This is a genomic window from Syntrophaceae bacterium (assembly GCA_013177795.1).
Lineage (GTDB): Bacteria > Desulfobacterota > Syntrophia > Syntrophales > UBA2192 > UBA2192.
Genome location: JABLXY010000003.1, coordinates 513621 through 569803, shown reverse-complemented (window position 1 = coordinate 569803; position 56183 = coordinate 513621). Strand labels below are relative to the sequence as shown.

At 66.1% G+C, this 56183-nt stretch carries 54 protein-coding genes (2 of these 54 cut by a window edge); 25 read left to right on the top strand and 29 right to left on the bottom strand.

Translation table 11 applies throughout. The features are described from left to right. Positions 1 to 479, top strand: partial view of a GspE/PulE family protein gene (locus HPY67_12515; GenBank protein ID NPV05544.1) — the 3' end only. Its footprint begins 1870 nt before the window's first position; only the last 479 of its 2349 coding nucleotides appear in the window; the start codon falls outside the window, past its left edge; the stop codon is at positions 477 to 479. Between the two features lie 123 nt (positions 480 to 602). Here the strand turns inward: HPY67_12515 and mutS are convergent, their stop codons facing one another. Together mutS and HPY67_12505 are read right to left on the bottom strand one after the other, a co-directional pair. Then, complete coding sequence (gene mutS / locus HPY67_12510; protein ID NPV05543.1) at positions 603 to 3224, bottom strand: DNA mismatch repair protein MutS; 2622 nt, start codon at positions 3222 to 3224, stop codon at positions 603 to 605. Further along, a complete protein-coding gene (locus HPY67_12505) occupies positions 3221 to 3646 on the bottom strand; it encodes a phage holin family protein (protein NPV05542.1) in 426 nt (141 codons plus the stop codon). The genes mutS and HPY67_12505 overlap by 4 nt, the downstream gene beginning before the upstream one ends. 288 nt (positions 3647 to 3934) lie before the next feature. On the opposite strand from HPY67_12505, the gene HPY67_12500 reads away from it, so the two are divergent. The 6 genes from HPY67_12500 to HPY67_12475 all read left to right on the top strand — a co-directional run bounded on the left by HPY67_12500 (position 3935) and on the right by HPY67_12475 (position 11584). Continuing rightward, the gene (locus tag HPY67_12500; GenBank protein ID NPV05541.1) at positions 3935 to 5941 is read left to right on the top strand and encodes an aconitate hydratase; all 2007 of its coding nucleotides are present in this window, start codon (positions 3935 to 3937) and stop codon (positions 5939 to 5941) included. Positions 5942 to 6064: 123 nt separating this feature from the next. Further along, positions 6065 to 7303, top strand: a complete 1239-nt coding sequence (locus HPY67_12495; GenBank protein NPV05540.1) for an NADP-dependent isocitrate dehydrogenase — start codon at positions 6065 to 6067, stop codon at positions 7301 to 7303. A gap of 209 nt (positions 7304 to 7512) precedes the next feature. Beyond that, positions 7513 to 8571: a 23S rRNA (adenine(2503)-C(2))-methyltransferase RlmN gene (rlmN, locus tag HPY67_12490; GenBank protein ID NPV05539.1), complete on the top strand. Its 1059-nt coding sequence runs from the start codon at positions 7513 to 7515 to the stop codon at positions 8569 to 8571. Positions 8572 to 8641: 70 nt separating this feature from the next. After that, on the top strand, positions 8642 to 9445 hold the full coding sequence (locus HPY67_12485) for an enoyl-CoA hydratase (protein NPV05538.1): 804 nt from the start codon (positions 8642 to 8644) through the stop codon (positions 9443 to 9445). 77 nt (positions 9446 to 9522) lie between these two features. Next, entirely contained in the window at positions 9523 to 10002 is a 480-nt protein-coding gene (locus HPY67_12480) for a hypothetical protein (protein NPV05537.1), read from the top strand. Between the two features lie 13 nt (positions 10003 to 10015). Further along, on the top strand, positions 10016 to 11584 hold the full coding sequence (locus HPY67_12475; protein NPV05536.1) for an AAA family ATPase: 1569 nt from the start codon (positions 10016 to 10018) through the stop codon (positions 11582 to 11584). A gap of 1 nt (position 11585) precedes the next feature. On the opposite strand, the gene HPY67_12470 is transcribed toward HPY67_12475, so the two are convergent. Beyond that, on the bottom strand, positions 11586 to 12410 hold the full coding sequence (locus HPY67_12470; protein ID NPV05535.1) for an outer membrane protein assembly factor BamD: 825 nt from the start codon (positions 12408 to 12410) through the stop codon (positions 11586 to 11588). Between the two features lie 67 nt (positions 12411 to 12477). Next, positions 12478 to 12807 (bottom strand): thioredoxin, encoded by a 330-nt coding sequence (trxA, locus tag HPY67_12465; GenBank protein ID NPV05534.1) that lies wholly within the window; start codon positions 12805 to 12807, stop codon positions 12478 to 12480. A gap of 212 nt (positions 12808 to 13019) precedes the next feature. Here trxA and HPY67_12460 point away from each other — a divergent pair, with 212 nt between their 5' ends. The 3 genes from HPY67_12460 (at position 13020) to HPY67_12450 (ending at position 15086) form a co-directional block, all read left to right on the top strand. Then, positions 13020 to 13730: an MTAP family purine nucleoside phosphorylase gene (locus HPY67_12460; protein NPV05533.1), complete on the top strand. Its 711-nt coding sequence runs from the start codon at positions 13020 to 13022 to the stop codon at positions 13728 to 13730. After that, positions 13727 to 14242, top strand: a complete 516-nt coding sequence (locus HPY67_12455) for a cob(I)yrinic acid a,c-diamide adenosyltransferase (protein ID NPV05532.1) — start codon at positions 13727 to 13729, stop codon at positions 14240 to 14242. The genes HPY67_12460 and HPY67_12455 overlap by 4 nt, the downstream gene beginning before the upstream one ends. A gap of 223 nt (positions 14243 to 14465) precedes the next feature. Further along, complete coding sequence (locus HPY67_12450) at positions 14466 to 15086, top strand: arylesterase (protein ID NPV05531.1); 621 nt, start codon at positions 14466 to 14468, stop codon at positions 15084 to 15086. 102 nt (positions 15087 to 15188) lie between these two features. Here HPY67_12450 and HPY67_12445 read toward each other — a convergent pair whose 3' ends face one another. The 3 genes from HPY67_12445 to HPY67_12435 form a co-directional block, all read right to left on the bottom strand. Then, entirely contained in the window at positions 15189 to 15620 is a 432-nt protein-coding gene (locus HPY67_12445) for a hypothetical protein (GenBank protein ID NPV05530.1), read from the bottom strand. A gap of 129 nt (positions 15621 to 15749) precedes the next feature. After that, positions 15750 to 16205 carry an ACT domain-containing protein gene (locus tag HPY67_12440; GenBank protein ID NPV05529.1) on the bottom strand — a complete coding sequence of 152 codons (456 nt, stop codon included), beginning with the start codon at positions 16203 to 16205 and terminating at the stop codon, positions 15750 to 15752. A gap of 174 nt (positions 16206 to 16379) precedes the next feature. Next, positions 16380 to 17678 (bottom strand): phenylacetate--CoA ligase, encoded by a 1299-nt coding sequence (locus HPY67_12435; protein ID NPV05528.1) that lies wholly within the window; start codon positions 17676 to 17678, stop codon positions 16380 to 16382. Positions 17679 to 17911: 233 nt separating this feature from the next. Here HPY67_12435 and HPY67_12430 point away from each other — a divergent pair, with 233 nt between their 5' ends. Both HPY67_12430 and HPY67_12425 read left to right on the top strand, forming a co-directional pair. Further along, on the top strand, positions 17912 to 19078 hold the full coding sequence (locus HPY67_12430; protein ID NPV05527.1) for an iron-containing alcohol dehydrogenase: 1167 nt from the start codon (positions 17912 to 17914) through the stop codon (positions 19076 to 19078). Positions 19079 to 19142: 64 nt separating this feature from the next. Beyond that, positions 19143 to 19730 (top strand): molybdenum cofactor guanylyltransferase, encoded by a 588-nt coding sequence (locus HPY67_12425; GenBank protein ID NPV05526.1) that lies wholly within the window; start codon positions 19143 to 19145, stop codon positions 19728 to 19730. Positions 19731 to 19747: 17 nt separating this feature from the next. Here HPY67_12425 and HPY67_12420 read toward each other — a convergent pair whose 3' ends face one another. The 11 genes from HPY67_12420 to scmD form a co-directional block, all read right to left on the bottom strand. After that, positions 19748 to 20404, bottom strand: a complete 657-nt coding sequence (locus HPY67_12420) for a transposase (GenBank protein NPV05525.1) — start codon at positions 20402 to 20404, stop codon at positions 19748 to 19750. 56 nt (positions 20405 to 20460) lie between these two features. Continuing rightward, positions 20461 to 21561: a nucleotidyltransferase family protein gene (locus tag HPY67_12415; GenBank protein ID NPV05524.1), complete on the bottom strand. Its 1101-nt coding sequence runs from the start codon at positions 21559 to 21561 to the stop codon at positions 20461 to 20463. Between the two features lie 52 nt (positions 21562 to 21613). Then, complete coding sequence (locus HPY67_12410; GenBank protein ID NPV05523.1) at positions 21614 to 22639, bottom strand: glycosyltransferase family 2 protein; 1026 nt, start codon at positions 22637 to 22639, stop codon at positions 21614 to 21616. Next, on the bottom strand, positions 22608 to 24464 hold the full coding sequence (locus tag HPY67_12405; GenBank protein NPV05522.1) for an ABC transporter ATP-binding protein: 1857 nt from the start codon (positions 24462 to 24464) through the stop codon (positions 22608 to 22610). Before HPY67_12405 ends, HPY67_12410 begins: the two co-directional genes overlap by 32 nt. A gap of 86 nt (positions 24465 to 24550) precedes the next feature. Continuing rightward, entirely contained in the window at positions 24551 to 25105 is a 555-nt protein-coding gene (locus tag HPY67_12400; protein ID NPV05521.1) for a signal peptidase I, read from the bottom strand. Positions 25106 to 25155: 50 nt separating this feature from the next. Beyond that, positions 25156 to 26097, bottom strand: coding sequence for a SynChlorMet cassette protein ScmC (gene scmC, locus HPY67_12395; protein ID NPV05520.1), 942 nt, complete (start codon positions 26095 to 26097; stop codon positions 25156 to 25158). Further along, on the bottom strand, positions 26097 to 26513 hold the full coding sequence (locus HPY67_12390; GenBank protein NPV05519.1) for a hypothetical protein: 417 nt from the start codon (positions 26511 to 26513) through the stop codon (positions 26097 to 26099). Before HPY67_12390 ends, scmC begins: the two co-directional genes overlap by 1 nt. Before the next feature lie 589 nt (positions 26514 to 27102). Then, positions 27103 to 28392 (bottom strand): SynChlorMet cassette radical SAM/SPASM protein ScmF, encoded by a 1290-nt coding sequence (gene scmF / locus HPY67_12385; protein ID NPV05518.1) that lies wholly within the window; start codon positions 28390 to 28392, stop codon positions 27103 to 27105. Further along, positions 28392 to 30068, bottom strand: a complete 1677-nt coding sequence (locus tag HPY67_12380) for a hypothetical protein (protein ID NPV05517.1) — start codon at positions 30066 to 30068, stop codon at positions 28392 to 28394. The genes scmF and HPY67_12380 overlap by 1 nt, the downstream gene beginning before the upstream one ends. Positions 30069 to 30084: 16 nt before the next feature. Further along, on the bottom strand, positions 30085 to 31194 hold the full coding sequence (gene scmE, locus HPY67_12375) for a SynChlorMet cassette radical SAM/SPASM protein ScmE (protein ID NPV05516.1): 1110 nt from the start codon (positions 31192 to 31194) through the stop codon (positions 30085 to 30087). A gap of 49 nt (positions 31195 to 31243) precedes the next feature. Then, complete coding sequence (scmD, locus tag HPY67_12370; protein NPV05515.1) at positions 31244 to 31525, bottom strand: SynChlorMet cassette protein ScmD; 282 nt, start codon at positions 31523 to 31525, stop codon at positions 31244 to 31246. A gap of 238 nt (positions 31526 to 31763) precedes the next feature. On the opposite strand from scmD, the gene HPY67_12365 reads away from it, so the two are divergent. The 6 genes from HPY67_12365 (at position 31764) to HPY67_12340 (ending at position 37770) form a co-directional block, all read left to right on the top strand. Continuing rightward, entirely contained in the window at positions 31764 to 33050 is a 1287-nt protein-coding gene (locus HPY67_12365) for an FAD-dependent oxidoreductase (protein ID NPV05514.1), read from the top strand. After that, positions 33047 to 33322 carry a hypothetical protein gene (locus HPY67_12360; protein ID NPV05513.1) on the top strand — a complete coding sequence of 92 codons (276 nt, stop codon included), beginning with the start codon at positions 33047 to 33049 and terminating at the stop codon, positions 33320 to 33322. Before HPY67_12365 ends, HPY67_12360 begins: the two co-directional genes overlap by 4 nt. Before the next feature lie 299 nt (positions 33323 to 33621). Next, a complete protein-coding gene (locus HPY67_12355) occupies positions 33622 to 34761 on the top strand; it encodes an acyl-CoA dehydrogenase (GenBank protein NPV05512.1) in 1140 nt (379 codons plus the stop codon). A 116-nt stretch (positions 34762 to 34877) separates the two neighbouring features. Then, positions 34878 to 35648 carry an electron transfer flavoprotein subunit beta/FixA family protein gene (locus tag HPY67_12350; GenBank protein NPV05511.1) on the top strand — a complete coding sequence of 257 codons (771 nt, stop codon included), beginning with the start codon at positions 34878 to 34880 and terminating at the stop codon, positions 35646 to 35648. Positions 35649 to 35658: 10 nt separating this feature from the next. Further along, positions 35659 to 36606 carry an electron transfer flavoprotein subunit alpha/FixB family protein gene (locus tag HPY67_12345; protein NPV05510.1) on the top strand — a complete coding sequence of 316 codons (948 nt, stop codon included), beginning with the start codon at positions 35659 to 35661 and terminating at the stop codon, positions 36604 to 36606. Positions 36607 to 36750: 144 nt separating this feature from the next. Next, the gene (locus tag HPY67_12340) at positions 36751 to 37770 is read left to right on the top strand and encodes a sensor domain-containing diguanylate cyclase (GenBank protein NPV05509.1); all 1020 of its coding nucleotides are present in this window, start codon (positions 36751 to 36753) and stop codon (positions 37768 to 37770) included. A gap of 58 nt (positions 37771 to 37828) precedes the next feature. Here the strand turns inward: HPY67_12340 and HPY67_12335 are convergent, their stop codons facing one another. Beyond that, on the bottom strand, positions 37829 to 38458 hold the full coding sequence (locus HPY67_12335) for a dephospho-CoA kinase (GenBank protein ID NPV05508.1): 630 nt from the start codon (positions 38456 to 38458) through the stop codon (positions 37829 to 37831). Positions 38459 to 38564: 106 nt separating this feature from the next. Here HPY67_12335 and HPY67_12330 point away from each other — a divergent pair, with 106 nt between their 5' ends. Genes HPY67_12330 through HPY67_12315 form a run of 4 tightly spaced genes read left to right on the top strand, consistent with a single transcriptional unit; the run spans position 38565 to position 42868 of the window. Continuing rightward, complete coding sequence (locus HPY67_12330; GenBank protein NPV05507.1) at positions 38565 to 39278, top strand: ABC transporter ATP-binding protein; 714 nt, start codon at positions 38565 to 38567, stop codon at positions 39276 to 39278. 1 nt (position 39279) lies between these two features. Beyond that, positions 39280 to 40014, top strand: a complete 735-nt coding sequence (locus HPY67_12325) for an ABC transporter permease subunit (GenBank protein ID NPV05506.1) — start codon at positions 39280 to 39282, stop codon at positions 40012 to 40014. Continuing rightward, complete coding sequence (locus HPY67_12320) at positions 40008 to 41861, top strand: GldG family protein (GenBank protein NPV05505.1); 1854 nt, start codon at positions 40008 to 40010, stop codon at positions 41859 to 41861. The genes HPY67_12325 and HPY67_12320 overlap by 7 nt, the downstream gene beginning before the upstream one ends. Next, positions 41843 to 42868 carry a DUF4340 domain-containing protein gene (locus HPY67_12315; protein NPV05504.1) on the top strand — a complete coding sequence of 342 codons (1026 nt, stop codon included), beginning with the start codon at positions 41843 to 41845 and terminating at the stop codon, positions 42866 to 42868. The genes HPY67_12320 and HPY67_12315 overlap by 19 nt, the downstream gene beginning before the upstream one ends. 61 nt (positions 42869 to 42929) lie before the next feature. Here HPY67_12315 and HPY67_12310 read toward each other — a convergent pair whose 3' ends face one another. The 7 genes from HPY67_12310 to HPY67_12280 form a co-directional block, all read right to left on the bottom strand. After that, the gene (locus HPY67_12310; protein NPV05503.1) at positions 42930 to 43664 is read right to left on the bottom strand and encodes a cytochrome b5; all 735 of its coding nucleotides are present in this window, start codon (positions 43662 to 43664) and stop codon (positions 42930 to 42932) included. An 18-nt stretch (positions 43665 to 43682) separates the two neighbouring features. Next, positions 43683 to 44696, bottom strand: a complete 1014-nt coding sequence (gene cydB / locus HPY67_12305) for a cytochrome d ubiquinol oxidase subunit II (protein NPV05502.1) — start codon at positions 44694 to 44696, stop codon at positions 43683 to 43685. Between the two features lie 13 nt (positions 44697 to 44709). Then, positions 44710 to 46083 carry a cytochrome ubiquinol oxidase subunit I gene (locus HPY67_12300; protein ID NPV05501.1) on the bottom strand — a complete coding sequence of 458 codons (1374 nt, stop codon included), beginning with the start codon at positions 46081 to 46083 and terminating at the stop codon, positions 44710 to 44712. Positions 46084 to 46284: 201 nt separating this feature from the next. Further along, positions 46285 to 46554 (bottom strand): hypothetical protein, encoded by a 270-nt coding sequence (locus HPY67_12295; protein ID NPV05500.1) that lies wholly within the window; start codon positions 46552 to 46554, stop codon positions 46285 to 46287. Between the two features lie 566 nt (positions 46555 to 47120). Continuing rightward, positions 47121 to 47492, bottom strand: a complete 372-nt coding sequence (locus HPY67_12290) for a PilZ domain-containing protein (protein NPV05499.1) — start codon at positions 47490 to 47492, stop codon at positions 47121 to 47123. Positions 47493 to 47753: 261 nt separating this feature from the next. After that, positions 47754 to 49274 (bottom strand): response regulator, encoded by a 1521-nt coding sequence (locus HPY67_12285; GenBank protein ID NPV05498.1) that lies wholly within the window; start codon positions 49272 to 49274, stop codon positions 47754 to 47756. Positions 49275 to 49481: 207 nt separating this feature from the next. Continuing rightward, the gene (locus HPY67_12280; protein NPV05497.1) at positions 49482 to 51011 is read right to left on the bottom strand and encodes a radical SAM protein; all 1530 of its coding nucleotides are present in this window, start codon (positions 51009 to 51011) and stop codon (positions 49482 to 49484) included. 219 nt (positions 51012 to 51230) lie between these two features. Between HPY67_12280 and HPY67_12275 the strand changes: the two genes are divergently transcribed. Continuing rightward, a complete protein-coding gene (locus HPY67_12275) occupies positions 51231 to 51431 on the top strand; it encodes a hypothetical protein (GenBank protein NPV05496.1) in 201 nt (66 codons plus the stop codon). Positions 51432 to 51483: 52 nt separating this feature from the next. Here HPY67_12275 and HPY67_12270 read toward each other — a convergent pair whose 3' ends face one another. The 3 genes from HPY67_12270 to HPY67_12260 all read right to left on the bottom strand — a co-directional run bounded on the left by HPY67_12270 (position 51484) and on the right by HPY67_12260 (position 54497). Beyond that, positions 51484 to 53448 (bottom strand): ABC-F family ATP-binding cassette domain-containing protein, encoded by a 1965-nt coding sequence (locus HPY67_12270; GenBank protein NPV05495.1) that lies wholly within the window; start codon positions 53446 to 53448, stop codon positions 51484 to 51486. A 169-nt stretch (positions 53449 to 53617) separates the two neighbouring features. Next, on the bottom strand, positions 53618 to 54115 hold the full coding sequence (locus tag HPY67_12265; GenBank protein NPV05494.1) for a cyclic nucleotide-binding domain-containing protein: 498 nt from the start codon (positions 54113 to 54115) through the stop codon (positions 53618 to 53620). Between the two features lie 181 nt (positions 54116 to 54296). Further along, a complete protein-coding gene (locus HPY67_12260; GenBank protein NPV05493.1) occupies positions 54297 to 54497 on the bottom strand; it encodes a cold-shock protein in 201 nt (66 codons plus the stop codon). 249 nt (positions 54498 to 54746) lie between these two features. Here HPY67_12260 and HPY67_12255 point away from each other — a divergent pair, with 249 nt between their 5' ends. Beyond that, positions 54747 to 55742: a ligase-associated DNA damage response exonuclease gene (locus HPY67_12255; GenBank protein NPV05492.1), complete on the top strand. Its 996-nt coding sequence runs from the start codon at positions 54747 to 54749 to the stop codon at positions 55740 to 55742. 46 nt (positions 55743 to 55788) lie between these two features. Beyond that, a protein-coding gene (locus tag HPY67_12250) for an ATP-dependent DNA ligase (protein NPV05491.1) crosses the window boundary here: on the top strand, positions 55789 to 56183 show its 5' end (the start). It continues 1201 nt past the right edge of the window; only the first 395 of its 1596 coding nucleotides appear in the window; it begins with the start codon at positions 55789 to 55791; its stop codon lies beyond the right edge, outside the window.

Below are 56183 nucleotides of genomic sequence, written 5' to 3'. Positions count from 1 at the left end.
CGCTGCACACCAACAGCGCCCCCGAGACGATCATCCGCCTGCTCGACATGGGCATCGACCCCCTGAACTTCGCCGACTCGCTGCTGGGCATCCTGGCCCAGCGGCTCGCCCGGACGCTGTGCCGCAGCTGCAAGCAGGCCTACACGCCCGACAAGGACGAGTACGACTACCTGGCCTTTACCTACGGCGAGGAGCAGTTCGCGAAGCTCAACATCCCCTACTCCAAGGATCTCAAGTTCTACCAGCCCGGGGGCTGCAACGACTGCAATCAGACGGGCTACCGCGGTCGCGTGGGCATCCACGAGCTCCTGGTGGCCACGGACAACATCAAGCGGCTCATCGCGAAAAAGGCGTCCGTCGAGGACCTGCGGCAAGCGGCGATCGAGGACGGGATGACCACGCTGCTCCAGGACGGCATCAAGAAGGTCATCGAGGGCCTCACGGACTTTGAGCAGGTCCGGAGGGTGTGCATAAAATAAGGCAGGCGAAGGGCCCAAGGCAAATGGCGTGGGGCAAAAAAAAGCGACGGTGGCCTCACCGTCGCTTTTTCTGTGCTTTTTTGTCTTTCGTTTCCCTTTTGCCTTTAGCCCTTTGCCATTCGCCTATTTCTTTGTGAGCCTCTCCCTCCACTGCGCGATCCGGTTCATCGCCTCGAGGGGCGTCAGCGCATCGACGTCCGTCGATGCGATCTCCTCGAGAACGAGGCTCTCCTCGTCGGCGAAGAGGCTGAGCTGGCCCGCCGACGGGCGCCTTGCGCCCCTGCGGCCCCGCGCCAGAGTCGGCATGCCGACCTCGTCGAGCTCGCCCTTCTCGAGGTTCTCGAGCACCTCCCTCGCCCGCGCGATGACCTCGTCGGGCACGCCGGCCAGTCGGGCCACCTGGATGCCGTAGCTGCGGTTGGCCTTCCCCCTCATGATCCGGCGCAGGAAGATGATCCGCTCGCCCCACTCCTTGACGGCGATGTAGTAATTCGCCACGCCCTCGCGCGTCAGGGCCAGGTCCGTGAGCTGGTGGTAGTGCGTGGCGAAGAGGGTGCGCGACCCGAGATGCGGCGCGTCGTGGATGTGCTCGGCCACGGCCCAGGCGATGCTGAGGCCGTCGAAGGTGCTCGTCCCCCGCCCCACCTCGTCGAGCAAGATGAGGCTCCGGGGGGTCGCGTGGCGCAGGATGTGGGCCACCTCCGTCATCTCCACCATGAAGGTGCTCTGCCCCTTGGCGAGGACGTCGGCGGCCCCCACGCGCGTGAAGACCCGGTCCACGAGGCCGATGCGCGCCTCGGCGGCCGGCACGAAGCTGCCCATCTGGGCCAGGATGACGATGTGGGCGACCTGGCGGATGTAGGTGGACTTGCCCGCCATGTTGGGCCCGGTGATCACGAGCAGGCGGTTGGCCCCCCGGTCCATGTACACGTCGTTGGGCACGAAGCCCTCGGCCAGCGGCATCCGCTCCACCACGGGGTGCCGGCCGTCGCGGATCTCGATGACGTCGCCCTCGTCGACGGCGGGGCGGACGTAGTTGTACTTCTCGGCCACCTCGGCCAGCGCCGCGAGGGCGTCGAGATCGGCCAGCGCCGCGGCGCTTCTCTGGATCTGCCGGATCCGGCCCGCCACGCGCTCGCGGATCTGCACGAAGAGGTCGTACTCGCGCTCGCGGCGCCTCTCCTCGGCGTGCAGGACGGTCTGCTCGTACTCCTTGAGCTCCTCGTTGATGTAGCGCTCGGCGTTGACGAGGGTCTGCTTGCGGATGTAATCGGCGGGGACCGAGCCCGTCTGCGACTTCGTCACCTCGATGTAATAACCGAAGACATTGTTGAAGCCCACGCGGAGGTTGGAGATCCCGGTCCTCCGGCGCTCCTTTTCCTCGAGGGCGGCGATCCACGACTTCCCGTCGCGCGCGATCGACAGGATCCGGTCGAGCTCCGCGTCGAAGCCCTCCCGGATGATCCCCCCCTCGCGCAGAGCGAGCGGCGGCTCGTCGACGATGGCCCGCTCGAGCAGCTCCAGCGTCTCGGGCATCTCGTCGATCCCCTCGCGGATCGCGGCCAGCACGGGGGTCTCGAATGCGGCCAGGAGGGCCTTGAGCCCCGGCAGGGTCCGCAGCGAGGCCCGGAGGGCCGCCAGGTCCCTCCCGTTGGCCACCCCGAGGGAGATCCGGGCCCCGAGCCGCTCCATGTCGTAGAGCCCCGCCAGGGCCTTGCGCAGGTCCCGGCGCACGAGGTGGGCCTCGCGGATCTCGCCCACGGCGGCGAGCCGGTCCCGGATCCGGGCCGCGTCGAGCAGGGGGTAGGCGAGCCACCACCGCAGCCGCCGCCCACCCATGGCCGTCATCGTCTCGTCGAGGACGTGGAAGAGGGTCCCCTCCTTCGTGCCCCCCTGGGTCGTGACGAAGAGCTCGAGGTTTCGCTTCGCCGTCTCGTCGAGGACGAGAAAGCTCTCCGAGCGGTAGGCCGTGATCTCGTTGATGTGCCCGAGGCCCTCCTTCTGGGTCTCCCGGACGTAGCGCAGGACCGCCCCGGCGGCGGCGATCAGGGCGGGGCGGCTCTCCGGCTCGAGCCGCGCGACCGACTCGGCGCCGACGTGCTCTCCCAGGATGGCGAGGGCGGCCTCCGGCTCGAACCAGTCCCGGGGGAAGCGGTTGATCACGCAGCCCTCGAGCTCGCGCGACAGGACCGTCTCCAGCAGCGGGTCCCTGGAGCCCTCCTCCAGGACGATCTCCCGGAACCCGTGGCGGATCACCTCGTCGAGAAAGGCTGCGCGGTCGCGCAACTCCGTGGCCCGGAACTCGCCCGTCGAGACGTCGAGGAAGGCAAGCCCGAACGCCTCGCCCCGCAAGGCGATGCCGGCGAGGAAGTTGTTCTGCTTGGCCTCGAGGCTGTCGGGGTCGAGGACGAGCCCCGGGGTGACGACGCGGACCACCTCGCGCTTCACCACCCCCTTGGCGAGGCGCGGGTCCTCCATCTGCTCGCAGATGGCCACCTTGTGCCCCTTCGCGATGAGCCTGGCGATGTAGGACGACGCCGCGTGCCAGGGGAAGCCGCAGAGCGGCACGCTGTCCTCCTTCCCCTTGTCGCGGGATGTGAGCGTGATGTCGAGGAGCTTCGAGGCCAGCACGGCGTCCTCGAAGAACATCTCGTAGAAGTCGCCCATGCGGAAGAAGAGGATGCAGTCGGGGTACCGGGCCTTGATCTCCAGGTACTGCCGCATGGCGGGCGTGAGGGAACTCATTCCCAGCGGTCCCCCTTCTTCTCGAGGTCGATTGTCCCGGGACCGCCGCGCCCGTGCATCGCCGGGTGCCCGGGGACCCCGCGGTCGGCGATCAGCGTGCCCAGCAGCCAGTTGACGACGCTGACGATGATGGCGCCCATCACTGCCGGCCAGAAGCCGTGGACGTCGAAGCCCGGGATGAGCGCCGAGGCGATCTTGAGCAGCCCCGCGTTGATGACGAGGGTGAACAGTCCCAATGTCAAAATATTGACGGGCAGGGTCAGGATGATCAGGATGGGCTTGAGGAAGACATTGAGAAACCCCAGGATCGCCGCCGCGAAGAAGGCGGACCAGAAACCCGACACGACGATCCCCTCGACGAGGTAGGCCGCCGCCAGGATCGCCGCGGTGAGGATCAGCCATCGGATCAGGATGACGGCCATTGTTTCCTCCTTCGATCAGCCTCAGGGAAATGAGAGTCATTCCGGGCGACGTTCACAAGGCACCAGCCGCCCGCGACGTTGCGGAGTGGGGAAGTCAAGAAGTTCGGCGAATCTTGCAATCCCCGGTCTGCCGTGGGTGCAAACCGAGCTTCTCAACTTCTCAGCTTCACAATTTCTGCGTTTTGTAGCACGCTTCGCCTTTTTTTTCACCCCCCGGCCGGGCCGAAGGGCAAAACCGGGGAAAGAATCGGGAAAGCGACGGGTTACAACATTTTCACCGTTGCACAAATGCAGGTTGGGCGGTATTATGCCTCTTCTATTTTTTCGAGACGAGAGGAACACGTCGTGGGGAAAACCCTGACACACAAGCTCATCGAGGCCCACCTGGTTGCGGGGCGGATCGAACCCGGCACCGAGATCGGCATCCATATCGACCAGACCCTCACGCAGGACGCCACGGGCACCATGGCCTACCTGCAGTTCGAGGCCATGGGCATCGGGCGGGTGCGCACGGAACTCTCGATGAGCTACATCGACCACAACACGATCCAGATCGGCTTCGAGAACGCCGACGACCACCGATACCTGCAATCCGTCGCCCGCCGCTACGGCATCCGCCTCTCGCGTGCGGGAAACGGCATCTGTCACCAGGTCCACCTCGAGAGGTTCGGCAGGCCGGGAAAGACCCTCCTGGGCTCCGACAGCCACACCTCCACCTGCGGGGCCCTGGGCATGCTCGCCATCGGGGCCGGAGGGCTCGACGTGGCGCTCGCCATGGCCGGCGAGCCCTTCTTCCTGACCTGTCCCCGGGTGGTGCGCGTCAACCTCACGGGGAAGCTCCCGCCCTGGGTCTCGGCCAAGGACGTGATCCTGAAGCTCCTGGAGATCTTCACGACCCGGGGCAACGTGGGCCGCGTTTTCGAGTATGGGGGCGACGGGCTCGCCGGCCTGACCGTCCCCGAGCGGGCCACCATCGCTAACATGGGGGCCGAGCTGGGACTGACGACATCCGTCTTCCCCAGTGACGGGATGACGCGGCGCTTCCTGGCGGCCGAGCAGCGGGAGGCCGACTGGGTCGAGCTGGCCGCCGACCCCGACGCGGAGTATGAAAAGGTGGTCGACATCGACCTTGCGGGGCTCGTCCCGCTGGCCGCGAAGCCCCACAGCCCGGACAACATCGGCACGGTGCGGGAGATCGCCGGCATCCCCGTGGACCAGGTCTGCATCGGCAGCTGCACGAACTCCTCGTACCGGGAGCTCGCCACGGTGGCCCGCATCCTTCGCGGCCGCGTGGCCCATCCCCGGGTGAGCCTGATCGTCACGCCCGGCTCGCGGCAGGTGCTCGAGAACCTGGCCCGCGACGGCTACCTCGCGGACCTGCTGGCCGCGGGGGCGAGGCTCACGGAGAGCACCTGCGGCTTCTGCATCGGCGGCAGCCACAGCCCCGGCTCGAGGGGCGTGTCGCTGCGCACCTCGAACCGCAACTTCCACGGCCGCTCGGGCACGGAGGATGCCGAGGTCTACCTCGTGAGCCCCGAGACGGCCGCGGCGGCCGCCGTCACGGGTGTCATCACGGACCCGAGGGACCTCGGCATGGACTTTCCCGCCGTGCCCATGCCGGAGCGGTTCCGCGTGGACGACTGCATGATCCTCGAGCCCGCCCCCCCGGAAAAGGCGGCCTCCGTCGAGATCCTCCGCGGGCCCAACATCGGCAGCCCGCCGGAGAACGGGCCGCTGCCCGGGAGCCTCGACGGCGAGGTCACCATCAAGGTGGGCGACAAGATCACGACGGACCACATCATGCCCGCCGGGGCCCGGATGAAGTACCGCTCCAACATCCGCCGCTACGCCGATTTCGTCTTCGAGGGGCTTGACCCCACGTTCTCTTCCCGGGCGGCGAAGATCCGCGACAACGGGCGCCACAACGTCATCGTGGCCGGCCAGTCCTACGGCCAGGGCTCGTCGCGGGAGCACGCGGCGCTGTGCCCCATGTACCTGGGCGTCAAGGCCGTCATCGCGAAGAGCTACGAGCGCATCCACGCGGCCAACCTCATCAACTTCGGGGTCCTGCCGCTGGTCTTCGAGAACGAATCGGAGTACAACCTTCTCGACCAGGGCGACGGCCTCGAGATCGCCGGCCTTCGCGACGCCATCGGGTCCGGGGGCCCCCTGACGGTCCGAAACACCACCAAGGGGCGCAGCTTCACCGTCACCTGCACGCTCTCCGAGCGGCAGAGGCGGATCGTGCTGGCCGGCGGGGCGCTCAACCTGGTGAAAGGGAAAAAGACAGAATGATGGAATATTGGAATGCTGGAACGATGGGTTGTTGAAGAAAACCCTGAAACCCAATATTCCATGATTCCAATACTCCAATTTTCCTGCATCAGCGATCGGTCATAGCATCGGAAAGGACACGGTATGGCGTTCAGTAAGATCATCGTGAAAACCCCCATCGTCGAGATGGACGGCGACGAGATGACGCGCGTCATGTGGGCGATGGTGAAGGAAAAGCTCATCCTCCCCTGGCTCAACGTGCAGCTGGAGTACTACGACCTGCACGTCAAGCACCGCGACGACACGGACGACCGGGTCACCGTGGAGGCGGCCGAGGCCATCCTGCGGCACGGCGTGGGCGTCAAGTGCGCCACGATCACCCCCAACCAGGACCGCGTGGCCGAGTACGGCCTCAAGAAGATGTGGAAGAGCCCCAACGGCACGATCCGCTCGATGCTCGACGGGACGGTCTTCCGCAAGCCCATCTTCGTGAAGAACATCCGGCCCTTCGTGTCGAGCTGGAAGCGGCCCATCGTGATCGGCCGGCACGCCTACGGGGACGTCTACGACAACTCGGAGATGCCCGTCCCCTGCGCGGGCACGGCGGTGCTGATGTTCACGCCCGCCCCCGGGGGCGCCTCGGCCTGGCAGAAGATCGCCGACTTCAAGGGGCCGGGCATCCTGCAGGGCATCCACAACACCGACGAGTCGATCCGGAACTTCGCCCGCGCCTGCTTCGCCTTCGCCCTGGACGAGAAGATCGACCTGTGGTTCAGCACGAAGGACACGGTCTCCAAGATCTACGACGCGCGGTTCCGCGACATCTTCCAGCAGGAGTACGACGAGCGCTGGAGGACGGCATTCGAGGCGGCGGGCCTCGAGTACTTCTTCACCCTCATCGACGACGCGGCGGCGCGGGTGATCCGCTCCGAGGGCGGCTTCCTCTGGGCCCTGAAGAACTACGACGGCGACGTCATGTCGGACCTCGTCGCGGCGGCGAGCGGCAGCCTCGCCATGATGACCTCCGTCCTCGTTTCGCCGAAGGGCTGCTTCGAGTACGAGGCCGCACACGGCACCGTGCAGCGACACTACTACAAGCACCTCAAGGGGGAGGAGACCTCGACGAACTCGATGGCCCTCATCTTCGCCTGGACGGGCGGCCTGCGCAAGCGCGGCCAGCTCGACGGCACGCCCGAGGTCGTCCGCTTCGCCGACGCCCTCGAGCGGGCGGCGATCGGCACGGTGGAGTCCGGCGTCATGACGGGCGACCTGCTGGCCGTGGCGAAAAAGAGCGCGAAGAACCGCAGGGTGACAACGGAGGGCTTCATCGACGCCATCGCCGAGCGGCTGCAGCGCAGCCTTGCACGAAAGAACAAGAAATAGGGTAAGCCGCGAAACTGTTTTGCAAGGCTCGTTTGAAGCGCAGTTGCGCGAACGGTTCTTTGCGAAATGGAGCGACCGCGGCGCAAACTGTCTGAGCCCGAAGGGCGAGTTTTTGCGGCCGCAGCGCAATGAGCATTAGAACCGTCGCAACGCGCTTCTGAGCCGGCAAAATGGTTTCGTGGCGCATTCCGCCGTGCTCCGGAAGTCCCATGCAATTAGCCGATCTGAAAAACATGACCCTCGAGGAGATCGAGGCCTTCGTTGCCGAGCTGGGGAAGGAGAAATACCGCGCCCGGCAGATCATGAAGTGGATCTACCAGCAGGGGGCCTCGTCGTTCGAGGAGATGACGAACCTCTCCAAGGAGTTCCGGGCCGAGATGGCGAAAAAGGCCCGGATCGGCAGCCTCGAGATCGTCCGGACGGAGACCTCCGGGGACACGACGAAGAAGATCCTCTTCCGCCTCGAGGACGGCCTGCTCGTCGAGAGCGTCCTCATCCCCGGCGCGGGCCACTGGACGCTCTGCGTCTCGACCCAGGCGGGCTGCCGCATGGGGTGCGCCTTCTGCTACACGGCCCGCTCGGGCTTCCACCGCAACCTCCGGGCCTCGGAGATCGTCGACCAGATCGTGCAGGCGAAGTTCCGTACCGAGGAAGGCAGGGGCATCAACAACCTCGTCCTCATGGGCATGGGCGAGCCGCTGGACAACTACGACAGCGTCCTGAAAGCCATCGCCATCATCACGTCGGATTACGGGCTCTCGCTGTCGACGCGCAAGATCACCCTGTCGACCTGCGGCATCGCCCCCGGCATCGAGCGGCTCGGGAGGGAGTCGGCGGTCAACCTCGCCGTCTCGCTCAACGCCCCCGACGACCGGCGGCGCAGCGAGCTGATGCCGATCAACAGGAAATACCCCATCGAGGCCCTCGTCCGCGCCTGCAAGAGCTACCCCATGCCGAGGCGAAGGCGCATCACCTTCGAGTACATCCTCATCGCCGGCGTCAACGACTCGCCCGCCGACGCGAAACTCCTCGTGAAAACCTTCGGGGGCCTGCGCTGCAAGTTCAACCTCATCGCCTTCAACGAGTTCCCGGGCTCCCCCTTCAAGGCGCCGGACCCGAAGGCGATCGAGGCCTTCCGGAAGGTCCTCGTCGATCACCACTTCACGGCCGTCCTGCGCCAGAGCCGCGGCAAGGACATCCTTGCCGCCTGCGGCCAGCTCTCGGGGAAGCACCGGGAAGAGATGGAAGGTGAGAAGGTGAGAAGTTGAGAAGGTGAGAAAAATCCGTCGAAAAGAACGACGGAACGGACTGAACAGACCGATGGGGGGGAGGAAACGCATGGCCTATCAGAATCTGGAAATTGCCATCGAAGACCATGTCGCCACGGTGACCATGGCGAGAACGGAGAGCATGAACGCCCTGAGCCTGGCCTTCTCGGCCGAGATCGCGCAGGCCTTCCGCGACCTGGGCGCGAACGACGAGGTCCGTGTGATCATCCTGGCAAGCCGGGCCAAGGCCTTCTGCGCCGGTCTCGACCTCAAGGAATTCGCGGCCGCCGGACTGAAGGGCTCCGCCAAGTCGAGCCTGGAGTTCCCCGAAAAGCTCCGCGCCCTCTTCGAGAGCTGCGACGGCATCGAGGCCTGCCCCAAGCCCGTGATTGCCGCCGTCAACGGCATGTGCATCGGCGGGGGCCTGGACATCGTCTCGGCCTGCGACATCCGGCTCTGCACCGAGGACGCCTCGTTTTCCCTGCGCGAGGCCGCCATCGGGCTGGTGGCCGACATGGGCGTGCTGCAGAGGCTGCCCCACGTCATCGGCCAGGGGTTCACGAGGGAGATGGCCTTCACGGCGCGGTTCTACACGGCGAAGGAGGCGCAGGCGATGGGCCTCGTCAATGCCGTCTACCCCGACGGGGCCGCCATGATGGCGGGTGCCAGGAAACTGGCGCTCGAGATTGCGGCCAACGCCCCCTTGGCCGTGCAGGCGACAAAGGAGGTCCTCAACGCGAGCCGCCACCTCCCGGTAGCCGACGGGATGTCGCTTGCCAAGCACAAGAACATGGTCCTCATGCTTTCGCAGGACCTCAGAGAGGCCTTTGTCTCCTTCATGGAGAAGCGCAAGCCGGACTTCAAGGGAAAGTAGACGGTTTTTTCCTTGCGAAACGAAGCAACCAATGTTACAAGAAACGTCGCCGATGTTACTTGTAACGGTGAAAGGGCATGAAAAAAGAGGCAGATAGAATCAGGCGCTGGAGAGAGAAGCAGAAATCCGAGGGAAAGAGCTCCTTCACCGTCGTACTCTCAAAGGAGGCCCGTGCGATCCTCGCCGAGGAAAAGGAAAAGACCGGGGAGAGCTACGCCGCCATCATGGAAAAAGCCCTCATGGGCCTCAAGAGGCAGGCCTACACGCCGCCCGTGCTGAGACATTTCCCCCGCCGCGAGGAGGTGCTGGCCAGGGCCGCGGGGCAGGCTTCCCCCCCGGCACCGCAGGCAAGCCGCGTCAGCCGCGAAGGTGACAGGCAGCCGCGCATCCTGATCGACGACCTGGCCAACTACCCGAGCCTCGAAGACATCGAGCGCGAGCAGGCCGCAAAGGAGCCAAGCGGCGTCTACGACCTCAAATCCAATGAAGGGCTCATCACCCGCCTGCTTCGCTCCACGGCAGGCCCCTTCGGCCGCAGGAAGAAATGGTTTAGGTAGGAAAGCCCTCCCCATGACCCACCCCAAGCTCGTCGAGGCCATGTCCAGACCGGGTTTCTACCCGCACCGGCCCCCGTCGGTGGAACTCGTTCAGACGCACATCTCCTTCGTCTTCATCGCGGGGGACCGGGTCTACAAGGTGAAGAAGGCCGTCGACTTCGGGTTTCTCGACTTCACGACGCTCGAAAAGAGAAAGCGCTTCTGCGAGGAGGAGCTGCGGCTCAACCGGCGGCTGGCGCCGGAGGCCTACCTGGAGGTGGCCGCCATCGGGGAGGACGCCGGGGGGACCCCCGCCCTCGGGGTCGGGCGGCCCGTGGAGTACGCCGTCGTGATGCGAAGGCTCCCCCAGGACAGGATGCTGAAGAGGCTCCTGGCCGAGGGCAAGGTCCCGCCGGAGACCATGGACGCCGTCGCGGCGAAGGTGTCCGATTTCCACCGGCGGGCCGAGACGGGCGGCCGGATCGACGAGATGGGCGGGATCGAGACGATCCTGTACAACCACGACGAGAACTTCGAGCAGACGGCCCGCTACATCGGCCTGACGATCCCCCGCGAGCGCTACGAATTCCTGCGGGGCTGGGTCAACCGCTTCCTCGAGCGGGAGCGGCCGCTGTTCGAAAAGCGCGTGGCGGAGCACCGGATCCGCGACTGCCACGGCGACCTCCACGCCGAGCACATCTGCCTGGCCGACGGCATCATCATCTTCGACTGCATCGAGTTCAACGAGCGATTCCGCTTCGGCGACGTGGCGGCCGAGGCGGCCTTCCTTGCCATGGACCTCGATTACAACGGCTACCCCGGCCATGCGCGTGCCTTCGTCGATGCCTACGTCCGCCACAGCGGCGACGGGGAGGTCCGGCGCCTGCTCGATTTCTACCGCTGCTACTACGCCTACGTGCGGGGAAAGGTGACGAGCTTCCGCCTCGACGACCCGCACATCGGACCCGCCCAGCGGGAGGAAGCCGCCCGGGCGGCATCCCGGTATTTCGACCTGGCCTTCGCCTACGCGGCGCGGCCCGCGAAGAAGACGCTGATCCTCGTGGCCGGCCTCATGGGGACGGGCAAGAGCGTCCTCGCCCGCGCGCTGGCCCCCCTGGTCGGGGCGGACATCGTCCAGACCGACGCCGTGCGGAAGGAGATGCTCCGTATTCCGGCCTCGGAGCACCGCTACGAGGCGTTCGGGCAGGGGATCTACTCGGCGGACGTCTCGCGCAGGACCTACGCGCGGGCCCTCGAGATCGCCTTGGAGAAACTCGAGACCGCCGGCGCCGTCATCCTCGACGGCTCCTACAAGAGCCGCGAGGAGCGCTCGCGGGCCTTCGAGGCGGCACGCCGGGCCGGCGCCGAGGCGATCCTCGTGGAGTGCACCTGCCCCGAGGCGATTGTCGAGGAGCGGTTGCGAAAGCGGGAATCGGGCGGCGGGGACATCTCGGACGGGCGCTGGGAGATCTTCCAGGCCCAGAAAGGGGATTTCGAGCGGATCGACGAGATCCCCGGGGAATCGCATCTCGTGGCGGACACGTCGGGGGAGGCGGAGAGGACCGCCTTCGCCGTGCTGCAGCGCCTGTCGGAGCGCGGCTGAGCTACTTGCCGGGCGGCGGGGTCTTCTCCGGGGTCTTCTCCGGCGCCTTCTTGGCTTCCTTCGCTTCCCTCGCCTTTCGGGCCTCTTCGGCCTTCTGTGCCTCTCTGGACTTACGGTCCTGCTCCTCCCGCATCCGGAGCTTCGTCTCCTCGATGAACCGGTTCGTCTTGTAGTCCAGCCCCAGGCCGGCGTATTCGCGCTGGATGAGCTCGAAGCGCTTGAGCGCCGCGTCGTATTTCTTGGTGCGGTAGTAGAACTCGCCGACGTAGAACTCGTGCTCCGCGAGGCGCTGCTTGACCTCGCGCAGGTTCTTCTCGGCCATGATCGCGAACTTGCTCTGCGGGAACCGGGCGATGAGCCGCTCGAACTCCTTGCGGGCCTTCTGCGTCTCGGTCTGGTCCCGGTCGATGGTCTGCATCTGGTGATAGTGGCACATGCCGAGCTGATACATGGCGTAGGGGACGTTCGGGTTCGTCGGATGCAGCTCGACGAAGCTGCCGTAGGCCACCGAGGCATCGACGTACTGCTCGTTCTCGAAGTAGGCGTCGGCGATGCCCAGCTCCGCCATGAGGGCCACGGGGTTGAGCGGATACTCGTCGCGCACGCGCGAGAAGACCTCGATCGCCTTCTTGTAGTCGCCCTTCTTGTAGTGTTCGAACCCGCGCTGGTAGAGACCCTCCGGCGTCGGCCGGACCCGGGGCTCCTTGCCCCAGATCGAATCCCACCAGGCGCAGCCGCTCACGGACACCGCCAGGATGAGGAGGAGGGCCGCCGCGAGCAGCCCGCGTCTGTTTGCCGTGGCGCTTCCGATCCCGTTTGTCTGCATGCTCACCCGCCGCATAAAAAAATGGAGGCCCGCCTGCGCAAACAGGGGCCTCCATCAACCGTTTTTCTTACAGGGCCTTGTCCAGCAGGGCCTTGAGCCTCTCCTTCGGCACGAGCCCGATGACCTTGTCCACGACCTTCCCGTCCTTGAACAGGATCATCGTGGGGATGCTCATCACCCCGTGATCGCCGGCCAGCTTCTTGTTGTCGTCGACGTTGACCTTGGCCACCTTGATCCGGCCCTTGTACTCCCCGGCCAGTTCCTCGAGAATCGGGCCGATGGCCCGGCAGGGCCCGCACCAGGGGGCCCAGAAGTCGACCAGGGCCGGCTGGCTGGACTGCAAGACCTCGGCGTCGAAGGTTCCTTCGCTGAGGTGGATGACGTTTTCATCGCTCATGGGCTTACCCCCTTGCTGTTCTGAATGCAACTATGCCATCATGCGGCGGCGAAGTCAAGCGCACCTCGGGGATGCCGGATCCGCGGGCACTGACGGGCGTTCTGCAGGCGTCCCCTCCGGGGCACGATTTTTTTGACAGGCCCCGCCGATTCTGCTAGGAAAGCACAGGCGTCGGGCACCAGGCGTCAGGCACCAGGAAGAAGGAGAACCCCATGGCGCCCATCGGCATCATCTCCGGGACGGTCCTGCACGGGACGAGCGCCTTCCGGGGGCTCCGGAAGGAGCACGTGGTCAACGAGTTCGGGCGGGTCACCGTCTGGGTATCCCGGGAAATCGCCCACATCGCGCGCCACGGCCACGAGCCCGGCGAGTACGTCCTGCCGCACCGCATCCAACACCAGGCAAACCTCGCGGCCCTCAAGGCCCTCGGCATCCGCGACGTCGTCGGCGTCAATTCGACGGGATCCCTGAAGAAGGACCTGCCGCCCGGCTCCATCGTCGTGCCCGACGATTTCATCCTGCTGGCCGGCACGCCCACGGTCTTTGCCGACCGGCCCGTCCACATCACGCCCGATCTCTCGGAGGACGTGCGGCGCCGGCTCATCGAGGCCGCAGCCGCCTGCGGGATCCCCGTCGTGGAGCGCGGCGTCTACTGGCAGACCCAGGGCCCGAGGCTCGAGACCCGGGCCGAGATCCGCATGATGGCCGCCTACGCCGACATCGTGGGGATGACCATGGCCGCCGAGGCGATCGTCGCGAAGGAGCTCGGGCTTGCCTATGCCGCCCTGTGTTCCGTCGACAATTACGGCAACGGCGTCGTGGAGACTCCCCTCACCATGGAGACGATCCTCGAGGGCGCGAAGCGGAACCGCGAAACCATGCTGACGATCGTCGGCAAGTTCATCGAAAGGAGCAGGGCATGAAGTTCTCGAAGAAGGGCGACACGGGAGAGACCAGTCTTCTGGGCGGTCAGCGGATCCCCAAGTTTGATCCCCGGCCGGAGGCCTACGGGACGCTCGACGAGGCCAGTTCCGTCCTCGGGGTGGCGCGGGGGATGACGGGCAACCCCCGGATCAAGGAGATCATCCTGCAGGTCCAGAAGGACCTCCTCGTCATGGGCGCCGAGATGTCGACCCTTCCCGAGGACATGGGCAAGCTCGCGCAGCGGATCGGCAAGGCCGACGTGGACCGCGTCGAGGACCTCATCGACAGGCTCCAGGAGGAGGTCCCCTTCCCGCGCGAGTTCGTCTACCCGGGCAAGAACGCCGTCTCCGCGCAGATCGACGTGGGCCGGACGGTCATCCGCCGGGCCGAGCGCCGGGCGGCGGAGCTCAAGCACAAGGGGCTTCTCAACAGCCCCGAGATCCACCAGTACCTGAACCGGCTCGCCGACATGCTCTTCACCCTGGCCCGCTACGCGGAGGAAAAAGGATAAGAAGCGATTGTCCGACCGGAATTCTTTCTGCGAATTGACGGTTTTGGACCGCTCTAACGCTCGCTTCACTGCAGACGCAAAAACTCGCCCTTCGGGCTCAAACAGTTTGCGCTGCGGACGCTCAGCTTCGCGAAGATCGGTTAACCAAAACGCGTCAAACTTCGCAGTGCAGAATCCCGCCCGGCCATTGACAAGATTGGACAGCAACCCGTAACACGCTTCCATGAAGCTCGTCAAAACCGGCGCCGTCGCACTGGCGGTCATCCTCACCGTCTATCTCGGGTACCGCCAGCTCTCGCCTCCCCCGCCCGTGAAGAACGCAAGGCCGGCGGGCGAGAACATCATCTGCTTCGGCGACAGCCTCACCTACGGCACGGGCGCCTCGCAGGGCATGGACTACCCCTCCCAGCTCTCGCGGCGCATCGGCCGTCCCGTCATCAACGCGGGCATCCCCGGCGACACGACGGACACCGCGCTGGCGAGGCTCGAGCGCGATGTCCTCGACCGCTCGCCGTGCATCGTCCTGATCACCCTCGGGGGAAACGACCTGAAAAACCGGCAGGACCGCGACCGGGCCTTCAGGAACCTCAAGGCGATCATCACGGCCATCCAGGGCCGGGGGGCCCTCGTCATCGTGGGGGGGCTCGACGTCCCCGTCTGGGGAAGGGGGTTCCAGGAGCAGTACCGGAAGGTCTGCGAAGAGACGGGGGCCGTGCTGGTGCCCGACATCCTGAAGGGCCTGCTCGGCAACCCCGGGAAGATGAGCGACGCCATCCACCCCAACGATGCGGGCTACGGCATCATGGCAGGGTATTTTTACGAAGCGCTCAAGCCGTACCTCTGAAGAAGGCAAATGGCAAAAGGTTAAGGGCAAAGGGTCAGGAAAAGAATCCATTGCCTTTAGCCTTTAGCCTTTAGCCTTTAGCCTTTAGCCTTCAGCCGTTCTTTAGAACGCGCCGAGCTGGCAGGCGCTGATCTTGATCTTCAGCTTCTCGCAGGCCGACGAGACCCGGATCTTCGCGACCTTGAAGTCGGCGGCGATCCGGAACGCGGCGGCACAGGGGAGCCGGCCGTCTTTCATCGCGGCCCGGATGGCCGCATCGAGTTCCTCCGGAACCGAATCCGCCGGCTGGAGGATCCGGCTGACCGGCGAATAGCCGAACAGACCCAGCTGGCACTTGCTGATGGGAATCTCCAGCAGGTCTAGCGCCAGGCCGACCTCGGCGGGCGTGAGGTTCAGCTCGCTCGCCGCCTGAAACGCCAGGGGGCACGTCATCGCGCCGTCGACCTTTTTCTTCTTCAGCAGTTCCGCCACTTCCTTCTTCACGGTTGCACCGGGGTGCTTCGCCGCGAAGTGCCCTTTGTCCTGCCTAGCCATGCTGGTATTCCTCTTCGATTCTGTGCCTCGATCTACTGCATGTCTGCCCATTGGAGTGATGGAGTATTGGAATCCCGGGTGAAGATTTCCTGATCAACCCATTGCTCCATCATTCCAGTATTCCATCCCCTAATATTTTACATAGTGAAACGGCTCGACCGCCGAGAGGGCGTCGTCGTCGAGCGTCTTGAACCCGGCCTTCTCGATCAGCCTCTGGGCCTTCGCGATGTCATCCACCTCGACGACGAAGACCGCCGTCTTCCAGCTGTCGAGGACGAAGCCGTAGGCGTTGTTGACGTTGATGTTCTCCTTGAAGAGCATCTGCGTGAGCTTGTCGAGGCCGCCCGGCTTGTCCTCGATGATGACGGCGATGACCTCCTTGGTCGTCACCATCATCCCGTCCTTCTTGATCGCCTTGATGGCCTTCTGCGGGTCGTCCACGATGAGGTTGATGACGCCGAAGGTGGCCGTCGTGGCGATCGTCGTGGCCCGGATGTTCACCTTCGCCCTGCTCAGGATCCCGGTCAGCCTCGCCAGCTGCCCGGGCTTGTTCTCTGCGAAAACGGAGATCTGATGCACGGTCATGGGGCACCTCTCTTGCACATGAATCGCCAGCCGCTGACAATTTCTTCCAAGTGGCGGTTGCAGGTCCCGATCTCTCACCCTGGCGCAGGCCGCAGTCTGCAGGCAACCGTCCCGTCATCTCTTTCCGGAGCCTGATGCCTCATGCCTGTCGCCTGGGGCCTGCCGCACAGCGGCTCAGTCCTTCCGGTTGTCGATCACCCGCACCGCCTTCCCCTCCGACTTGGGGAGGCTTCCCGGCTCGACGAGCTCGACCTTCGGGGTGATCAGGATGTCGGCCTTGAGCTCGTCCGTGATCCGTCGCTGGAGCTTCTGCAGCTTCAGCAGGTCCCCGTCGAAGAACTCCTGCGCCACCTCGACCTTGACGATCATCTCGTCGTTGAACCCCTTGCGCTCCAGGATGATCAGGAAGTTCGTCCCCACGCCGGGGATGTCCATGAGTTTCTTCTCGATCTGGATGGGGAAGATGTTGACCCCCTTGAGGATCATCATGTCGTCGGTGCGGCCCTTGATGCGCTCGATGCGCCGGTGGGTCCGGCCGCACTCGCAGGGCCCCGGGATGATCCGGGTGAGGTCCTTCGTGCGGTAGCGGATGATCGGCATCCCCTCGCGCGCAAGCGTCGTCATGACCAGCTCGCCCTCCTCGCCGTCCGGAACGGGCTTCAGGGTGTCGGGGTCGATGATCTCGACGAGGAAGTTGTCCTCCCAGATGTGCAGGCCGTTCTGCGCCGGGCACTCGAAGGCCACGCCGGGCCCGTTCATCTCGGAGAGGCCGTAGGAGTTGAAGGCCTTCCATCCGTAGAATTCCTCGATCCTCCTGCGGGTCTTTTCCGTGTGCGGCTCCGCCCCGACAAAGGCGATCCGCACCTTCGTGTCCTTCCGGGGGTCGACCTTGAGCTCCTCGAAGACGGCGGTCAGATGCAGGGCATAGCTCGGGATGATGTGGATGACCGTCGTCTCGAAATCCCGCATGAGCTGGATCTGCCTTTTGCTGTTGCCGGCCCCGGCGGGGATGACGAGGCAGCCGATCCGCTCCGCCCCGTAGTGGAACCCCAGCCCCCCCGTGAAGAGCCCGTAGGTCATCATGTTCTGGAAGACGTCGGAGCGGCGCACGCCCGTCATGTACATGCAGCGCGCCACCAGGTTCGTCCAGGCATCAAGGTCCTTCGCCGTGTGGAAGATGACCGTCGCCCGGCCCGTCGTCCCCGACGAGGAGTGCATGCGGACCAGTTCCTCCCGCGGCACGGCCAGAAACCCGTAGGGCCAGTTTTCGCGGAGGTCGTCCTTGGTCGTCAGGGGAAGCCTCGGCACATCGGCCAGCGACCTGAAATCATCGGGGCTGAACCCCGTCTCTTTGTAGACCCTGCCGTAGTGGGGGGATTTCGCGGCCTGCCTGAGGGTCGCCTTGAGCCGCTCGAGCTGAAGGGCCTCCAGATTTTCCCGCGGCATGGTCTCGAGTTCTTTTTCCCAGTACATTTCCCTTCCTCCAAGGTGATCGAGCGTTTTTGTACCCCTGCGGCGGAATTTTATCAAGCCCTATCTCGGGCCGGTGCGGCGCGCACGCAAAGTTCCCGCTTGCGGATGAGGGCCGTTAACAGATATAGAAAACGGGAAATCACGCCGCAGGCGGACGAAAGGCAATCCGGGGCGAAAGGGCTCTTCCCAACGCCCGTTGCCTGACGCCCGTTGCCTGCTCCGGGAGGCGCACCATGCAGAACTTCGTTTTCGAGAACCCCACGAAGATCATTTTCGGGAAAGGCTCCATCGCCAAGATCGGGCCCGAGGTCAAGCGCTTCGGCGGCCGGGTGCTCATGGTCTACGGGATGGGGAGCGTGCGGGCAAGCGGCGTCTACGAGCAGGTCCTGAACTCCCTCAAGGAGGCGGGCGTCGACGTCGTCGAGCTCCCCGGCGTGAAGTCCAACCCCCTGCTCTCCAAGGCGAAGGAAGGCATCGCCCTGGCTCGCGCGAAGCAGGTCGACGCGGTGCTCGCCGTGGGCGGCGGCAGCGTCATCGACACCGCCAAGACAATCGCCGCCGGCGTGAAGGCGGATCACGACCCCTGGGAGTTCTTCGTCTACACGAAACTCGTGAAGGATGCCCTGCCCGTCCTCGTCGTCCTGACCATGTCGGCCAGCGCCTCGGAGATGAATGCCGCAGCCGTCATCACGAACGACGAGACGCGCCAGAAGTTCAGCGTCCGCTCACCCCTGATCCAGCCGAAGACGTCGATTCTCGACCCGGAGGTCCTCTACACCGTCACGCCGGCCTACACGGCCTACAGCGCCGTCGACATCGTCACGCACATGCTCGAGGGCTACTTCACCAACACGGAGCCCGGCGAGAGCCCCCTGCAGGACCGGATGGTCTACGCCTTCATGAAAACGATCATGGAGGCCGCGGAGAAGTCGCTCGCCGATCCCCGCGACTACGACGCGCGGGCGAACTTCATGTGGTCGGGGACGCTCGCCTTCAACGGCCTGACGACGGCAGGCATGGGGATCGTGGGGTTCCCCGTGCACATGATCGAGCACTCGCTGTCGGCCCTCTACGACATCGCCCACGGTGCGGGCCTCTCGATCGTGCTGCCGGGCTGGATGACCTGGTCGGCGAAAAAGAAGCCGGCCCGTTTCGCCCGTCTCGCGAGGGAGTTCTTCGGGGCGGCCGAGACGGACGACGCAAAGGCGGCCGCGGCGGGCATCGCAGCGCTCAGGGGCTGGTTCAGCACGATCAAGAGCCCCGTGTCCCTGAAGGAAGGGGGCATTCCCGAGGACGACATCGGGAAGATCGCCGACAACGCCGTCGAACTCGCAAAGACCTGGAGGCTCAAGGACTACACGAGGGAGGTCATCGTCGACGTCCTGAACCACTGCCGCTGAACAACCTTTCCTTTATCGTCCTCTCCCTTGGCGGGAGAGGATTGAGGTGAGGGGGGATACGTCCTTGCAGGAACTGACCGGCATCATTCTCGCCGGAGGCAGGGCGAGCCGCATGGGAGGCATCAACAAGGCCTTCCTCGAGGTCGGGGGCGAGCGTCTCATCGACCGGACCCTTGGGGTGTACCGCACGCTCTTCTCCGAGATCGTGATCTCCACGAACACCCCGCTCGACTACCTGGAGTTCGACGCCCGGATCGTCACCGACATCTTCCGCGACAGGGGGCCCCTGGGGGGCATCCACGCGGGGCTCCTCCACGCGACCTGCGGTCAGGCCTTCGTCTCGGCCTGCGATATGCCCCACCTGAACGGGGAATTCATCCGGTACATGATCGAACAGGCACAGGGCTACGACCTGGTGGTCCCCGTCACCCCCAACGGTTTCGAGTCGCTCCACGCGGTCTATTCCCGCGCGTGCCTCCCCGTCATCGAATCGCAGATCGAGAGGGGCGAGCTCAAGGTGTCCCTGCTGTTTCGGAAATTCAGGACCCGGGAAATCCGCGTCGAGGAAATCCGCCGGTTCGACCCCGAGGGGAGGCTGTTCGCCAATCTCAATCGCCCCGGCGACCTGGAGGCGCATTCGCCCGCGAAATAAATGGGGACAGTCCCTATTTATTTTCTGGGTCGCCCTCTTGGCCTGGCTGTCGACTTCAGATCGAGTTTCCGGCTGATTTCTGTTTTCCAGTCGGTCGCTCCGAAGGGTCTTTGACGGTTCACGCACTTTCTGATGTCTTCGAGCGTCGAACCCGACCAGGGGGTGTCGACGTACCGCGTCCAGTTCTGCGGCAGGACCCGTGGGCACGGGTCCGTCAAGTGTCTCGGCAAGTCCCCAGCATTCTCTCCGTGGGAGGACCATGGCCAGTCCCGCGCAGTCGAAACCAGCCCGGAACGAACGGGGTTGCCTTCCACGTACCGCATCAGAACGAGCAGATACTCATCGTCCTGAACGGGGAAGTTCTTGAATCTTCCCTGCCAGAGATGCCCGCATCGTTCGTAGTGCTGATTATAACGACGGACGTGTGTCGTCATCAACCACTGCATCCAGGAACTCAGCATGTCCCCATCGTCAGGCGAGACGACGAAATGAAAATGATTCGGCATGAGGCAAAAGGCAAATAGCTTTAGCGGACAGCGCTCTTTCGCCGTAACCATCAAATCCAGAAAACTCGCATAATCGGCTCTCTTGTGAAACACGGTCTTTCCGTCGTTCCCGCGGTTGATGACATGATAGATCAGTCCGCCCTCCAGTCTCCTCGCGGTTCTCGGCATCTTGTCTTTCACCTCGGCACGAACATGGGGACTGTCCCCATTTTTTGCATTGTTCTTCACCGGCGGGCCAGGGCCCGAAGGACCGGCGTGCCGTGGCGGGCGGCCATGTGGATGGGCCTGGCGAGGTAGTAGAGGGGCGCGAGCATGTCGGGCAGGGCTGCCGGGTTCCACTCGCCGGCGGCCAGGGTCGCCAGGAGCCTTCCCGCGAAGAGGAGCTGATCCCGCCGGCAGTCTTTCGCTTTCAGGTAGAAGAGGTATCGCGCCGGGTCCGCGTCGGGGTTCACCGGCGTCGACGCGATGACGGCCAGGGCCTGCCGGGCCAGGGCCAGGACCATGAGGTCCGCCTCGATCCGGTCCGAGACCTCCCGCGGCAGGCGCGCCCCCGCCAGGCGCCCGGCCAGGAGAAGCCCCAGCAGAAGGAGCCGCTTCACGCCGCAACGCTCCGCAAGCTCGAGGGCCCGTCGGAAATCCGGGGGTGCCGGCGATGCGAGCAGGCCCGCCACGTCGCAGACCCACCCCAGCTTGCACCAGAGGTGCTTGGCACCGTGGACGCAGAGCAGCAGGAGCGACTCCTCCGGCGGCAGGACGGGAAAGGCGCTCCCGTTCCACGCTCTCGCCTCGAGCCTGGACCAGATGCCCAGCCTTTCGTGGTCGAAGCCGAAATAGGCCGGGACGACGGCCCACTGCAGCTCGACCTGGAGCCTCCCGTCGCGGCGCAGGAGGGCCGTCTCGTACTCGGCTTGCCGGTGGGCCGCAAGCCGCACCCCCTCCCTTGCGCCTTGTGCCCTGTACCCCAGCGCGTCGAGGGCCTTGATGGCCCATCGGAGTTTTTCTCTGGGAACCAGGATATCCAGGTCCTTCGACTGCCGGCGTGCCGGGTCTCCGTGGAGCAGGACGGACAGGGCGGGGCCCTTGAAGGGGTAAGCGGGAACGCCGGAGGCCTCGAGGGCGCCCAGGATGCGCGACAGCTCCGTCACCAGGAACAGCGAGCGCGCCGTGTTCCCGTGAGAAAGCCCGCGGAGGCGGTCCACGGCGGCAGGCGATACGGCACCATTCACAACGGTTGGAAGGACCCGGCAGACAAGCGGGGCCACGTTGTGCCACTCGCAGAGCCGCAAGAAACGGTTCCAGTCGAATCCCTCCGGAAGGAACGTCATCGACCCGGCCCCATTCCCCTGCAATGCGGACCTGACGCAGAAGAGCAGAAGCTCATGTTCCGGGCGCATGCCGGCAGGCCTCCTCTCGCCCGGCCAGGGGAATCGGGACTGGGGTTTCACCGGGCAGGTGCCTCTCAAGCGCGGGGCCGAGCTTGCGGTCCCAGAGCCGCGGAATCACGTGCCGGGGGTTGAGGCAGGCGGCAAGGCACAGGCAGGCCGCAAGCGCTGCCCAGCGGCCGCAGGCGTAGTGCAGGGCCGCGCGCTGGTAGAGGCGCTCGCCCGCCTCCCGGCGGCCCCCGTGCACACGGTCGGGCCAGGGCCTGCGCCTCTCGGATTGGAGAAACGCCTCGAGCGAGGGCTCTTCCCTTCCCTTCCCCCTCGCCCCGGCGCAGGCCATGACCCAGCGGTGCTGGAGTTTCTGCTCGGCGTTTCGCGACATCGTGAGCGACTCTGCGTGCAGCCGGTACAGCACGAGCGGCTCCGGCATCTTCAGCAGCAGGTGCCCCCTCTCGGCCATCCGGAGCCACAGGTCGATGTCCTCGGCCTGGATGAACCGCTCGCGGTAGCCGCCGATGGCAAGAACGGTTTCCCGGTGCATGAGCGTCGAGGAGTGGACGAAAAACACGGGCTCTCCCCGGGCCGCCATCGCCTCGAACTCGGCCCTCGTGAAAGGCCCTTCGCCGTTCACGAGGCCGAGCACGCGGCCCCTCGCGTCGATGAAGTGCCCCAGGGTGCCCGCGATGCGCACGTCGGGGTGCCGCCGGACGAAGGCCAGCTGCCTCTCCAGCTTGTCGGGCACAAACAGGTCGTCCGCGTCGAGGCGGGCGACCCATTCGCCCCGGGCCTCCTCGAGGCCCCGGTTCCCCGCGGCGGCCACGCCCCGGTTCGGCTGCGCAAGGACGCGGACGCGCGCGTCCTCGCGGGCGAAGCGCTCGGCGACGGCGCGGCTGCCGTCCGTCGAGCCGTCGTCGACGATCAGCAGCTCCAGGTCCCGGTGCGTCTGCGCCAGGGCGCTCTCGACGGCCTGCGACAGGTATCGCTCCCCGTTATGGACGGGTATGACGACGGAAACTTTCATAGGGAATCACCTTGCCCTTCCCCTCGGGGATGAGCTGGCCGCCGAACAGCGCGCGGTAGGTCTCGCACGACCGCATGAGCTCCGCGTGCGTCCCGGCGGCAACGAGGCGGTTTTCATTCAGCACGAGGATGCGGTCGCAGCCGATGAGCGTCGAGAGCCGGTGGGCCGCGACGAAAATCGTCTTGCCGCGCGTCTCGCGGGGCAGCGCCTCGATGATGGACTTCTCCGTCGGGGCGTCGAGGGCCGCCGTGGGTTCGTCGAGAACGAGGATGTCCGGGTTCTTCACGAGGGCCCTTGCAATGGCCAGGCGCTGCCTCTGCCCCTCGGAGAGGTTCACGCCTTTCTCGCCCAGCTTGGCGCCGTAGCCGTCGGGCAGGCTTTCGATGAAATCGTGGATGCCCGCCACTCGGGCCGCGCGGGCGATCTCCCCGTCCGTCGCCCCGGGGTTTCCGTAGCGGAGGTTCTCGCCGATGGTGCCGGACAGCAGGGCCGGGCTCTGCGCGACGTAGCCGATCCGCTGCCTGAGCGACCGGACGTCGTAGTCCGCGGCGGGCCTGCCGTCGTAGAGTACCTCGCCCCCCGTCGGGGCGTAGAAGCGCAGCAGCAAGCCGAGCAGCGTCGTCTTGCCCGCGCCGCTGGGCCCCACGACGGCGACGCGCTCGCCCGCCCGCACGTGGAAGCTGACGCCCTTCAGGACGGGGTTCGCCGGGTCGTAGGCGAAGGAGACATCGCGGAACTCCACCTCGCCTCGGAGGGACTCGACCCGATGCCCGCCCCCCGTTTCCGGCGCGACGTCGAGCAGTGCCGTGAGCCGCTCGAGCGAGGCCCGGATGCTCTGCATCTGCAGCCCCGTCGAGGCGAGCGACTGCGCGGGTCCGAAGACGCGGCCGAGGTAGGCCTGGAAGGCGAAGAGGGAACCCAGGCTCCAGTGCCCCGTGATGACCCACCAGGCGCCCACGGCGAAGACGCCGAAGTTCACGAGGCTGGGCGTCGACGAGAGGGCGAGGCCGGTCACGGATGCCACGACGGAGCGCTCCGCCGACAGCCGGAACACCCCGCGCAGGCCGGCCATGATCTTCCCGACGGCCCGATCCTCGGCGGCGAAGGCCTTGACGAGAGGGATGGCGTCGAGTGTTTCCTGGAAGCCGCTCATGTACCGGGCGTTCTCCTCGTTGCCCGCGTGGTTCAGGGCGTGCATCCGGTCGGAGAAGCGCCGCAGGGCAAAGAGGTAGACCGGCACGGCGGCCAGGGCCGCCAGCGCGAGCCGCCACTCCAGCCAGAGCAGGAGGGCGAGCCCGCCCACGAAATACAGGATGTTCGTGAGGATGCCCACGAGGCTGCCCGAGAGGAACCAGGTCACGCCGCCGATGTCGCCCGTCATGCGGGCCATGAGGTAACCCGCCTGGTTGCGGTCGAAGAAGGCCTTGGGCAGGCTGAAGGAGTGGTCCAGCACCTGCTTCTGGATGTCCAGGGTGATCTCCTGGCTGTAGCGAAGGAAGAACCAGCTCTGGAAAAGGCCCGCGGCGCGCGTGAACAGCGCCAGGGTTGCCATGACGAGCAGCACCCAGGGCAGGAGCGCCAGCTGCCTGCCCAGGATGACGTCGTCGATGACGAAGCGCGAGACGAGCGGCATGGGGAAGGCCATCGCGGCGTTGAGGAGGATGAAGCCTGCGCCCAGGGACGCCTTCTTCCAGTGCCGGCGGAAGAAGGGGAGGTGCCGGCGCAGGTTCTCGACGATGCCCGCAGAGGTCTTCCCCTCGGCGAGCCGGTCCTCCGGCGCCTTTCGCGCAAGCCCGCTTCTAAGATATTCAATCCAGGTTTTCATGGCTAGACGGAAAAAGGGGACTGTCCCTTTGATTTAGTTCGGTGCCAGAATCATGCCGCCAAAAAGGGGGACTGTCCCCATTTTCTTCACGGCAGGGCCCGCTCATCGACAAAGATACGAAAAGGCCGGCGGATGGTCCACGCGCCGGCGCCAGCGGGGCGCCGCCCGATGACGCGCCTCCCAAGGAACAGCTGCATCTCCCGGGTTCCCTCCCGCTCGAAGGTGACGACCCGCGGCCTCAGGGCGGCGGGAAGCATGGCCCGAAAGAGCCCGCTGCGGGCCAGCCCCCGGTAGCAGGGACTCAGCACGTGGGATGCGATGTGATCCGCCTTCCTGACCATACGAATACAGGAGGCGATGAGGTGCCCCGCCCGGCCGCCCACGACGGGGAGCACCCTGCCGCCGCGCTCGATGGCCACGGCGCGGCCGACGAGTTCCTCCTGCCTCACGTCCCAAGGGTCCGCATGCGGATTCGCGTCTCCCCGTGTCCGGACCCCGTGACGATCGATGGACACGACGCGGTGGACGACCCGCTCCTCCCCCCCCGGCGGCGTGAAGATGATGACATCGCCCCTCCGCAGCTCTTCGACCCGGCAGAGGACGAAGACAATGCGGTCTCCCGGCCGAAACAGGGGGCGCATGCTGTCGCCGCGGCAGAAGACAGCATTCCTGTTCTTTTCGTCTGCTCCGGTCATGCCGATTTCTGTTCCCCGGTCTCGCACCGAAAAAGGGGACTGTCCCCATTTTCCAATTCCAATACCTCTTCGATCTTCTCCCAGAAACGCCCCGTGAGACTCAGGCGCAGGATGTAGGCCGGCACCGACCCGGCCATGGCGGCGGCGTTGGCGAAGACATTGCCGGCCAGGAGCGTTTTCTCCATCGATCGCTCCCTCACTCTGACGGACTGGAAGATCGTCATGGCCGCATCGGTCAAGAGCACCGTCGCCATGGCCTTCTGCGCCGGGAGGATCTCGTCCTCGGCGGCCTGGGTGAGAAAGAAGACCGCCGAGAGGCCAAGGCCCCGCCGGATGTCCCACGTCCGTTCTCCCGCAGCCTGTCCGACGGCGCTCCACGTGGGAAGGGGATGGACTGCAAACCCTCCCCCGGGCAACCGCACGGCGAGGGCCAGATCGTCGCCGAGGACGTCCCACCGCGGCGGCAGCCTGCGGCAGGCCGTCGACTTGCCCACGCCGCTGCGGCCGACGAGCAGAACCCCCCGGCCGCCCTGCCCTACCAGGGCGCCGTGGAGCGGCAGACCGCCCCGGCGCACGGTCTGATCGTAGACGGGAAAGAGGGCGCACCGCATCTGCTCCTTCACCTGGGAAAAATCCTGCGTCTCGTGAAGCCCGCAGAGGATCTCACGCAGGGAGGGATGCCGCCAGACTTCCAGAAGCGGAGAGGTGCGGAGATGCCAGCCCTCCCCCCCGCGCCCGTGCGGGGCGCTGCGGCATACGTCTTCCGGGCCCGACGGGGGCGGAACCCTCTCCAGGCGGATCGTGTCCTCCGGCAGGCGCCGCAGGGGCTCGAGACCGAGCAGGCGGGCAAACGTGTCGGCCCACGCCCCGGTGTCGCCGCCGGGCTCAATCCCCCAGGTCTGGCCGTCAGAGAGTTGAAACCCGTACATCCGTCGCATCAGGCCCCCGCGCAGCAGTTCTGCGTGCCGCACGAGTAGTAGACGTAGGTCCCATAGAGACTGCAGGTGCTTCCCCCGGCAAAATTACCGTAGTTCGTGCACGGGCCGCCCGTGTATGACCCATCGTTGCAGTTCGTCTGCGCCTGGCTTCCCGGTTTGCACTCGCATTCCGTCCACACGTACCCTCCCGTCTGCTGATACAGAGAGCCGGTTTGGCAGCAGGCATCGCATCCGCATGCTCCCACGCCGGTCTGGCACCTCTCGGCATACGTGCCGGACTTGCAGGAGGAGTCTTCGTAGCAGCTCATCCCGGCGCCGGCGTAGCCTCCGGAAAAGCAGGCGCTGAATTTCCCGCAGAGTTCACGGGCCCTCATGTCGACGAGAAGCGGGGGTTCGTAACGAAGTCTTGCTTTCACCGTTCAGCCTCCAGGGAGAGAAACGGCTCGCATCGGATGCACCGAGAGGAGCAGGCGACTTTGTCTGATCCAATCGCATCATCTCGAGACCGGGCAGGCGGGTAAACTGCCGGCCCGCGCCCCGGTGTCGCCGCCGGGCTCAATCCCCCAGGCATGGCCTTCGGCAAGCCGCAGCGCATGGATCAGATTCCACTGACGCAATTTTGTATGGAAGAGCTATATACACTCGAACCTGTCGAACAGACATTGTCACCGGCGAAGTCGCCGTACGAGCAAACGGATCCCGTATAACCTCCTCCTTGGCAATTCAGGAGTGCCTGGCTGCCGGGAATGCACTGGCAACCGGATACCCAGGGAAACCCGGCTGTTGTCGTGTAACCGGATCCGGTTTGACAGCAGGAATCACACCCGCAGGCATTTAAGCCCGAATCGCAGCGTTCCGCATAAGTCCCCGTGTTGCACCGGATGTATTCCGTGCAGCTGGGCCCCAAGGCACGGTTCGCCCCCACGGCGCAAGTGATGAACTCGCCGCACATGTCGCGCCCTTTCATGTCGACGAGAAGCGGCGCTTCGTAGCGTAACTTCGTCTTCATGCGCGCCCTGTCCTGACCGAACGAATCGGATTCCAGGGATGATCGACTGCGCATCCCTGCGCGCCGAGCGATGTCGGGGCTTCTCCCTCCTGCCCGGAGGCCTGTCGCGTGGCATGCCGTGGTGCAACGCTGTTCCGTGCCGTTGGGGGAGCAAGACGCATACCGGGGAAGAGGTCCAGTGCCCTCGCCTCCTCGCAGTACCAGTGCGGCGCCCAGAGATTCCTGCTCCGGTAATAATTCTGGGCGACGCAGCTCCCGAGGCAGACGCCTTTCATGAGGCACTCCGAGCAGATGCCCTCAAGTCGCCGCGGCAGGCCCTCGCGGATCTCGTTGAGCACGGGGGTTTCTCTCCACACATCGGCCAGGGCATCCTTTGCGGCGTGGCCGAAGACGAGCTCCGGCACCGTCTCGCCGATCCCGCAGAGCGCATACGAGCCGTTTCCCAGCACGCCCAGGATGCCGTGGATGCCGCAGACCCCGCAGCCGGACCCCTCACGGCCGTAGATCTTCCCCAGGGGCCGGAACGCAACGGGGTGGGAATAGAAAAGGCGGAGCTTCGTGCCCGCAGAGAGTTCGTCTTCAACCCAGGACCCGATCCTGACGATCTCATGGATCGGCAGAGTCTCCCCCGCCTCGTGCATCTTCACGCCGCGGGCCGTGGGCTGGACGATGTTGAATTTCACCGACGATGCGCCGACGGACTCGGCCAGGCGGACGACCGCCTCGATCTGGCCTGCGTTTCTCCGCATCAGCGTCATAATGACCTGCGGCCGGGCGCCGGCCGTGACGAGGTTCCGAATCCCCTGAAGGGCGGCGTCGAAGCAGCCCTTCACGCCGCGGACCCACTCGTGGGTCTCGGCGTCGGCCCCGTCGAGACTCACGGACACGTGGAACATCCCCGAACGGACGAGTTCCCGTGCCAGTTCCGGCGTGCACAGGACGCCGTTGGTCTCCATGTTGAAGCGGAGTCTCTCGTCGCGGAGGATTGCGAGGATTTCCCCGATGCGCGGGTGCATGAGAGGCTCGCCGCCGGTGAGCTTCACGGACGTGAGTCCCAGGGGCTTTGCCTGGTCGATGATATGCCGGAACAGCTCCGGCTCCACGGCGGGGTATTGCCGCGTCGCAGACTGATGCGGCGGCTCGATCCAGCAGTGGCGGCACCGGAGGTTGCACCCCTCGGTCAGGTAAAAGTAAAGCGTGTTGAGAGACGGGACAGGGCGGGCTGCCGTGACCACCCCGCCACGGCCTGCGGGGACAGGCGCCGTCTGATGTTGACTCACGTCCATCATCCTCCCTGGCCGGAACCGGCGAAAACCGCAGCCCGTGTGTCCAGCCTGACCAGATAATAGTTTCTTTCCTTGCACGTGCCGCGGCAGCAGGACTTCGCCCCCGGCGGGAAGGGGAAGGCCGGCAAAGCCTCTTCGGCATACGGGTTGTAGCCCCGCACCCACCGAGGATTGGCCGTCCAGGCGAACGCTGCAGATCCGGCTCTGCCGGCTGCCGTCCCTGCGAATCGGTCGAGATCGCGGGGGTGCGCCGCAACGACCATCGCCCTGCCGAAGAAGAGCGGGCCCGCGTGCTCCAGGCTTCCCGGGTCCCCGAACACGATGACGTCTCCCGGGGACGTGTGCCTCTCGAGAAACGAGATCCGCCCGGCGTTGTACTCCTTGTACTTGAAGATTCCGTTCCTCGATTCCTGAATCCCGTTGACAAGAGCGACCCCGCAGAAAAAAGCGAACACGAGGCGCATGCCGACGGCCGACAGGAGGGTCTCCCGCTCCAGTGCGATCAGGACAATGACGAGGGGAACGATCGGCAGCCACACGGTCATCACGATCCATGGTCCCGGATGCAGGACCGCGGCGCCGATCGCGAGACACAGCACGACGGTCCCCGTCACGATTCCCTCCAGGGCAGCCTCGCCCCGTTTCAGCCGCCCGAGCCTCCCGGGCAAGCCGAAAAAGACGAAGAGAACCGCGGGGAACAGCGCCATGAGAGGGGCGACGCTGATGCGGGCAGCCGTGACGACAACCGCGCCGAGCACCGCCAGCACGGACAGTACCGACATGACCGCCCTGAGAACAGGGCGGATCCCTTCCCTGCGGGAGAGTACGAACAGGGCGCAGGCGGCACCGGCGGCACCGGCGAGGGCGGCCGTGCGCACCGGTGAAAGCGCATAAAACGGCAGGACCAGTTCCAGGTAGGGGCCCGGAAACCGGCCGTGCAGCAGCACGTCATGAAGGACCAGCGCGACCAGGCAGAGGACCCCGCCTGCAAAGACCGTCCACAGATCGCCCTGGCGTTTCTGCGCGAACAGGACGACCGCGGTGCAGAGATAGAAGGAAAAGACGACGGCCAGGCACTCGATCCTGACGAGCGCCGACGCTCCCACCAGTACCGAAGCGAGGAACAGTTTCACCCAGGAGGGATTGCCCCCGAAATGGTCCATGAGGATCCAGAGCGCCGAGACGATCAGCAGCAGCGAGAGGGACATCCCCGAGAGCTGAAAGGCCTGCAGGAGCACGGGGGATCCGAACAGGAATCCGGCCAGGAGAAGCCAGTAGAGACTCTCCCTTTTCATAAGCCTGTCGAGAATCAGGCCCAGGACCAGAGCCGAGAGAAACACGAAGAGGATCGCAGCGAAATCCCCGGCTCTTTCACCGAAAACCGGGTAAAACAGGCTTGCCAGCCAGGGGAAAAGCGGGGGCGGCGTCGCGTAGACTTCTCCGCCCCGAGCCTCGTAAAAGCCCCCCTGTCCCGCCAGGTCCCTCGCCTCGAACCCGAGCCTGAACCCCGGCCAGGCGATCTCGCGGGAACCGTTCAGGGCGAAGTTCTGGATTTGCACGTATTGAACGCCTTCCTCGTTGGATGCAAGTCCCGGGGGCGCGAGAGCATAGAGCGCGCCCGCGAGCACCGCCAGGACGAGGGCGAGAATAAGCCTCTCACCGGGGGTTTTCTTCATTTGTCCCGTTTCCATTTCAGCACAACAGGGCCCGATCCGGCAGCCTCCCGCCCTCGGCGAGGAATTTCCGCAGGCAGGCGTCGGGACTCGGATGGTTGACCTCGCCGACCAGCGTGTAGGAGAGGCCCGGGCAGCTGCCCGTGCAATAATTCAAGTAGGGACAGCCCTCGCAGAAGGAAAAACGGGAAAGCGGGATCTCCTGTCTGCGTCTCAGGGCATTGAGCGCCTCGTGGTCCCTCCAGACCGTGACAAGATCGTCACGGTTGATCCGCCCCAGCTCGATGTGGGAGAGCATCGTGCAGGGTGTGATGACGCCGTCGGCCCTCACGGCGAGGCCCGACCGGTAGCAGCCGCATCCGGTCAGGAAGCCGCGGTTAGGCATCGACTCCTTCCCCTCGAAACGGGCTTCCTCCATCTCGAGCCAGCCCCTGGCCTCGGCCAGCGGCCCCGCCATGGCGTTGATCCGCCCGTTGTATTTCCTTGTCAGGCGAAGGAGCGTCTCCATGGCGAGTACGCGCTCCTCCGTCGTGAGCTGGACCATCTCGGCGTTTTTCCGGCACAGGCCCATCGCGCCCGCTGCATTGGTCCCGAACGAGCCGAGGCCGATATCTTCGAGGAGAAGCTTCGCAATGGCCTCGAGGTCGCGGACGTTCCTGCGGTGAATGGTCACGCGCACCGCAGTGCACACTCCGCGGCGCCGAAGGGTCAGGAGGCCCTGCATGGCCTTCGCGAAACTCCCCCTGCCCCGCATGGCGTCGTGGCTCTCCGGCATGGAGCCGTCAATGGAGACCTGGACGTAGTTGCAGCGCTTCGTCGAGACGAGGAAGTCCGCCATGTCGTCGTCGATCAGCGTTCCGTTGCTCAGGATCTGGAATCGCATCCGGTTACGGACGATCCCCCCGATGATCTCCTTCAAGTCCTCCCGGATGAAGGGCTCGCCCCCGGCCAACGTCACCTCCGTGACCGCGCAGCGGCCCAGCTCCTCGAAGAACCGGAGCCATTCCGATGCCGGGAGGTCGCCGCCTGCGTCGCCTGCACTCTCGTAGTGGTAGCAGTAGCGGCACCGCAGGTTGCAGCGGTTCGTGATGTCGATGTCGATCTTTTTCGGGGTGCGCATCAGGCGCATAAGGACACCCCGGGCTCCTGGAGCAATGGAATGATGGAATATCCGCTTCTCACGGTTGAACCTCATAGCCGACAAGACCCTGCTGCTCCAGGGCCGCAATGAACTGCCGGGTATGTTCTGCGGCCTCGTCGGGGACGTCGTCGGCCTCCTCGCGGAGCCTGCCGACGATGGCGTCGGCGTCGTGCTTCCCGTCGAGGAGCTTCCAGATGAAGACGCCCGTGGGGTTCAGGCCGAAGGCGTTGCCTGTGTCGGGGTCGAAGAGGATCGCCCAGTCGTCGAACTCCTCTCGCAGGACGACCAGGGGGTTGGCGATGGGATTCTTGGCATCCACGGCCTTTTCCTTTCTATGGGGGCGACATCCGAAAATTGACGCTTTGCCGCGCCGGGTATGGCCCGCGCCCAGAAAAAAACCTTGTCTTTCAGGCTCGTGCGCCTGAGGTGCCGGATATTTTTGCAAGAAGCATACCGCGCGGAATCATCAGGCAATTTCGTGCTTTAGGGTTGAACTTCCTTCGGAAAAAGGGTATGTCAGTAGCGTTCATCGCAGCAGGGTTCAAGGGGGAGATGCGATGGAGAAGTTCGACGTCATCATCGTGGGTGCGGGGCTGGCCGGGCTGGCGGCGGCGTGGACGCTGGCCGGCGAGGGCGTCGAGGCCGTCGTCCTCGAGCGCGGCGACTACCCCGGCGCCAAGAACGTCTCCGGCGGCCGCCTCTACCTGAACCCCGTCCGCGACCTCTTCCCCGGCCTCTGGGATGGGGCCCCCCTCGAGCGGGCCATCGTCCGCGAGGGGGCCACGCTCATGGCCCGCAACCGCTCCTTCACCTTCCACTACACCGGCAGCGAGCTGCGGGCCGACAGGCCCCAGAGCTACAGTGTCCTCCGCTCGAAATTCGACCGCTGGTTTGCCGAGCGCGTCGAGGAGAGGGGCGGGATGATCCTCGCCAAGACCCTCGTGACGGACCTCGTCAGGGAGAACGGCAGGGTCTGCGGCGTCGTCGCCGGGGGCGACGAGCTCCGCGCCGACGCGATCATCGCCTGCGACGGGGTGCTCTCCCTCATCCCGGAGAAGGCCGGCCTGCGGCCGCCCGGGCGGCCGCACGACTACGCCGTGGGCATCAAGGAGGTGATCCGGCTCGACCCCGCCGTCATCAACGACCGCTTCGGCGTGGGCGACGGCGAGGGGGCGGCGCACCTGTACGCCGGCGACATCACGAAGGGCCTCTTCGGCGGCGGCTTCCTGTACACCAACGCCGACAGCGTGAGCCTGGGCCTGGTCGTCTCCATCGAGGACCTTGCAAAGGAGGAAGCCGCGGGCGACGCGCCATCGCTTTTCGAGGCCTTCAAGGCGAGGCCGGAGATCGCTCCCCTCGTGCGCGGGGGGCAGACCGTGGAGTACGGCGCGCACGTGATCCCGGAGGGCGGCTACCGGTCGCTTGCCCGCCTCGTCGGCGACGGCATCCTCGCGGCGGGGGACTCGGCGGGCTTCGCCCTGAACCTCGGGTTCACCGTGCGCGGCATGGAATACGCCCTGGCCTCGGGGCACTATGCGGCCAAGGCCGTCATCGAGGCGAGAAAAGCGGGGCGATATGACGCAGCGGCGCTTGCCTCGTACCAGGCGTCCCTGGAGGACAGCTTCGTCTTGCACGATTTCAAGACCTTCAAGGACGCGCAGCGGGTGCTTGCGAACCCGCACCTCTTCGGCCACTACCCGGAGCTGATCGGCAACCTGATGCGCGATCTCTACGCCGTCCCCGCGGGGCCCAAGTCACCCGTCTTCACGACGCTGCGCAAGCACCTGCCGCTCAGCGAGCTGTGGACCATCCTCCTCGACGCGAAGGAGGTCACGAAGATATGAGCGACCTCAAAGCCAAGCTGGGCCTCAACGTCTTCAAGCCGCTGCCCTCGCCCCACATCCGGATCCGGCCGGGCATGGAGCGCGACCCGCGGCTCAAGGCGGCCGTGAGGGCCTGCCCGGCGGGCCTCTACGCGGAGGGCGCCGACGGGGTCTTCACGCTGAGCATCGACGGCTGCCTCGAGTGCGGCACCTGCCGCATCGCCTGCGGCACGGCGGTGCTCGAGTGGGGCTACCCGGAGGGCGGCGCCGGGGTGCAGTTCCGCTTTGGATAAGGAACAAGTTTAGAATTTTGAGTGTTGAGTTTTGAATGATTGCTTCACTGGCTGAACATCATCATCTTGTCATTCCGGGTCTGGCCCGGAATCCAGTCTTGTCTTGGATTCCTGCCTGCACAGGAATGACGCGACTGCGGTATGTCGTTGCCGGTGTCATGAGATACGCGACGCTTTTCGCCTGACCGGATTCAGGGCGGCACGTCCGGAATCCGCAGGCAATCGTTTTCATCACTCAAAATTGAAAACTCAAAATTGGAGCAGGCTTTGGCCTGCGAGCCAGAAGGAGGGAGAGGACGATGAACTTCAAGCTGACCGAGGAACAGGAACTCATCCGCAAGAACATCCGTGAATTCTGCGTGAAGAACGTGGAGCCCATCGCCGCGGAGATCGACGAGAAGGAAGCCCACCCCGCCGATCTCTTCAAGAAGCTCGCCGAGGGCGGCTGGATGGGCATTCCGATCCCCACGCAGTACGGCGGCTCCGGCGCCGATTACCTCACCCACGCCATCGTCGTGGAGGAGCTCTCGCGCTCGTGCTCCTCGACGGGGTTCACCGTCTCGATCCATGTGGGCATCGCCTGCATGCTGATCAACCTCCTGGGCAGCGAGGAGCAGAAGAAGAAGTACCTCGTGCCGCTGGCAACGGGCCAGCACCTGGGCGCCTTCGTCCTCACCGAGCCCGGGGCGGGCACGGACGTCATGGCGGCCACGACGACGGCGGTCAAGGACGGCGACGCCTACGTCCTCAACGGCACGAAGACCTTCATCTCCAACGGGCCGCTGGCCGACACGTACCTCGTCTTCTGCTGGACCGACAAGGCGGCGGGCCGCAAGGGGATGAGCTCCTTCATCATCCCCAAGGGGACGCCGGGGCTCAAGCCGGGCGAGCACTTCCACAAGATGGGCCTGCGCTCCTCCCAGACCTCGGAGGTCGTCTTCAAGGACTGCCGCGTGCCCGCGGCGAACCTGCTGGGCGCCGAGGGCGCCGGCATGGCCAACGCCGGGGTCGCCTTCGACCACGGCCGCGTGGGCATCGCCGCCCAGGGGGTGGGCATCCTCCAGGCCGCCCTCGACGAGTCCATCCAGTACGCCAAGCAGCGCGTCCAGATGGGAAGCCCCATCGCGCGCCACCAGGCCATCGCGTGGATGATCGCCGACATGGCCACGGACCTGCAGGCCGCGCGCTTCCTGACCTACTATGCCGCCTGGCTCAAGGACAACAAGCTGCCCTTCACCAAGGAGGCCTCGATGGCGAAGCTCTTCGCCGCCGAGAAGGCCATGCACCACACGACCAAGGCCGTCCAGATCCACGGCGGCTACGGCTACATCAAGGGCGCCAAGGTGGAGCGGCTGATGCGCGACGCCAAGATCCTCGAGATCTACGAGGGCACCTCGGAGGCCCAGCGGATGGTGATCTCGGGCAACGTGTTGAGATAGGACAGGCTCGAGGCATTGGGCGTTGGGCGTCAGGGTCAAAGGAAGCGTTCACTTCCAAACACCGGGTGCCTGATGCCTGGTGCCTGATGCCTGCACGGCACTTGAGGAGTGTTGTCATGCCGACCATCGTGGCCTGCTTCAAATGGGTCATCGACGAGGCCTACATCCGCCGCGGCCCCGGCGGTGCGCTGGATTTCTCGTCGGTGGACTACAAGATCGGGGAGTACGACCGCAACGCCATCGAGGAGGCCGTCCGCCTGCGCGATGCGGGAGGCGGCGGCAGCGTGATCGGCGTGACCGTCGGTGTGCCCGAATCCGCAAAGGGCGTCAAGGACGGGCTTTCCCGCGGGATGGACCAGGCCTTCTTCGTCTCCGACCCGTCCTTCCGGGACCTGGAGCCCTCGCAGACGGCGGCGATCCTCGCCGAGGTCATCCGCACGCGCATCCCGCAGTACGACCTGATTACCTGCGGCGAGGGCTCGAGCGACCTCTACGCCCAGCAGGTGGGGCCGAGGCTGGCCGAGCTTCTCGGCATCCCCTGCGTCTGCTTCGTCCAGAAGCTCTCTCTCGAAGGCGGCGTGCTCCGTGCCGAGAGGCGCGTCGAGGACGGCATCGAGGTTGTCGAGGCGCCGCTGCCGGCGCTCGTCACGGTGCTGCCCGACATCAACACGCCCCGGATCCCGGGCGTCAAGGACACGCTGATGGCCGGCAAGAAGCCGGTGACCGCCGTCAGGAGAGAGGAGCTGACCGGCCGCTTCGAGGGGGCGCTGAAGACCGAGGCGATGACGGCGTCGAGCATGGAACGCACGGGCGAGAAGCTGGCGGCCGATGCGGCCGGGATCGCCCGTTTCGTCGACTCGCTGCGCAAGAGCGGCTTGATCAAGTGAGGGAGGGGATATGCCGGGTGTCTGGGTCGTAGCGGAGACAAGGGAACAGGCCCACGAGCTGCTGGGTGCCGCCCGGTCATTGGCCCCCGACTTGGGGGCGGCGGTGACGGCCGTCGTCCCGAGGGGGTCGGCGACGCCCGGGGAATGTATCGCCCGCGGGGCCGACGAGGTCCTCGTGCTGGCCGACCTCGCCCCCGGGGAGCCCTTTGGGGCCCACCTGCCCGTCATCGAGCAGGAGGCCCGGGGAGGATCACCCGACCTGGTTCTCTTCAGCGCCACGGCGCGGGGAAAGGAGACGGCGGCCCGCCTGGCCGCGCGGCTCGGTGCGGGGCTCTGCAGCGCCTGCACGTCACTGGCCTTCGACAGGGGGTCGGGATCGCTCGTCATGGAGCGCCTCGCCTACGGGGGCGCCGCGATCCAGAAACTCGCCGCCCCGGCCAAGCCCGTCATCGTCACGGTCCCCCCGCGCAGTGTCGAGCCCGCCGCGCCCCAGGAGGGGAGGCAGGGCAGGACGCGGGAGCTGCCCGCCCCGCCCCCGTCGGCAGTCAAGATCGTGGAGCGCAAGCCGAAGGAGAAGGTGGCGAAGGACATCACCGAGGCCCGGGTCATCGTCTGCGCCGGCCGCGGGTTCGACAAGAGGGAAGACCTCGCGCTCGCCCGGGAGCTGGCCGACGCGCTGGGCGGCGAGCTCGGCGCAACGCGCCCCGTCACGGAGGAGCTGCACTGGCTCCCCGAGGATCTCTGCATCGGGCTCTCGGGCGTGCAGGTCAAGCCGGAGCTCTACGTCGGGCTCGGCGTCTCGGGCCAGGTGCAGCACATGACGGGCGTGCGCGGCGCAAAGGTCGTCTGCGCCGTCAACAAGGACGAGAACGCGCCCATCTTCGCGCTTTCCGACTTCGGGATCGTGGGCGATCTCTACGACGTGGTGCCGAAGATTCTCGAGGCGCTCAGGAAGTAGTCTTCCGCCACGCAACGCAAGGCCCCCTGCCCGTCCGGCAGGGGGCTTTTTTGCGGGCGGGCGAACTTTTTCATTGTCATCGGCGGCGCGATCGAGTATGCATGCCCGCACAGAAAACCCGCCCGGGGAGGATCAGGGTCTTCCATGAACGACGTGAAGGAGATTCTGCAGGTCATCTGCCGCAACGAGGAGGTCGCCCGCAAGTTCTTCGAGATCGAGACGAGCATCCTCACGATCCACAACTTCCGCGATCTCTTCGAGAAACTCCTCACCGAGATCCGCGACAAGTTCAGCGTCCCCCGCGTCTGGATCGCCATGACGGAGGACAACGACGTGTGGCGGCTCCTGGACCGCATGACCCCGGGAGGCACCTTCGAGGAGAGGCTCAAGGTGGTCGACGCGGGGACCTTCAGGGAAATCGTCGGGGACGGCGCCGCGCCCATCCTGGCCAACGAGAGCCTGGGGCGCTTTGCGCCCCTGATGCCGGAGGGGACCCGCCTCCCGCCGGGATCGCTGGCCGTCGTGCCCCTCACCTACGAGGGCAGGGCCATCGGGAGCCTCAACCTGGGGGACGAATCGCCCGAGCGCTACGCCCCGGGGATGGAGACGAGCCTGCTCAGGCAGCTCGCCGTGAAGGTCTCCATCTGCCTGGCCAACGTGATGGCCCACGAGAAGCTCGCCATGCTGGCCTTCCGGGACCCCCTGACGGACCTGCTGAACCGGCGGGTGATGGAGCAGGTCCTGCGCCGGGAGTTCGACCGGGCGCGGCGCTACGGGACGGACCTCGCCGTCGTGTTCCTCGACATCGACCGGTTCAAGGACATCAACGACCGCTACGGCCACGACACGGGCGACGAGGTGCTCAAGTGGGTGGGCGGCCGTCTCGTCGCCATGAGCCGCCAGAGCGACGTGGTCGCCCGGTTCGCCGGGGACGAGTTCGTTGTCATCCTGCCGAACACGGGCGCCGACCGGGCGTACCGCTTCGTCGACCGCCTGCAGACCTTCTTCCTCTCCACGCACCTGGCCCACGGGGGGCACGTGATCCCCGTCTCGGTGAGCTGCGGCATCGCCACCACGGCCGACGCCGGGCTGGCCGACGCCGCCGCCCTGCTGAAGAAGGCCGACGAGCGCCTGTACCGGAGCAAGAACGCCAAGAAGGCGTAAAAAAAACCCCCTGGCGGTCGAGCACCCGCCGGGGGTTCCCTTCCCCGGGCAGCCGGCCTCACCCGCCCGCCCGCAGCCTTTTCTCCCGCTCGCGCAGAAGCAGCTCCTGCCACACCTCGTCGACGCGCTCTTCGAGCTCCCGCATCGTGCCGTCGTTTCGGATCACCACGTCGGCCCGTTCGAGCTTTTCGTCGATGGGCATCTGGGCCGCAAGCCTCGCCAAAGCCTCGTCCCGGGTCAGGCGGTTTCGCTTCATGACCCGGGCGATCTGCACCTCCGGGGGGGCGTAGACCAGCAGGATGAGGTCGAAGAGCCCCTGCATCCCCACCTCGAGAAGCAGCGGGATGTCGGACAGGACGATCGCCTGCCCGTCTTCCCGCCCGATCCGCTCGCGCTCGCGTGCCGCCTCCTCGAGAACGGCCGGGTGCACGATGCTCTCGAGGAGCCTCCGGCGATCCTCGCTTTCGAAGACGAGGCTTCCGAGCTTCTTGCGGTCGATCCGCCCGCCTGCGTCGAGGATCCCGCGGCCGAAGGCCTCGACAATCCGCTGCCACACGGGCCGGCCCGGCTCCTGCAGGGCATGGACGAGGGCGTCGTGATCGATGACCCGCGCGCCCCTTTTCACGAGCATCCGGACCACCGTCGACTTGCCCGTTGCGATCCCCCCTGTCAGCCCCACGTTCAGCATCGGCACGCTTCTACCACAAGGCCCCCGTCCCGGCAACGAAAAAGCCGCAGAGTTTGGCAGGTCTTTTGCAATATGTCTCCGGGAACTGCTGCGTCCGGATACGTGCATGATCGACGTCAAGAATCTCCGCAAAACCTACGGCGACGTCGTCGCCCTCGACGATGTCTCCTTCGAGGCGAAGAAGGGCGACATCGTGGGCTTCATCGGACCCAACGGCGCCGGCAAGACGACGACCCTGCGCATCCTGTCGTGCTTCATCGAGCCCGACAGCGGGACGGCCAGCGTCGGGGGGTTCGACATCCGGAGCCAGCCGGTCGAGGTGCGCCGCGTGCTGGGCTACGTGTCGGAGAAGTGCCCCTTCTACGGGGAGATGACCCCGCGGTGGTTCCTGCAGTTCGTCTGCGACGTCAGGGGCATCAACGGGACCCGCGACAAATCCGAGATCGAGCGCGTGGCCGCCATCAGCTCGCTGCAGGGCGTCATGGACCGCCGGATCGAGACCCTCTCGAAAGGCTACCAGCGCCGCCTGGGGCTGGCCCAGTCCCTGCTGGGGGACCCGCCGGTGCTGCTCCTCGACGAGCCCCTGTCGGGCCTCGACCCGAACCAGAAGCAGGAGATCATCGAGCTGATCCGCTTCATGGCCGCCGACAAGTGCTTCATCCTCTCCACCCACGTCATGGAGGAGCTGGAGACGATCTGCAACCGCGCCATCCTGATCAGCAAGGGGAGGATCGTGGCGGACTCCACGCCGCAGGACTTCAAGGAGAAGGGACAGGGAAAGATCGACGCCTTCTTCCGCAGAGTCACCAACGGGAGCTGACATGCAGACCATCCGGGCGATCCTCAAGCGCGAGTTCCGCAGCTACTTCACGACCTCCATGGGGTACGTGATCCTCGTCGTGTTTCTCTTCCTTGCGGGGTTCCTCACGATCAAGGGCCGTTTCTTCGAGATGCGGCAGGCGGATCTGAGGGTCTTCTTCGACAACCTGCCCCTGCTCTACATCTTCTTCGTCCCCGCCACCGGGATGCGTCTCTGGGCCGAGGAGCGCAAGGCGGGCACCATCGAGTTTCTGTTCACGCAGCCCGTCACGGTCGCCCAGGCCGTGATCGGCAAGTTCCTGGCCGGCTGGCTCTTCCTCGCCGTGGCCCTGCTGCTCACGGCGCCCCTCGTGATCGCCGTCTCCCGGCTCGGCAGCCCCGACCCCTACGTGATCGCGGCGGGCTACCTGGGCGCGTTCCTGATGGGCGGCGCCTACCTGGCCGTGAGCGTCTTCTGCTCGGCCCTGACCCGCAGCCAGATCGTGAGCTTCGTGCTCTCCGTCGGGATGATCGCCCTGCTGGCCTACACCGACTCGCCGGCCGTGCTGACGTGGCTTGCCGGCATCGTGCCCGCGTACCTCATCGAGGCCCTGGCCAACATGAGCCTCTCGGGGCACTTCGAGTCCATGCGGCGCGGCGTGCTCGAGTTCCGCGACCTCTCCTTCTACGGGATTCTCATCGCCGGCCTGATCGCCGTCACCTGCCTCGTCGTCGACAACCGAAGGGAGTCATGCTGAAGAAGAACGCCAAGGTCCTCGCGGCCGTCTTGCTCATCGCGCTGATCACCTTCTCGTCCATCACCCTGCTCGCGAAGGCGGGCCGGGCGCTGAAGGTCGATCTCACGCAGGACCGCATCTACTCGCTCACCGACGAGACGAAAAAGGTCCTCGCGGGGATCACGCACCCGGTGCGCCTCAAGCTGTTCTATTCCCGAACGGAGGCCCTGAAGGGGTTCGACTCCCTCCGGTCCTACAGCAACTACTTCTTCTACATCCGGGACCTGCTGCGGGAGTACGCGTCGCGCTCCCGCGGGAAGATCACCCTCGAGATCATCGACCCCCGCCGCGATACGCGCGAGGAACGGGAGGCGCTCCAGTACGGCCTGCGCCCCATCCCCACGGCCGGCGACGACCGGTTCTACTTCGGGCTCGTTCTCGTGACCGAGTTCGGCCAGGAGAAGGCCATCGCCCTGCTCTCGCCGGTGCGCCAGCAGCTTGCCGAGTACGACATCACCGAGATGATCCACAGCGCCACGTCACGGACGAAGAAGAGGATCGGGATCCTCTCCACGGTCAGCCTCGAGAGCGCCGCGTATCCCGCCGAGACGGCGCGTGCGGCGGGCCTCGCGGAGGCCGGCCTGAAGGGCCCGTCGGCCCTCGAGCCGCTGAAGTCGCACTACGACGTGACGATGCTCGCCCCCCACTCGGATCTGCGGAACCTCGACGCCGTGGTGGTCGTCCACCCCCGCGATCTCCCCGAACAGACCCTCGCGGCCCTGGACCGCTACGTCACGGGCGGCGGGAAGCTCGTCGTGTTCCAGGACCCCGCCTTCACGGCCGATGCCTCCGCGGCCGCCGCGTCGAGCGCCTACACGCCCGGGCGGAACGCCTCGAACCTCAACCGCCTGCTTGCCGCCTGGGGCTGCGAGATGGCGCCGGACGTGCTCGCCGCCGACCCGGGGCTCGCCCCGCGCGACTCGGCGGGCCCGCCCACCGCGATGACGCTCAAGGGCAAGGCCATCAGCCGGGAAGACGGTCTCGGCACCGGCGTGACCCAGGTCCGGGTTCTCAATGCCGGCGCGCTGCAGATCCGGACGGTCCCGGGGATCACGGCGACCGCTTTCCTGCGGAGCTCGGAGACGGGCTTCACCGTCCGGGCCGATAACCCGCAGCAGCGTGCCTCGGAGGGGAAGGAGACCGTCACCCTCGGGGTTCGCCTCACCGGAAGATTCCCGAGCGCCCTGGCGGCAGATGCGGCCGCGGAGGCGCCCGGGACGGGAGGATCGAAACCGCCGGCGGCCGCGGGCAAGACCGCCCCGGCCGTGGTCGTGTTCTCCGACGTGGACATGCTGACGGCTCCCCTGGCCGCGGCGGCTCCGGCGGGCGGCAACGCGGACCTGGTCCTCTCCACGATGGAGGGCCTCACGGGCTCGGTTTCCCTGGCGAGCATCAAGGCCCGCGGCAGGATCATCCGGCCCTTCAGCGCCGTCGACCGGATGGAGGAGGACTTCGAGGATGCGACGGCCTCAACCGCAGCCGCCCTGCGGGCCGAGATCGCCGCCGGGGAGAGAGAACTGGCCAGCCTGGCCCGCAAGAGCCGGGAGGGCGAGGAGTCCCTGCTGAAGGAGGAGATCCTCCGGAGCCGCAAGCTGACGGAGGCGAAGATCGCGCGCGCGAAGGAGGAACTGGCGGCCCTCCAGCACAGGAAGCGCGCCATGGTCGAGAGTCTTTTCACGGCCTGGAAAGTCTTCATCCTGCTGACGGGACCCATCCTGGTGCTGCTGATCCCGGCCTCGGTGCTCGCCGCACACCTGCTCGGCCGGGCCGAATGGATCAAGAGGAAGCCATGGAAACGAGGCATCTGATCATCCTCGCCGCCGTCGCCGCCGTGCTCACCGGGGCCGTGATCCTGCTCGGCATCATGGAAGACCGCCAGGAGGTGACCCTCAAGGAGGGCAGCTACATCCTCCAGGGGTTCAACCCGGAGAAGGTCTACGGGATCTACATCAAGCAGGGCGACGAGGCGCTCACCTTCAAGCGCCGGGACGAGCGGTTCTTCCTCACGGGCAAGCACGACTACCCCGTCTCCAACGAGCAGATCAACCGGATCGTGAGGGCGATCGCCGACATCCGCTGCGCCGAGCGGGTGACCGCCGACGAGCGCAACCACGGGGCGCTGGGTGTTGCGGGGGAGAAGGTGGGCCTGGTGGTCCGCTTCTTCAGCGAGTCGGGCCAGAAGATGACGGGGATCGTCATCGGCCGGGACCGGCCCGGGTTCCCGGGGTTCTACGTCCGGCTCGAGGACGAAAAGCAGGTCTACCTCAGCACGGACGCAATGCCGGCGGTGAGCACGAAAACCGCGGACTACATCCGCCGCGACCTGCCGCCCGGCCGCAAGAGCGATTATGTCCGGATCGCCTGCAGCAACGGCTCGGGCGCCTTCGCCCTCGACCTGCGCGAGGGCAGGCCCGTCCTCGAGGACATCCCGAAGAGGCAGCGGCAGGACGAACGCGCCGTCACGGAGCTTCTGAAGACGCTCGAGCAGTTCCCGGTCCGCAACGTTTACCGCAGAGACGACCTGGCGGCGATTGCCTGGCCTGCGCGGCTGGACTTCCACCGCAAGGACGGGACGATCTACCGGATCGAGCTTGCGGAAAAGGACGGAAGGCACTTCGCCCGCGCCGAGGCGCTCCCCGGCGGCGAGGCGGCGGCGAAAGGAGCCCCGGCAGGCGCCGACACGGGGCAGGATTCGGCACCGCTGCCCGTCGACACCGTGAGGGCCTTCAACCGGGACCACGGGGACTGGGTCTACGAGATCGACCCCTCGTGGATGCGCGTGGCCCGGATGAAGCAGGCGGACCTGCTGGAATGAAAACCAGAAGGTGAGAAGGTAAGAACGTGAGAGGGTGAGAAAGACCTTTCCTCTTACCCTCTTAACTTCTTCCCTTCCCCGTCGGGAAGGTCAGCTCCCCCCCGTAATACCCGATGACGCTCACGACCGGGGCGAGCGACAGGAGCATCGCGATGTAGACCCATCGTCCAGCCCCCGTCTCGTCCATCACGCCCGGAATCCAGAACCGCCACAGGAAGGCCGCAAGAGAAACCGCGAGGAGAACCCAGGACAGACGCATCTTGACGGTGACGTGCGCCATGGGCCTGGCCAGGTAGTTGAGCCACCACGTGAACCAGCCCGTGAGCATGGCCGGCGGGATGAAGAGGATCCCGCCCGCCAGGCAGTGGAAGGCCGTCACCTCGAAGGCCTTGACCCCTGTCACCATGTAGAGGACGTCGAAGAACGTGGCCGAGTACATGAACACGATGGGGAAATGGACCACCATCGGGTGGGGGTGGCGGCGCAGGAACGGGAACCGGTCGAGCAGCCCGGCAAGCCATGCCGGGACGGCGTCCCCCCCGGCGCCCGCCTGCTTCAGCGTGCCGGCCCGGGGGACCTTTTCCAGCACCTCCCTGCCGTGGGGGGCCGCCTCGATGTCCGCGGTGAGGTCCCGGCCCGCGCGGTGGCGCTTCATGTGCAGGCCGCCCCTCCAGAGCCGGCTTGCGCCCACGTCGTAGACGACGCCGTCGACGGCCACGCAGGCCCGTTTCCCCTCGCTCCCGTCGCAATCGGCGAGTGTCTGCGCGTCGTATTCCCTGCCGTCCGGTCCGCTCAAGGGTTCCCCTCCCCGGGATCAGTGCCCGGGCTTGTCCCCCTCCCCCGCCTTTCCGCGGAACACGAGGTACACCCAGGCATTGTAGGCGAGCATCACGGGCAGCAGCACGGCGCTCACGGCAAAGAGGAACCAGAGCGAGCGCGGCGGGGCGGCCGCATCGAAGATGGACAGCCCGGGCGGGACGGCCGTGGGGTACAGGGCGGCGGCGATCCCGACCACGAGGGTCAGGAACAGCAGCACGCTCCACTGGAAGGGCTTGTCGGGCTCCCCCCTCCTGAGGCTTCGCAGCAGCATGGCAAACTCGAAGAGGAAGATGGGCAGGGTGAGGTAGATGTAGTGGCCCTGCCGCAGCGCGAGCAGGGAGAAGCGGCCTTCCCGGTGCTGCAGGGACATCCACAGCAGGATCACGGCGAGCCCAGCGAGAACGGCCCACGCCGCGACCGCGGCCGCCTTCAGGGCTCGTTCCCGGAGCTCCCCCTCCGCTTTCATGGCGAGGTAGGTGGTGCCGAGCAGGAGAAATCCCGCGGCCCCGCCGGCGGCGACCAGGGCCGAAAAGGGGTTGAGCCAGTCGCCCCAGCCGCCGGCAAACTGCCCGTTGACCACCGGCATGCCGCTCAGCAGCCCCCCGAGGGTGAACCCCTGGGCGAGGGTCGCGACGAGGCTCCCCAGCCCGAAGGCAAGGCCCCAGCGGGCGCGGTTGGGCGATTCGTGGTAGAACTCGATCGCCACGCCGCGGAAGGCAAGCCCGGCCAGCATGAGCATGACGGGGACGTAGAGGGCCGACATGGCGACCCCGTAGACGACGGGGAAGGCGCCGAAGAGCAGGCCGCCCAGGATCACGAGCCAGGTCTGGCTCGCGTGCCAGGTGGAGGCGATCGAGTGGATCATGAGCCCCCGCTCCTCTTCGTTTCGGGCCGCCAGCGAGAAGATCCCCAGCCCCAGGTTGTAGCCGTCGGTGGCCATGTAGAGGAACAGCAGAAGCCCCAGGGCGAGGAAGAAGTAGTCGGGCAGGTAGATCTGCAGGGTTTCCATGGGCATCCTCCTCTCAATGGCCCGGGCGGGCCTGCGGGGGCTCGAGGGTCGAGGGGTCGGGCCCCTGCGCCAGCACACGCGCGGCCAGGGCGACAAACGCCGCCGTGAGCAGGCCCGCAATGACGAGATAGCCCGCCAGGGAGGCGGCGACGGCCCCCGCCGGCAGCGGGGTGGCGGCCTCGCCGGTCCTCACGAGGCCGTAGACGAGCCAGGGCTGGCGTCCCACCTCGCGCGTGATCCAGCCTCCCTCCACGGCGGCCCAGGCCAGCGGGCCCGCCGCCATCCAGGCCCAGAGAAGCCGTCTCTCGCCCGCAAGCCGCTCGGCGGTGAGCGCCCCCTTCTTCCAGCGCCACCCCGTCCAGAGCGCAAGGCCCAGGAAGGCGAAGCCTGCGAAGACCATGACCCGGAAGGGATAGAAGGTCAGCAGGATGGGGGGGTGCAGGTCTTGGGGGAACTCCCTGAGTCCTTTCACCTCGCCCGTCGGCGAGTGGGTGAGCAGGAGACTCAGGACATACGGCACCTCGACGGCCCAGGCGTTTTTCTGGTTCGCCTCGTCGGGCCAGGCCGCGATGATCCAGGCGGCCCCCTGCCCCGGGAGGTTCGTCTCCCAGTGGGCTTCCATGGCCGCGAGCTTCGTGGGCTGCAGTCTCGCCACTTCACGCCCGTTCTCGTCGCCGACCCAGACCTGCAGGGGCGAAATCACGAGGGCGGCGATCAGGGCCGTCTGGAAGGACCGCGCGAAGAACGCCGTGTGGCGTCCCTTCAGGACGTACCAGGCGCTGATCCCGCCGACGACAAGGAGGCTCGTCTGGAGACAGGCGAGATACATGTGGGCCGTGCTGATCATCATGTCGGGGTTGAAGATGGCCTCCCGGAAGTCCGTGACGATGATCCGCCCGCCGTCGACCACGACCCCGGCGGGGGACTGCATCCAGGAATTGGCCACCATGATCCAGAACACCGAGAGGGAGGAGCCGAGGACGACCATGCAGGTGGAGAAGAAATGGAGCTTCGGGGGCACCCGGTTCCACCCGAAGATCATGACGCCCAGGAACCCCGCCTCGAGCATGAAGGCCGAAAGGGTCTCTGTGCCGAGGATCTCGCCGAAGAAGGTGCTCCGTGCCGCGAAGGGCGCCCAGTTGTTGCCGAAGGCGAATTCCAGGGGGAGCCCGGTGACCACGCCGATGCCGAAGTTCAGAATCAGCAGCCGGCTCCAGAAGCGGGCGTGGCCGTAGTAAACGGGGTCCTTCGTCCTGAGCCACAGGCCTTCCATCACGGCGATGAACAGGGCCAGCCCGACGGTCAGCACCGAGAAGGAGATGTGGACCATGGCCATGGCGGCAAATTGAAGGCGGGAGAGCATCACGGTATCGAAGAGCGTGTCCATCGCACCTCACCCATCAAGAAAAACCCGGTCCGTGACCGGGAAAAGGATAGAAGTTTTGAAGCTGGGAAGATAGGAAGTCCGGATAGGGTGCGACCAACCGTGAATCTCCGCTTTTCCAAGCTTCCCAACTTCTCAACTTCGAAGCTTTCGGTATGTAAGAGGCGTCTTGCCTGCGCCTTGCGTCGGGCGACGGCCCGGCACTCATTTAATGCGGGTCACCATCAGCGTCGCCGTGTCGAACCCCTCCACGGCAAGAAGACGGACCTCGTAGAGCGACCCGTCGGCGCCCTCGAACTGAACGAACTCGCCGAGATTGAGGCGCTCCACCTCGAGGTTCTTGGCCCCCACGGCGCCGATTCGGATGTGCACGAAGCTGTGCGCGACACTGACGATGCTCAAGAGCAGGGCCCCCTTGGCGGCAACCGCCGTGGAGTACTGCTTGACCGTGATCGTCTCGCTCGGGTAGGTCATGGTTCGTTCTCCGTGATCCCTCTCGGATCGGACACCGTCGGGTGCGAACAAATGGGGGATGCGGCCCCCTGTCAAATCTTTGGCCTGACCGCGAAGAGGTCCCCCGCAGGGCACGCGTGGCAATTTTAACAGATCATCGCCCGATTGCCAGTTTTTTTTGTTCCGGGCCGATCAAGGCCGCCCCTGAAAGAAAAACCATTCTTTTCCATGGGTTGGCGTGTCAAGAAAATCCTGCGTCCACCTATTGCTTTTCACAGTGGAAACCGCTATATTAGGTGCAAATGTGATACGCCGGTTTCGGTATCGCTCGTGCTCTTCCTCTCTCTGAAGCTCTGAATCTCGCGCGGTCCCAACGAATCTCGCCCCAGCCCTACCGGAGCCAGCAGGCATTCAGCCTCCCCCTCCTTGGCTGCTTGCCTTCGCGGGGGCTTTTCCCTCCTCCTTTGGCCCCCTGTACGACGGTAGGGCAGGGCCTGAAAAAGCCCGCCCGGGCACAAGCTGGCAAATGGGCAAAAAAAAGCAGGGCGCTTCGCCCTGCTTTTTTCGTCAGTCCCGAGAACCGGGAGTCAGTTCATGGCTTCGCGGAACGGGGTGATCAGGTATCCCCCGTCGAAGCCGATGGCCATCCCGGCGGGCCCCGACCGGATGACGGTGCCGTTGACCTTGATCAGGCCCCTCGTGCTGTCCGTGTCGGTGCCGACATTCCGGACCGGCAACAGGATGTCGAGCTTGACCTTTGTGCCCGCGGCAAGCGCCGTCTTGGTGGGGAAATAGGCGCCGCCCGCACAGATGTCCTTCGTCAGGAGTTCGAGGACCGATGCCGAGTCCGGTGAGGAAAGCACCTCGATCTTGGCGGGGACCTGGAGATCGAAACGCTCGAGCCTCCTGCGCTCGTAGACCAGATCGTAGCTGTCGGCCGTACGGGTTATCTTCCTCATTGCCTTGTTTTCCTTTCCTTTCCCGGGTCTTCCTCGCCCCAGGCGGGGGAAAATGACCGCCCTTGGTCATAAATGTCAAACCAGCAATATTTTTATTCAGAATTCGTGCCAAATGCGGGCGGGCGCCCGCAGGCGCCGGGCCTCGGGCATCAGGCGTAAGGATTTGGAGGGGGATGCCCTGGAGAAACCCTCAGAAAAGGGCTCGAGGCAAAAAAAGGACCGGGTGTTTCCCGGTCCTTGCATGTTCCCGGAGCCTGACGCCTAATTCGGCCTGGCGTCGAGGACCTCCCTGACCTTCGTCAGCATGTCCTTGAGCTGGTAGGGTTTGCTCACGAAGCCCACGGGATGGGGGTTGAAGGCCTCGCGGACCTGCTCCTCCGCGGAGGCGCCCGTGGAGATGATGACCTTGATCCTCGGGTTGATCTTCAGGAGTTCCTGGAAGCACTTCTGCCCGCCCATCCCGGGCATGATGAGATCGAGGATCACGAGATCGATGCGGTCCCTCTCCCTGCGGTAGATCTCGATGGCCTTCTCGCCCCCGTCGGCCAGGATGGTCTCGTAGCCGTACTGGCGCAGCAGGTCCTGCCCGATGTCCAGGACGGTCTTCTCGTCGTCGACGAGCAGAATCCGCTCCTTCCCCCGCGGTGCTTCCTGCGGGACCTTCACCTCGGCCTTCTCCTGACCGTCGCTCTTCAGGACGGGGAAGTAGATGCGGAACGTCGTCCCGCCGCCGGGACGGCTGTCGACCTGGATGTAGCCGTTGTGGTTCTGGACGATGCCGTAGACGATGGCCAGGCCCAGCCCCGTGCCCTTTCCGGCCTCCTTCGTCGTGTAGAAGGGCTCGAAGATGTGCTGCAGGGTCTCCTTGTCCATCCCGTGGCCCGTGTCCGACACGGTGAGCAGGATGTACTCGCCGGGGGTGGCACCCAGCATGGAGGTCGTGTAGCCCCGGTCGAGGTAGACGTTCTCCGTCTGGAACGTGAGGGTGCCGCCGTCGGCCATCGCGTCCCGGGCGTTGACGCCGAGGTTCATGAGGATCTGCTCGAGCTGCGCCGAGTCGGCGTTGACGACCTTCAGGTTCTCGGCAAGCTTGAGTTCGATCGTGATCATCCTCGGGATCGTCCGCTGGAGGATCTTGCAGACCTGCATGACCTCGTGGTTGAGATCGAGGGGCTTGAGCTTGCTCTCCATCTTGCGGCTGAAGATGAGGAGCTGCTTCGTCAGCTCGCTGGCCTTCAGGGTGGAGCTCTGGATGACCTCGAGCTTTCCGTAGTCGGGGTCACTCGAGTCCTTGCGCATCAGCAGCAGCTGCGTGTATCCCGAGATGGCCTGCAGCAGGTTGTTGAAGTCATGGGCGATGCCGCCGGCCAGGGTCCCGATGGCCTCCATCTTCTGGGCATGCAGGAGCTGGTTCTCGAGCTTCTTCTTCTGCTCCTCGGCCTGCTTGCGCTCGCGGATCTCGCGCTGGAGCTCCTCGTTGGCGCGGCTCAGCTCCGCCGTGCGGATCTGGACGCGCTCCTCGAGTTCGTCGTGGGCCTGCTGGAGGGCCTCCTCGGCCTCGCGGCGCTGGTTGATCAGAAACTGGGTCATCATGCCGTAGGTGAAGATGAGGACGACCACCAGCAGTCGGGTCCAGAACTGGTCCGTCACCATGGAGTCGAAGATCCAGTAGATGAGGGCCATCGCCACGGCGATGATGAGCAGGCCGTTCTGCTCGATCTGGGTGCGGAGCGTCACGTTCCTGCGGATGTCCATGCGCATGCTGAGTCTGCCTACGTTCATGCCGGCTTACCGTCCTTTTGCTCTCGCGGGCCGTTGCACCGCGCAGCCCGACTGGCGACCATCAGGGTTCGGACACGATTTCCCCGTCTCTCGCAGATTCTTTGCAAGGATTCTGCCGGATTTTCCCTTTTTGCCCATTTATTTAGAGGGGATAGGAACAATCACCCCGGGAAATTGCCCCCACTCTGTCGCCTTTCAGCGAAATTTTCAACAAAAATTTAGCAGGAAGGGCGCGTGATTGGACGTGAAGAACGGCGGCTGGCGCCTGACGATGGGCGCCACGGCGGGGTGCCGGCGGAACTCCCGGTCCAGGAAGTCCCGCACCGCCCGGCGCCCCCAGCCGGCGGGATGTTCGAAGTCGGCATACAGCGAGAGGTCCCCCTCGTAGAAGGGGCGAACCTTCAGCCCCGCCGCCGCCTCCGTACCGGCAGGCAGGTTGAAGACGGCGAGGTTGAGAAAATCGATCCACTCACTGTGTCCTGCGGTGAAGGCCAGGGTGCGCCCGGCCGCCTCGGGGGTCTCGGCGGGGGTTCCGAACAGAAGGTAGACGTAGGTCCCGATCCCCGCCCCCTTGAGAGCCTTGAGGGCCCGCGAGGCCTCGTCGATGCGGATGCCCTTCTCGAGGGCGTCGAGCACCCCCTGATCACCCGATTCGAGGCCGAGTTTCAGCATGACGCAGCCCGAGGCCCTCAAGGCCCGGCAGAAATCCGCGTCGCCGAGCCGGGCGCTCACCCGGGTGAACCCGTACCAGGGTGCGCCCGGGGCGTGACGGGCCAGCAGATCGAGGAGCCGCGGGCTCATGGTGCTGTCGAGAAAGTGGATCAGGGCGGGTCGCATCTCCGCGACGAGCGCCCGGAGGTCCGACAGGACCTGCTCTTCCGGGACAGGCCGGTAGCGCTGCCCCTCGGCCCTCTCGGGGCAGAAGGTGCAGCGGCGCCAGTGGCAGCCCGACGAGGCGCTGTACGGAAGCACGGGCCCGGGCGACAGGTAGCCCTCCGCGGGGAACCCGGCGTAGTCGGGGCGTGCGAAGCGGCCCCCGCTGCCCCGCACCCCGGCAAGCGCGAGCAGGAAGTCCTCCCCGGGGCCCGCGACGCAGTGGTCGACGAGCCCCCCGAAGGGGTTTCGGCCGCCGGTCCGCCGGAGCCAGGAGGTCACGAGACCGCCGCCCAGCACGACGGGCATCCCCGGGAACCGCTCGCGCAGCCACCCGATCAGGGCGAATGCACACAGGGCCTGGCTCAGGTAGTTCAGGGAGACGCCGACGGCATCGGCGGCACTCTCCCCGATGAGCGCCTCGATGCGCCCGGCAAGCGCGGGCACAAACGGGTTGGACCGGTATTCCCGGGCGGCCCGGAGAAGGTCCCCCGACCGAAGCGGCGAGAGCCCGGGGTCCTGGTGATCGGCCAGCGTGAGCGTGACACCGGCCTCGAGGCCCCGGCGCGCGAGCAGGCGGTTGACGTCGCTGACGCAGCGCCGGTACCGGTCCGCGCTGCCGTAGAGCCCCGGGCTCCGCAGCGCGGCCAGGTTCTCCGTCAGCCTTCGCCGGGCACGCATCGTCCAGGTGTCAAATTTCCGGCCTGCAGTCCCGGCCGCCTCCGCCAGGAGGCGCAGCTGCCCCTCGCAATTGGCGTCCAGCACCGTGCAGCGGACCCCGTGCTCTCTCAGGCAGCCGGCGAGCCGCGCGATGCCGCCCGGCGGTTCGCAGGCCTTCGCGACGGGGGGATGGATGAGCAGGATGTGCTTGATGGCCTCTCACCTCTGCTGTTGAAATATCGTTTGACAAGGAGGATTTCGTGTGCACATTAACAGCAATCGAAATTCTCCGGAGGACAGTTGATGTTCGAGATCACACCCAAAGCGGAAGAGATGATGCTCGCGTTCTTCAAGGAGCGCGACGACAAGCCCTTCGTGCGGATTTTCCTCAACGAGGGCGGCTGAGCCGGGCCCTCCCTGGGCATGGCTCTGGACGAGTCAAAGGACGGCGACGAGATTTTCACCCGAAACGGCCTCACGTTCATGATCGAAAAGGCCCTCTACGAGGACGTCAAGCCCATCAAGGTGGATTTCATCGAGACGCCCCGCGGGTCGGGCTACTCGATCGAGTCGAACCTGAAGAGACCGGACGGCTGCGGCGGCTGCAGCGGCTCCTGCGGCTGACCGGCAGGGGCATCGGCACGAAACGGAAAGGGGGGCTTCGGCTCCCCTTTTTTCATCCCTCCAGCCCCTCCCGCTCGATGGCATCGATTCTCGCCTGCAGATCGCCCCACCTGCGGTAGAGGTCCTCGAGCTGCGGCGCGATGCCCCGGTACTCGGCGCCGAGCCGCTTCACGAGGCTGCCGTCCCCGTAGGTCGCGGGGTCGGCCAGGAGGGCCTCCAGCTCGGACTTCCGCTTCTCCCTGCCGTCGATTTCGCGCAGAAGCGCCTCCAGGTCGTCCTTGAGGGGCTTCACCCTGCGGTAGCGCTCCTGCCTTCGCTCCGCCTCCTCACGCTTGCGCCCGCGATCCCGCTGCACGCGGCTTGCGCCCGGATCCGGATCCCCCCTGCCCGGCCCCTGTGCCTCGCGGGCGTGCCAGATCCGCAGGTAGTCGTCCACGGAGCCCGGGTAGAGCACGAGCCCCCTGTCCTTCGCCACGAGCACCTTCGTGACGAGGCCCGCGAGGAAATCCCGGTCGTGGGAGACGATCACGAAGGTCCCGTCGAAGGCACGCAGGGCCTCCTTGAGCACATCCTTGGAGCGCATGTCCAGGTGGTTCGTCGGCTCGTCGAGAACCAGGAGATTGGCCGGCACGAGGAGCATCCGCGCCAGCGCCAGCCGGCTCTTCTCGCCGCCCGAGAGCACGGAGACACGCTTGAAGACGTCGTCGTCGGAAAAGAGGAAGTGCCCCAGCAGGGTCCTCAGGTTCCCCCCCGCGCCGAAGGCGGCCACCTCCTCGACGGACTCGAGCACGGTTTTTGACGGGTCGAGCGCGTCGGCCTGGTTCTGCGCGTAGTAGGAAACACTGACCTGGTGCCCCTCCACGCGCCGGCCGGCCTGGACGGGCTCGATCCCCGCCAGGAGCCGGGCCAGCGTGGATTTCCCCGCGCCGTTGACCCCGAGCACGGCGATGCGGTCGCCCCGCTCGATCACGAGCGACACCCCCTCGAAGACGGCCGTGTCCCCGTAGCGCTTGTCGACGTTCTCGAGACGCAGGACGACCCTGCCGGAGCGGGGCGGCGGCGGGAACCGGAAGGCGATCTCCCGCTCGTCCGTCTCCAGCTCGATCCGGTCGATCTTCTCGAGCCGCTTCAGGCGGCTCTGGACCTGCCGGGCCTTGGTGCTCTTGGCGCGGAAGCGCTCGACGAAGCGCTCCGTCTCACGGATCATCTTCTGCTGGTTTTCGAAGGCCGCCTCCTGCAGGCGGCGCCGGGCCTCCTCCTCGCGGAGGTAGCCCGAGTAGTTGCAGGCGTACTCCGTCGCGCGGCCCCGGGAGATCTCGACGGTGCGCCTGGCGAGATTGTCCAGGAACCGCCTGTCGTGGGATACGAGGAGCAGCGCCCCCGCGTAGGCCGCGAGGTAGCCCTCGAGCCATTCGAGGGACTCGATGTCGAGATGGTTCGTCGGCTCGTCGAGAAGCAGCACCGAGGGCTCGCGCAGCAGGAGCCTCGCCAGCTCGATCCGCATCTGCCAGCCGCTGCTGAACTCGCCCGCAGGCCGCTCCAGGTCCCGCTCCCGGAAGCCGAGCCCGAAGAGAATCGCCTTGGCCCGGGCCTCGATGCGCCAGCCTTCGCCGTCCTCGATGCGGTGCTGGATCCGACCCATCTCGGCAAGCAGGCCCTCGATTTCCGGACCCGATTCCCCGGCGGCGCTCCTCGTGCGGATCTCCGCGGAGATCGCGTCGAACCGCAGGTGGAGCCGCCGGATGTCCTCGAACGCCTTCAGGGTCTCCTCCAGGAGCGATTGGCCCGCGTGGCCGACGAGCTCCTGGGGCAGGTAGCCGACGGTGGTGAACCGCGACCGGTGGAGGGTGCCTGAATCGGCCTCCACCTCGCCCGCGATGATCTTCATCAACGTCGACTTGCCCGTCCCGTTGGCGCCGACGACGGCGATCCGGTCCCGCTCGCCGACGAACAGCGAGAGCCCCTCGAAGAGGACCTTCGGGCCGTATTGTTTGGAGATGTTCTCCAGCGAAATCATGACGAATGGCAAACGGCCTGTGGCTTCAGACTTGCGGCGGATGGGCTGATGACGGATTCCTTTTGACGCCTGTGCCTTGCGTTTCGAGCCTTGCGCCGCAGGGGCCAAACAAAAGGCGGGGTTGATGACCCCCGCCTTGCGGATTCCGGGTTCGTGCATGGAGGCCGCGTCACGCGTACTCCGTGCCCGCCGTCAGCGTCGCCAGGGCCCGCTCGCCGATGAGCAGCACCCGGGTGTGGTTGAGCCGGTTGGCGAGCAGCCGGGTCAGGCCCTTCATGACCTCGAAGCCCATGGCGCAATCCTCCTCCATGAGGGCCTTCATCTTGCCGCCGTCGAACAGGATCAGCGTCGTCGGCTCGGCGATCAGCGCGCTCAGGGTGTGCAGGTTGGGCTCCACGAAGGCCGACCAGCCGAAGGCCTCCCGCCGGGTCACGACGTCGATGATGACCTGCATCGGCGGCCGCGCGGGCCCCATGTCGGTCTTCATCTGCAGGAAGACCTTCCCCTGCTGGACCAGATAGAGGTGAGTCGACGGGTCCCCCTCCTTGTACAGCAGGGTCCCCGTCGGGAAGGATTCCTCCTTGGCGATGGCCATGAGTTTCTCGATCTGCGCGTCTTTCAATCCCTGGAACACGTTGCACTCCTTCAAAAAAGCCGCTGACACCATGGAAACTCACCTCCTTGTAGAATGAGCCGGGGAACCGCGATGGAGAAGACGACCCGTATGGTTCTCTATAGCAGCCTTCGGGTCCGAATTCTATCGGAAATTTGCGGCCCTGACCCCGAGGGGCGCCGCACAAAAAAAGCGGCACCGAACCGGTGCCGCCTCTTGCAGGGTCTTGCCGCGATCAGATCGCCTCTACGTTCTTTGCCTTCGGGCCCCTGTCCGTCGTCTCGACCTCGAACTGGACCCGCTGCCCTTCCTGCAGGCTCCTGAATCCAGCGGCCTTGATGGCCGTGTAATGGACGAAGAGATCGCCGCCCCCGTCCTGCTGAATGAAGCCGAACCCTTTCTTCTCGTTGAACCACTTTACGGTTCCCTGCGCCATCGTGTTCCCTCCTGTGCAAAAAAAATCGATGGCCGGGAGCAGACACTCTGACAGAAAAAGCGGGAACCGTCCGACAGACCCCGGATCGGCGGCCCCTATTCCCTCCAGAATGGTCCCCCCCTTAGACCACAGGGCGAACCATATCGCCCCCCCGCGACGCCTGTCAAGCAGATTTTCCGCCGCTCCCGGGCCGCCGGGGAGCCCGCCTCCGTTGCAGGGGCCGGGGGTTTGTGCCATACTCCCTCCATCATGATCCCCCTGCGGATGACAGAGCAGGGCCTCGCCTGCGAGGCCGGCGGCTTTCACATCGATCCCCGGGGCCCCGTGGAGCGCGCCGTCATCACCCACGCGCACGCCGATCACGCCGTTCGGGGCTGCCGCAGCTACCTCGCCGCCCGGGACGGCGCCCACGTGCTGAGGACCCGGCTGGGGAACGACGCCCCGATCCGGTTCGTGGGGTACGGGGAGACCGTGGCCCTCGACGGGGTCCGCCTGTCGCTGCACCCGGCGGGGCACATCCTGGGCTCGGCCCAGGTGCGCATCGAGCACCGGGGCCGCGTCACGGTGTTCAGCGGCGACTACAAGCTCCAGGCCGACCCCACCTGCGCCCCCTTCGAGCCCCTGCGCTGCCACGGCTTCATCACGGAGTCCACCTTCGGCCTCCCCGTGTACCGGTGGGACGAGCCCGCGGCGCTCTTCGCGCAGATCCGCGCCTGGTGGCGGTCCAACCAGGAGGCGGGCCGCGCCAGCGTGCTCTTCGCCTACGCCCTCGGCAAGGCGCAGCGGGTCCTCATGGGCCTCGACCCCGCCATGGGGCCCATCTTCACGCACGCCTCGGTCGAGGAGATGAACCGCCGCTACCGGATGAGCGGGGTGGGGCTGCCGAACACGGTTCCGGCCGAGGCGGGGAGGAAGGCCGATTTCAGCCGGGCCATCGTCATCGCGCCGCCCTCGGCCCGCCACGCCAGCTGGCTGCGGCGCTTCGGCGCGTGCGCCACGGCGCTGGCCTCGGGCTGGATGCGCCTTCGCGACGCGAGGCGGCGCCGCGGCGTCGACCGGGGCTTTGCGCTCTCCGACCACGCGGACTGGCCGGGCCTCCTGGATGCCGTATCGGCGACGGGCGCGGAAGAGGTCTTCGTCACCCACGGCCATGTCGATCCCGTCGTCCGGCTGCTCCGGGAGAGGGGCATCGACGCAAAACCGCTGCAGGCCGGCTTTGCCGCCGGCGAATGGATGGAGGATTGATGCCGGCGGCGGGGACGGCCGTGCCTCCGCCTCTTGCCTCGTGGCCATGAAGCGCTTCACCGATTTGTGCTTCGAACTCGACGAGACGACGAAGACCTCGCGGAAGGTCGAGGCGCTGAGGCGCTACTTCGCGGAGGCCCCGCCGGGGGATGCCGCGTGGGCCCTGTTCTTTCTGCTCGGCGAGTGGACCGGGCGGGCCGTCGCGGCAGCGCGTCTCCGGCAATGGGCCTGCGAGGCGGCGGACATCCCCGAATGGCTCTTCGACGTCTGCCGGCAGGCGGTGGGGGATTCGGCCGAGACGATGGCCCTCGTCGTGCCGTGGGCGGGAGGGTCGGGCGTGCCGGGCCTGCGGGCCCTGGTGGAGGAGCGGCTGCTGCCGATGCAGGACGCCGACGGGGAGAGCTGCCGCGCGCGGGTCGAGGAGACCTGGCGGCAGATGGA

Excerpts from the sequence above, each read along its gene's own strand:
- mutS (NPV05543.1), bottom strand. The coding sequence starts at position 3,224 with ATGAGTTCCCTCACGCCCGCCATGCGGCAGTACCTGGAGATCAAGGCC.
- HPY67_12505 (NPV05542.1), bottom strand. The coding sequence starts at position 3,646 with ATGGCCGTCATCCTGATCCGATGGCTGATCCTCACCGCGGCGATCCTG.
- HPY67_12500 (NPV05541.1), top strand. The coding sequence starts at position 3,935 with ATGCAGGTTGGGCGGTATTATGCCTCTTCTATTTTTTCGAGACGAGAG.
- HPY67_12495 (NPV05540.1), top strand. The coding sequence starts at position 6,065 with ATGGCGTTCAGTAAGATCATCGTGAAAACCCCCATCGTCGAGATGGAC.
- rlmN (NPV05539.1), top strand. The coding sequence starts at position 7,513 with ATGCAATTAGCCGATCTGAAAAACATGACCCTCGAGGAGATCGAGGCC.
- HPY67_12485 (NPV05538.1), top strand. The coding sequence starts at position 8,642 with ATGGCCTATCAGAATCTGGAAATTGCCATCGAAGACCATGTCGCCACG.
- HPY67_12480 (NPV05537.1), top strand. The coding sequence starts at position 9,523 with ATGAAAAAAGAGGCAGATAGAATCAGGCGCTGGAGAGAGAAGCAGAAA.
- HPY67_12475 (NPV05536.1), top strand. The coding sequence starts at position 10,016 with ATGACCCACCCCAAGCTCGTCGAGGCCATGTCCAGACCGGGTTTCTAC.
- HPY67_12470 (NPV05535.1), bottom strand. The coding sequence starts at position 12,410 with ATGCAGACAAACGGGATCGGAAGCGCCACGGCAAACAGACGCGGGCTG.
- trxA (NPV05534.1), bottom strand. The coding sequence starts at position 12,807 with ATGAGCGATGAAAACGTCATCCACCTCAGCGAAGGAACCTTCGACGCC.
- HPY67_12460 (NPV05533.1), top strand. The coding sequence starts at position 13,020 with ATGGCGCCCATCGGCATCATCTCCGGGACGGTCCTGCACGGGACGAGC.
- HPY67_12455 (NPV05532.1), top strand. The coding sequence starts at position 13,727 with ATGAAGTTCTCGAAGAAGGGCGACACGGGAGAGACCAGTCTTCTGGGC.
- HPY67_12450 (NPV05531.1), top strand. The coding sequence starts at position 14,466 with ATGAAGCTCGTCAAAACCGGCGCCGTCGCACTGGCGGTCATCCTCACC.
- HPY67_12445 (NPV05530.1), bottom strand. The coding sequence starts at position 15,620 with ATGGCTAGGCAGGACAAAGGGCACTTCGCGGCGAAGCACCCCGGTGCA.
- HPY67_12440 (NPV05529.1), bottom strand. The coding sequence starts at position 16,205 with ATGACCGTGCATCAGATCTCCGTTTTCGCAGAGAACAAGCCCGGGCAG.
- HPY67_12435 (NPV05528.1), bottom strand. The coding sequence starts at position 17,678 with ATGTACTGGGAAAAAGAACTCGAGACCATGCCGCGGGAAAATCTGGAG.
- HPY67_12430 (NPV05527.1), top strand. The coding sequence starts at position 17,912 with ATGCAGAACTTCGTTTTCGAGAACCCCACGAAGATCATTTTCGGGAAA.
- HPY67_12420 (NPV05525.1), bottom strand. The coding sequence starts at position 20,404 with ATGCCGAGAACCGCGAGGAGACTGGAGGGCGGACTGATCTATCATGTC.
- HPY67_12415 (NPV05524.1), bottom strand. The coding sequence starts at position 21,561 with ATGACGTTCCTTCCGGAGGGATTCGACTGGAACCGTTTCTTGCGGCTC.
- HPY67_12410 (NPV05523.1), bottom strand. The coding sequence starts at position 22,639 with ATGAAAGTTTCCGTCGTCATACCCGTCCATAACGGGGAGCGATACCTG.
- HPY67_12405 (NPV05522.1), bottom strand. The coding sequence starts at position 24,464 with ATGAAAACCTGGATTGAATATCTTAGAAGCGGGCTTGCGCGAAAGGCG.
- HPY67_12400 (NPV05521.1), bottom strand. The coding sequence starts at position 25,105 with ATGCGCCCCCTGTTTCGGCCGGGAGACCGCATTGTCTTCGTCCTCTGC.
- scmC (NPV05520.1), bottom strand. The coding sequence starts at position 26,097 with ATGCGACGGATGTACGGGTTTCAACTCTCTGACGGCCAGACCTGGGGG.
- scmF (NPV05518.1), bottom strand. The coding sequence starts at position 28,392 with ATGGACGTGAGTCAACATCAGACGGCGCCTGTCCCCGCAGGCCGTGGC.
- HPY67_12380 (NPV05517.1), bottom strand. The coding sequence starts at position 30,068 with ATGAAGAAAACCCCCGGTGAGAGGCTTATTCTCGCCCTCGTCCTGGCG.
- scmE (NPV05516.1), bottom strand. The coding sequence starts at position 31,194 with ATGCGCCTGATGCGCACCCCGAAAAAGATCGACATCGACATCACGAAC.
- HPY67_12365 (NPV05514.1), top strand. The coding sequence starts at position 31,764 with ATGGAGAAGTTCGACGTCATCATCGTGGGTGCGGGGCTGGCCGGGCTG.
- HPY67_12360 (NPV05513.1), top strand. The coding sequence starts at position 33,047 with ATGAGCGACCTCAAAGCCAAGCTGGGCCTCAACGTCTTCAAGCCGCTG.
- HPY67_12355 (NPV05512.1), top strand. The coding sequence starts at position 33,622 with ATGAACTTCAAGCTGACCGAGGAACAGGAACTCATCCGCAAGAACATC.
- HPY67_12350 (NPV05511.1), top strand. The coding sequence starts at position 34,878 with ATGCCGACCATCGTGGCCTGCTTCAAATGGGTCATCGACGAGGCCTAC.
- HPY67_12345 (NPV05510.1), top strand. The coding sequence starts at position 35,659 with ATGCCGGGTGTCTGGGTCGTAGCGGAGACAAGGGAACAGGCCCACGAG.
- HPY67_12340 (NPV05509.1), top strand. The coding sequence starts at position 36,751 with ATGAACGACGTGAAGGAGATTCTGCAGGTCATCTGCCGCAACGAGGAG.
- HPY67_12335 (NPV05508.1), bottom strand. The coding sequence starts at position 38,458 with ATGCTGAACGTGGGGCTGACAGGGGGGATCGCAACGGGCAAGTCGACG.
- HPY67_12330 (NPV05507.1), top strand. The coding sequence starts at position 38,565 with ATGATCGACGTCAAGAATCTCCGCAAAACCTACGGCGACGTCGTCGCC.
- HPY67_12325 (NPV05506.1), top strand. The coding sequence starts at position 39,280 with ATGCAGACCATCCGGGCGATCCTCAAGCGCGAGTTCCGCAGCTACTTC.
- HPY67_12320 (NPV05505.1), top strand. The coding sequence starts at position 40,008 with ATGCTGAAGAAGAACGCCAAGGTCCTCGCGGCCGTCTTGCTCATCGCG.
- HPY67_12315 (NPV05504.1), top strand. The coding sequence starts at position 41,843 with ATGGAAACGAGGCATCTGATCATCCTCGCCGCCGTCGCCGCCGTGCTC.
- cydB (NPV05502.1), bottom strand. The coding sequence starts at position 44,696 with ATGGAAACCCTGCAGATCTACCTGCCCGACTACTTCTTCCTCGCCCTG.
- HPY67_12300 (NPV05501.1), bottom strand. The coding sequence starts at position 46,083 with ATGGACACGCTCTTCGATACCGTGATGCTCTCCCGCCTTCAATTTGCC.
- HPY67_12295 (NPV05500.1), bottom strand. The coding sequence starts at position 46,554 with ATGACCTACCCGAGCGAGACGATCACGGTCAAGCAGTACTCCACGGCG.
- HPY67_12290 (NPV05499.1), bottom strand. The coding sequence starts at position 47,492 with ATGAGGAAGATAACCCGTACGGCCGACAGCTACGATCTGGTCTACGAG.
- HPY67_12285 (NPV05498.1), bottom strand. The coding sequence starts at position 49,274 with ATGAACGTAGGCAGACTCAGCATGCGCATGGACATCCGCAGGAACGTG.
- HPY67_12275 (NPV05496.1), top strand. The coding sequence starts at position 51,231 with ATGGCTCTGGACGAGTCAAAGGACGGCGACGAGATTTTCACCCGAAAC.
- HPY67_12270 (NPV05495.1), bottom strand. The coding sequence starts at position 53,448 with ATGATTTCGCTGGAGAACATCTCCAAACAATACGGCCCGAAGGTCCTC.
- HPY67_12265 (NPV05494.1), bottom strand. The coding sequence starts at position 54,115 with ATGGTGTCAGCGGCTTTTTTGAAGGAGTGCAACGTGTTCCAGGGATTG.
- HPY67_12260 (NPV05493.1), bottom strand. The coding sequence starts at position 54,497 with ATGGCGCAGGGAACCGTAAAGTGGTTCAACGAGAAGAAAGGGTTCGGC.
- HPY67_12255 (NPV05492.1), top strand. The coding sequence starts at position 54,747 with ATGATCCCCCTGCGGATGACAGAGCAGGGCCTCGCCTGCGAGGCCGGC.